General features: G+C 71.0%; 59 protein-coding genes and 6 pseudogenes (2 of these 65 only partly in view). 30 read left to right on the top strand and 35 right to left on the bottom strand.

Features of this window, described 5'->3' with window-relative positions:
* The 11 genes from QQK29_RS01910 to QQK29_RS01955 all read right to left on the bottom strand — a co-directional run.
* Positions 1 to 780, bottom strand: the 5' portion of a protein-coding gene (locus QQK29_RS01910) for an FAD-dependent oxidoreductase (RefSeq protein ID WP_284297324.1). 507 nt of this gene lie to the left of the window's left edge; 780 of the gene's 1,287 nt are visible here — the first part of the coding sequence; its start codon is at positions 778 to 780; the stop codon falls past the left edge of the window.
* A gap of 85 nt (positions 781 to 865) precedes the next feature.
* Positions 866 to 1,795: a DUF6772 family protein gene (locus QQK29_RS01915; RefSeq protein WP_284297326.1), complete on the bottom strand. Its 930-nt coding sequence runs from the start codon at positions 1,793 to 1,795 to the stop codon at positions 866 to 868.
* Between the two features lie 100 nt (positions 1,796 to 1,895).
* Positions 1,896 to 3,476: an ABC transporter substrate-binding protein gene (locus QQK29_RS01920; RefSeq protein ID WP_284297328.1), complete on the bottom strand. Its 1,581-nt coding sequence runs from the start codon at positions 3,474 to 3,476 to the stop codon at positions 1,896 to 1,898.
* Positions 3,477 to 3,523: 47 nt separating this feature from the next.
* Positions 3,524 to 4,303, bottom strand: a complete 780-nt coding sequence (locus QQK29_RS01925) for an endonuclease/exonuclease/phosphatase family protein (protein ID WP_284297330.1) — start codon at positions 4,301 to 4,303, stop codon at positions 3,524 to 3,526.
* Positions 4,303 to 4,965: a histidine phosphatase family protein gene (locus tag QQK29_RS01930; RefSeq protein ID WP_284297332.1), complete on the bottom strand. Its 663-nt coding sequence runs from the start codon at positions 4,963 to 4,965 to the stop codon at positions 4,303 to 4,305. Before QQK29_RS01930 ends, QQK29_RS01925 begins: the two co-directional genes overlap by 1 nt.
* Positions 4,962 to 5,783 (bottom strand): ABC transporter ATP-binding protein, encoded by an 822-nt coding sequence (locus tag QQK29_RS01935; protein WP_284297334.1) that lies wholly within the window; start codon positions 5,781 to 5,783, stop codon positions 4,962 to 4,964. The genes QQK29_RS01930 and QQK29_RS01935 overlap by 4 nt, the downstream gene beginning before the upstream one ends.
* The gene (locus tag QQK29_RS17655) at positions 5,776 to 6,267 is read right to left on the bottom strand and encodes an oligopeptide/dipeptide ABC transporter ATP-binding protein (RefSeq protein ID WP_348533776.1); all 492 of its coding nucleotides are present in this window, start codon (positions 6,265 to 6,267) and stop codon (positions 5,776 to 5,778) included. The genes QQK29_RS01935 and QQK29_RS17655 overlap by 8 nt, the downstream gene beginning before the upstream one ends.
* Positions 6,268 to 6,272: 5 nt before the next feature.
* The gene (locus QQK29_RS17660) at positions 6,273 to 6,800 is read right to left on the bottom strand and encodes an ATP-binding cassette domain-containing protein (RefSeq protein ID WP_348533777.1); all 528 of its coding nucleotides are present in this window, start codon (positions 6,798 to 6,800) and stop codon (positions 6,273 to 6,275) included.
* Positions 6,800 to 7,468 carry an ABC transporter permease gene (locus QQK29_RS01945; RefSeq protein ID WP_284297336.1) on the bottom strand — a complete coding sequence of 223 codons (669 nt, stop codon included), beginning with the start codon at positions 7,466 to 7,468 and terminating at the stop codon, positions 6,800 to 6,802. Before QQK29_RS01945 ends, QQK29_RS17660 begins: the two co-directional genes overlap by 1 nt.
* The gene (locus QQK29_RS01950; RefSeq protein ID WP_284297338.1) at positions 7,423 to 7,689 is read right to left on the bottom strand and encodes a hypothetical protein; all 267 of its coding nucleotides are present in this window, start codon (positions 7,687 to 7,689) and stop codon (positions 7,423 to 7,425) included. Before QQK29_RS01950 ends, QQK29_RS01945 begins: the two co-directional genes overlap by 46 nt.
* Positions 7,686 to 8,621, bottom strand: coding sequence for an ABC transporter permease (locus tag QQK29_RS01955; RefSeq protein ID WP_284297340.1), 936 nt, complete (start codon positions 8,619 to 8,621; stop codon positions 7,686 to 7,688). Before QQK29_RS01955 ends, QQK29_RS01950 begins: the two co-directional genes overlap by 4 nt.
* 259 nt (positions 8,622 to 8,880) lie before the next feature.
* Here QQK29_RS01955 and QQK29_RS01960 point away from each other — a divergent pair, with 259 nt between their 5' ends.
* From QQK29_RS01960 to QQK29_RS01975, 5 genes and pseudogenes are all read left to right on the top strand, one after another.
* Positions 8,881 to 9,846 carry a DUF6772 family protein gene (locus tag QQK29_RS01960; protein ID WP_284297342.1) on the top strand — a complete coding sequence of 322 codons (966 nt, stop codon included), beginning with the start codon at positions 8,881 to 8,883 and terminating at the stop codon, positions 9,844 to 9,846.
* 9 nt (positions 9,847 to 9,855) lie between these two features.
* Positions 9,856 to 10,191, top strand: a complete 336-nt coding sequence (locus QQK29_RS01965; protein WP_284297344.1) for a DUF6385 domain-containing protein — start codon at positions 9,856 to 9,858, stop codon at positions 10,189 to 10,191.
* A gap of 12 nt (positions 10,192 to 10,203) precedes the next feature.
* Complete coding sequence (locus QQK29_RS01970; protein WP_284297345.1) at positions 10,204 to 11,259, top strand: LacI family DNA-binding transcriptional regulator; 1,056 nt, start codon at positions 10,204 to 10,206, stop codon at positions 11,257 to 11,259.
* A gap of 96 nt (positions 11,260 to 11,355) precedes the next feature.
* A pseudogene (locus QQK29_RS18360) lies at positions 11,356 to 11,676 on the top strand (alcohol dehydrogenase catalytic domain-containing protein); the annotation flags it as partial.
* A complete protein-coding gene (locus QQK29_RS01975) occupies positions 11,650 to 12,285 on the top strand; it encodes a zinc-binding dehydrogenase (RefSeq protein ID WP_431308767.1) in 636 nt (211 codons plus the stop codon). The pseudogene QQK29_RS18360 and the gene QQK29_RS01975, both read left to right, overlap by 27 nt.
* An 11-nt stretch (positions 12,286 to 12,296) precedes the next feature.
* Here QQK29_RS01975 and QQK29_RS01980 read toward each other — a convergent pair whose 3' ends face one another.
* On the bottom strand, positions 12,297 to 13,244 hold the full coding sequence (locus QQK29_RS01980) for a sugar-binding transcriptional regulator (protein ID WP_284297349.1): 948 nt from the start codon (positions 13,242 to 13,244) through the stop codon (positions 12,297 to 12,299).
* A gap of 140 nt (positions 13,245 to 13,384) precedes the next feature.
* Between QQK29_RS01980 and QQK29_RS01985 the strand changes: the two genes are divergently transcribed.
* Genes QQK29_RS01985 through QQK29_RS01995 form a run of 3 tightly spaced genes read left to right on the top strand, consistent with a single transcriptional unit; the run spans position 13,385 to position 15,875 of the window.
* The gene (locus QQK29_RS01985) at positions 13,385 to 14,797 is read left to right on the top strand and encodes an FAD-dependent oxidoreductase (protein ID WP_284297352.1); all 1,413 of its coding nucleotides are present in this window, start codon (positions 13,385 to 13,387) and stop codon (positions 14,795 to 14,797) included.
* On the top strand, positions 14,794 to 15,063 hold the full coding sequence (locus tag QQK29_RS01990; RefSeq protein WP_284297354.1) for a glycerophosphodiester phosphodiesterase: 270 nt from the start codon (positions 14,794 to 14,796) through the stop codon (positions 15,061 to 15,063). Before QQK29_RS01985 ends, QQK29_RS01990 begins: the two co-directional genes overlap by 4 nt.
* Positions 15,027 to 15,875: a PI-PLC domain-containing protein gene (locus QQK29_RS01995; RefSeq protein WP_284297356.1), complete on the top strand. Its 849-nt coding sequence runs from the start codon at positions 15,027 to 15,029 to the stop codon at positions 15,873 to 15,875. The genes QQK29_RS01990 and QQK29_RS01995 overlap by 37 nt, the downstream gene beginning before the upstream one ends.
* Here the strand turns inward: QQK29_RS01995 and QQK29_RS02000 are convergent.
* A complete protein-coding gene (locus QQK29_RS02000; protein WP_284297358.1) occupies positions 15,853 to 17,169 on the bottom strand; it encodes an MFS transporter in 1,317 nt (438 codons plus the stop codon). The genes QQK29_RS01995 and QQK29_RS02000 overlap by 23 nt on opposite strands.
* A complete protein-coding gene (locus tag QQK29_RS02005; protein WP_284297360.1) occupies positions 17,166 to 17,585 on the bottom strand; it encodes a MarR family winged helix-turn-helix transcriptional regulator in 420 nt (139 codons plus the stop codon). Before QQK29_RS02005 ends, QQK29_RS02000 begins: the two co-directional genes overlap by 4 nt.
* A gap of 125 nt (positions 17,586 to 17,710) precedes the next feature.
* On the opposite strand from QQK29_RS02005, the gene QQK29_RS02010 reads away from it, so the two are divergent.
* From QQK29_RS02010 to QQK29_RS02050, 9 genes and pseudogenes are all read left to right on the top strand, one after another.
* Positions 17,711 to 18,172: a hypothetical protein gene (locus QQK29_RS02010; protein ID WP_284297362.1), complete on the top strand. Its 462-nt coding sequence runs from the start codon at positions 17,711 to 17,713 to the stop codon at positions 18,170 to 18,172.
* The gene (locus QQK29_RS02015; RefSeq protein ID WP_284297364.1) at positions 18,148 to 18,819 is read left to right on the top strand and encodes a hypothetical protein; all 672 of its coding nucleotides are present in this window, start codon (positions 18,148 to 18,150) and stop codon (positions 18,817 to 18,819) included. The genes QQK29_RS02010 and QQK29_RS02015 overlap by 25 nt, the downstream gene beginning before the upstream one ends.
* A complete protein-coding gene (locus tag QQK29_RS02020; protein ID WP_284297366.1) occupies positions 18,816 to 19,532 on the top strand; it encodes a DUF4129 domain-containing protein in 717 nt (238 codons plus the stop codon). Before QQK29_RS02015 ends, QQK29_RS02020 begins: the two co-directional genes overlap by 4 nt.
* Positions 19,529 to 20,743, top strand: a complete 1,215-nt coding sequence (locus QQK29_RS02025) for a DUF4350 domain-containing protein (RefSeq protein WP_284297368.1) — start codon at positions 19,529 to 19,531, stop codon at positions 20,741 to 20,743. Before QQK29_RS02020 ends, QQK29_RS02025 begins: the two co-directional genes overlap by 4 nt.
* 44 nt (positions 20,744 to 20,787) lie before the next feature.
* Positions 20,788 to 21,755 (top strand): annotated as a pseudogene (locus tag QQK29_RS02030) (AAA family ATPase).
* 7 nt (positions 21,756 to 21,762) lie between these two features.
* Positions 21,763 to 23,076, top strand: a complete 1,314-nt coding sequence (locus tag QQK29_RS02035) for a DUF58 domain-containing protein (RefSeq protein ID WP_284297370.1) — start codon at positions 21,763 to 21,765, stop codon at positions 23,074 to 23,076.
* Between the two features lie 37 nt (positions 23,077 to 23,113).
* The gene (locus QQK29_RS02040; RefSeq protein WP_284297372.1) at positions 23,114 to 23,608 is read left to right on the top strand and encodes a hypothetical protein; all 495 of its coding nucleotides are present in this window, start codon (positions 23,114 to 23,116) and stop codon (positions 23,606 to 23,608) included.
* Positions 23,512 to 24,357, top strand: coding sequence for a cytochrome P450 (locus tag QQK29_RS02045; protein WP_284297375.1), 846 nt, complete (start codon positions 23,512 to 23,514; stop codon positions 24,355 to 24,357). The genes QQK29_RS02040 and QQK29_RS02045 overlap by 97 nt, the downstream gene beginning before the upstream one ends.
* Positions 24,358 to 24,444: 87 nt before the next feature.
* Positions 24,445 to 24,906 (top strand): response regulator, encoded by a 462-nt coding sequence (locus tag QQK29_RS02050; protein ID WP_284297377.1) that lies wholly within the window; start codon positions 24,445 to 24,447, stop codon positions 24,904 to 24,906.
* A gap of 6 nt (positions 24,907 to 24,912) precedes the next feature.
* Here the strand turns inward: QQK29_RS02050 and QQK29_RS02055 are convergent, their stop codons facing one another.
* From QQK29_RS02055 to QQK29_RS02080, 6 genes are all read right to left on the bottom strand, one after another.
* Positions 24,913 to 25,821, bottom strand: coding sequence for an NAD-dependent epimerase/dehydratase family protein (locus QQK29_RS02055; protein WP_284297379.1), 909 nt, complete (start codon positions 25,819 to 25,821; stop codon positions 24,913 to 24,915).
* Positions 25,818 to 27,410, bottom strand: coding sequence for a class I adenylate-forming enzyme family protein (locus QQK29_RS02060; RefSeq protein ID WP_284297381.1), 1,593 nt, complete (start codon positions 27,408 to 27,410; stop codon positions 25,818 to 25,820). Before QQK29_RS02060 ends, QQK29_RS02055 begins: the two co-directional genes overlap by 4 nt.
* A gap of 199 nt (positions 27,411 to 27,609) precedes the next feature.
* A complete protein-coding gene (locus QQK29_RS02065) occupies positions 27,610 to 28,755 on the bottom strand; it encodes a cytochrome P450 (protein WP_284297383.1) in 1,146 nt (381 codons plus the stop codon).
* Positions 28,752 to 29,522, bottom strand: coding sequence for a glycosyltransferase family 2 protein (locus tag QQK29_RS02070; RefSeq protein WP_284297386.1), 771 nt, complete (start codon positions 29,520 to 29,522; stop codon positions 28,752 to 28,754). The genes QQK29_RS02065 and QQK29_RS02070 overlap by 4 nt, the downstream gene beginning before the upstream one ends.
* Positions 29,519 to 30,529 (bottom strand): 3-oxoacyl-ACP synthase III family protein, encoded by a 1,011-nt coding sequence (locus tag QQK29_RS02075; protein WP_284297388.1) that lies wholly within the window; start codon positions 30,527 to 30,529, stop codon positions 29,519 to 29,521. The genes QQK29_RS02070 and QQK29_RS02075 overlap by 4 nt, the downstream gene beginning before the upstream one ends.
* A gap of 40 nt (positions 30,530 to 30,569) precedes the next feature.
* On the bottom strand, positions 30,570 to 30,992 hold the full coding sequence (locus tag QQK29_RS02080) for a VOC family protein (protein ID WP_284297390.1): 423 nt from the start codon (positions 30,990 to 30,992) through the stop codon (positions 30,570 to 30,572).
* Between the two features lie 95 nt (positions 30,993 to 31,087).
* Between QQK29_RS02080 and QQK29_RS02085 the strand changes: the two genes are divergently transcribed.
* Genes QQK29_RS02085 through QQK29_RS02095 form a run of 3 tightly spaced genes read left to right on the top strand, consistent with a single transcriptional unit; the run spans position 31,088 to position 32,675 of the window.
* Positions 31,088 to 32,068, top strand: a complete 981-nt coding sequence (locus QQK29_RS02085) for a helix-turn-helix transcriptional regulator (protein WP_284297392.1) — start codon at positions 31,088 to 31,090, stop codon at positions 32,066 to 32,068.
* A complete protein-coding gene (locus tag QQK29_RS02090; protein ID WP_284297394.1) occupies positions 32,065 to 32,394 on the top strand; it encodes a DUF1349 domain-containing protein in 330 nt (109 codons plus the stop codon). Before QQK29_RS02085 ends, QQK29_RS02090 begins: the two co-directional genes overlap by 4 nt.
* A complete protein-coding gene (locus QQK29_RS02095) occupies positions 32,385 to 32,675 on the top strand; it encodes a DUF1349 domain-containing protein (RefSeq protein ID WP_284297396.1) in 291 nt (96 codons plus the stop codon). The genes QQK29_RS02090 and QQK29_RS02095 overlap by 10 nt, the downstream gene beginning before the upstream one ends.
* Here the strand turns inward: QQK29_RS02095 and QQK29_RS02100 are convergent, their stop codons facing one another.
* From QQK29_RS02100 to metG, 10 genes and pseudogenes are all read right to left on the bottom strand, one after another.
* Positions 32,676 to 33,461 (bottom strand): SDR family oxidoreductase, encoded by a 786-nt coding sequence (locus QQK29_RS02100; protein ID WP_284297398.1) that lies wholly within the window; start codon positions 33,459 to 33,461, stop codon positions 32,676 to 32,678.
* 160 nt (positions 33,462 to 33,621) lie between these two features.
* Positions 33,622 to 35,438: pseudogene (locus QQK29_RS02105) on the bottom strand (ABC-F family ATP-binding cassette domain-containing protein).
* A gap of 10 nt (positions 35,439 to 35,448) precedes the next feature.
* Complete coding sequence (locus QQK29_RS02110) at positions 35,449 to 35,826, bottom strand: hypothetical protein (protein ID WP_284297400.1); 378 nt, start codon at positions 35,824 to 35,826, stop codon at positions 35,449 to 35,451.
* A 17-nt stretch (positions 35,827 to 35,843) separates the two neighbouring features.
* Positions 35,844 to 36,413 carry a nucleotidyltransferase domain-containing protein gene (locus QQK29_RS02115; RefSeq protein WP_284297401.1) on the bottom strand — a complete coding sequence of 190 codons (570 nt, stop codon included), beginning with the start codon at positions 36,411 to 36,413 and terminating at the stop codon, positions 35,844 to 35,846.
* Positions 36,414 to 36,533: 120 nt separating this feature from the next.
* A complete protein-coding gene (locus QQK29_RS02120) occupies positions 36,534 to 38,183 on the bottom strand; it encodes a SulP family inorganic anion transporter (protein ID WP_284297403.1) in 1,650 nt (549 codons plus the stop codon).
* Entirely contained in the window at positions 38,180 to 38,419 is a 240-nt protein-coding gene (locus QQK29_RS02125) for a hypothetical protein (RefSeq protein WP_431308643.1), read from the bottom strand. The genes QQK29_RS02120 and QQK29_RS02125 overlap by 4 nt, the downstream gene beginning before the upstream one ends.
* Positions 38,420 to 38,589: 170 nt before the next feature.
* Positions 38,590 to 39,522 (bottom strand): 4-(cytidine 5'-diphospho)-2-C-methyl-D-erythritol kinase, encoded by a 933-nt coding sequence (locus QQK29_RS02130; RefSeq protein WP_284297405.1) that lies wholly within the window; start codon positions 39,520 to 39,522, stop codon positions 38,590 to 38,592.
* 70 nt (positions 39,523 to 39,592) lie between these two features.
* A complete protein-coding gene (rsmA, locus tag QQK29_RS02135; RefSeq protein ID WP_284297407.1) occupies positions 39,593 to 40,441 on the bottom strand; it encodes a 16S rRNA (adenine(1518)-N(6)/adenine(1519)-N(6))-dimethyltransferase RsmA in 849 nt (282 codons plus the stop codon).
* A 49-nt stretch (positions 40,442 to 40,490) separates the two neighbouring features.
* The gene (locus QQK29_RS02140) at positions 40,491 to 41,450 is read right to left on the bottom strand and encodes a TatD family hydrolase (RefSeq protein ID WP_284297409.1); all 960 of its coding nucleotides are present in this window, start codon (positions 41,448 to 41,450) and stop codon (positions 40,491 to 40,493) included.
* Positions 41,447 to 43,047, bottom strand: a pseudogene (gene metG / locus QQK29_RS02145) (methionine--tRNA ligase). Before metG ends, QQK29_RS02140 begins: the two are co-directional and overlap by 4 nt.
* 173 nt (positions 43,048 to 43,220) lie before the next feature.
* Here metG and QQK29_RS02150 point away from each other — a divergent pair.
* Positions 43,221 to 43,673 carry a hypothetical protein gene (locus tag QQK29_RS02150; RefSeq protein ID WP_284297410.1) on the top strand — a complete coding sequence of 151 codons (453 nt, stop codon included), beginning with the start codon at positions 43,221 to 43,223 and terminating at the stop codon, positions 43,671 to 43,673.
* Here the strand turns inward: QQK29_RS02150 and rsmI are convergent.
* Positions 43,663 to 44,469, bottom strand: a complete 807-nt coding sequence (rsmI, locus tag QQK29_RS02155; RefSeq protein ID WP_284297411.1) for a 16S rRNA (cytidine(1402)-2'-O)-methyltransferase — start codon at positions 44,467 to 44,469, stop codon at positions 43,663 to 43,665. The two genes, QQK29_RS02150 and rsmI, sit on opposite strands and share 11 nt — an antisense overlap.
* A gap of 193 nt (positions 44,470 to 44,662) precedes the next feature.
* On the opposite strand from rsmI, the gene QQK29_RS02160 reads away from it, so the two are divergent.
* The 5 genes and pseudogenes from QQK29_RS02160 (at position 44,663) to QQK29_RS02180 (ending at position 50,454) form a co-directional block, all read left to right on the top strand.
* Positions 44,663 to 46,282: a dolichyl-phosphate-mannose--protein mannosyltransferase gene (locus QQK29_RS02160; protein ID WP_284297413.1), complete on the top strand. Its 1,620-nt coding sequence runs from the start codon at positions 44,663 to 44,665 to the stop codon at positions 46,280 to 46,282.
* 88 nt (positions 46,283 to 46,370) lie between these two features.
* A complete protein-coding gene (gene alr, locus QQK29_RS02165; RefSeq protein WP_284297415.1) occupies positions 46,371 to 47,468 on the top strand; it encodes an alanine racemase in 1,098 nt (365 codons plus the stop codon).
* Positions 47,465 to 48,463: a D-alanine--D-alanine ligase family protein gene (locus tag QQK29_RS02170; RefSeq protein WP_284297417.1), complete on the top strand. Its 999-nt coding sequence runs from the start codon at positions 47,465 to 47,467 to the stop codon at positions 48,461 to 48,463. Before alr ends, QQK29_RS02170 begins: the two co-directional genes overlap by 4 nt.
* A 42-nt stretch (positions 48,464 to 48,505) precedes the next feature.
* Positions 48,506 to 49,869 (top strand): annotated as a pseudogene (locus tag QQK29_RS02175) (O-acetylhomoserine aminocarboxypropyltransferase/cysteine synthase family protein).
* Between the two features lie 54 nt (positions 49,870 to 49,923).
* Positions 49,924 to 50,454, top strand: a complete 531-nt coding sequence (locus tag QQK29_RS02180; RefSeq protein ID WP_284301881.1) for a CoA-binding protein — start codon at positions 49,924 to 49,926, stop codon at positions 50,452 to 50,454.
* Positions 50,455 to 50,517: 63 nt separating this feature from the next.
* Here the strand turns inward: QQK29_RS02180 and QQK29_RS02185 are convergent, their stop codons facing one another.
* From QQK29_RS02185 to QQK29_RS02195, 3 genes are read right to left on the bottom strand one after another with little or no spacing between them, the layout of a single operon-like run.
* On the bottom strand, positions 50,518 to 50,952 hold the full coding sequence (locus tag QQK29_RS02185; protein ID WP_284297419.1) for a GNAT family N-acetyltransferase: 435 nt from the start codon (positions 50,950 to 50,952) through the stop codon (positions 50,518 to 50,520).
* 35 nt (positions 50,953 to 50,987) lie between these two features.
* A complete protein-coding gene (locus QQK29_RS02190) occupies positions 50,988 to 51,203 on the bottom strand; it encodes a helix-turn-helix transcriptional regulator (protein ID WP_284297421.1) in 216 nt (71 codons plus the stop codon).
* Entirely contained in the window at positions 51,196 to 51,669 is a 474-nt protein-coding gene (locus QQK29_RS02195; RefSeq protein ID WP_284297423.1) for a hypothetical protein, read from the bottom strand. The genes QQK29_RS02190 and QQK29_RS02195 overlap by 8 nt, the downstream gene beginning before the upstream one ends.
* Positions 51,670 to 51,782: 113 nt before the next feature.
* Between QQK29_RS02195 and QQK29_RS02200 the strand changes: the two genes are divergently transcribed.
* The 4 genes and pseudogenes from QQK29_RS02200 (at position 51,783) to QQK29_RS18370 (ending at position 53,417) form a co-directional block, all read left to right on the top strand.
* Entirely contained in the window at positions 51,783 to 52,259 is a 477-nt protein-coding gene (locus tag QQK29_RS02200; protein WP_284297424.1) for a DUF4386 domain-containing protein, read from the top strand.
* Positions 52,172 to 52,465 carry a DUF4386 family protein gene (locus tag QQK29_RS02205; protein ID WP_284301882.1) on the top strand — a complete coding sequence of 98 codons (294 nt, stop codon included), beginning with the start codon at positions 52,172 to 52,174 and terminating at the stop codon, positions 52,463 to 52,465. Before QQK29_RS02200 ends, QQK29_RS02205 begins: the two co-directional genes overlap by 88 nt.
* A gap of 113 nt (positions 52,466 to 52,578) precedes the next feature.
* Positions 52,579 to 52,722, top strand: a pseudogene (locus QQK29_RS18365) (hypothetical protein); the annotation flags it as partial.
* Between the two features lie 233 nt (positions 52,723 to 52,955).
* Positions 52,956 to 53,417 carry a sulfurtransferase gene (locus QQK29_RS18370; RefSeq protein ID WP_431308644.1) on the top strand — a complete coding sequence of 154 codons (462 nt, stop codon included), beginning with the start codon at positions 52,956 to 52,958 and terminating at the stop codon, positions 53,415 to 53,417.
* Positions 53,418 to 53,615: 198 nt separating this feature from the next.
* Here QQK29_RS18370 and QQK29_RS02215 read toward each other — a convergent pair whose 3' ends face one another.
* Positions 53,616 to 54,378 carry the 3' portion of a thioredoxin domain-containing protein gene (locus QQK29_RS02215; RefSeq protein WP_284297429.1) on the bottom strand. 1,082 nt of this gene lie beyond the right edge of the window, so only the last 763 of its 1,845 coding nucleotides appear in the window; its start codon lies beyond the right edge, outside the window — the gene reads right to left on this strand; the stop codon is at positions 53,616 to 53,618.

Below are 54,378 nucleotides of genomic sequence, written 5' to 3' on the forward strand. Positions count from 1 at the left end.
CACCTCGATGAACGCGTGCAGGCTCTCGCGCAGCGCCACCTCCGTTCGGCTGAACCGCTCGGGGTCGCTCGCGTCGGTCGCCTCGCGCAGCAGGTTGATGCTGACCATGCCGTCGTGGAAGAAGGAGTTGATCCACGGGCCCCCGAACACCGGTAGCTCGCCCGCGGCGTGCAGTTCCGCGAGCCGCCCGCGGATGCGGTCCGAGACGGGCAGCACCCCGTCGACGGCGTCGTCGAACAGCCCCTGCCCGCCGAGCGCATCCGTGTCCACTCCCCCGAGCTGGAACCACAGGGTCGCCGGCTGCAGCACCTCGCCCTTCACGACCGGCAGACCGGCCGCCCGCACGACGTCGGCATCGCCGCTGCAATCGACCACGACATCCGCACGGTACGCGACCCGGCCCGCCTTGTTCTGCACGATGACATGCGTGAGCCGGCCGTCCTCGACGATGCAGTCGGAGAACCAGGAGTGGTACAGCAGGGTGACGCCCGCCTCGACGAGCAGCCGCTGGGCGGCGAGCTTCATGATCTCGTCGTTGACCGGGTAGTTGCCGCTGTCGCGCGTGACGTCGGCCCCGCCGAGCTCGGCTGCCAGCCGGAGCAGCTCGAGCGGGATGCCGCCCACGTGGTACTCCCCACCCAGGCGGAACTCGCTGATGGGCGTGACGAGCGCGCTCGTCGACATGCCGCCCACGAAGCCGTAGCGCTCGATGAGCAGCGTGCGGGCGCCGTTCCGCGCGGCGGCGATCGCGGCGATGAGCCCGGACGGACCACCCCGCACACGATGACGTCGTAGGAGCCCGCCACCGGTGTCTCGCGCGGCGCTTCCGAGACGAACATGCTGTGCTCCCGCTGCCCTGCTGGGGTCATTCGGTGGAATAGACGACGGAGTCGAGGAACAGGTGCACCGAGCGATCGGTGTCGGTCTCGACGAAGAACACCGGGTTGATGAGGTCCTTGATGGACTTGTATCCCGGGGTGAGCGTGGGTGAGATGCCGCGCAGATCGAACACCTGGTCCATCGACTGAAGCTCGATGTACTCGCGCTTCTTGATGTCGACCGTGAGGCGCAGGTAGATCCAGTTGAGCTTGTCGGGGCTCTCGTTGTAGAGCAGATCCTGCTCGCCGCCCGGCACCCATTGGAAGCCGTCGGCCGAGCCGTCTTCGTAGCGCCGTCCGTACCATTGGGCGTCGACGCCCGGAACGCACCAGCCGTCCTTGACGCCGAAGTTCCAGTCCTCGGGGGTGACGCCCTCGGCCACCTGGTAGTACTGCCAGCGCTTGACGGGTTCGCCGCCCAGGGCGTTCACGTAGCGCACCCCGGGCATATAGCGGTATTCGCTGTCCTGCACGTCGAAGAAGAACCCGAAGGCGCGGATGTCCTCCTCGCCGAGGCCGAACCGGTCCTGTTCCGGGGTGTAGGCGTACCAGGTCTCGATCTGGATCTTGCTGGGGTCGCCGAAACGCGACAGCCGCTTGATGGCGTGGCCCATGCTGCCGGGCCGCGGGGGCTCGGTGTGCGGGCCGCCCGTGGGCGCCGTCGTGAGCTTGAGCGAGTAGGTGCCCTCCATCGACCCGTGCGAGGAGGCGAAGCGCATCGCCGCCGAGCTCAGCATGGTCGGCGCCCAGCTCTCGAGGTCGACGTTCGACTCGAACGACTCGAAGTTGTCGTAGACGAAGTTGGGCGTGAGGTCGAGCCAGCCGTTGAAGCCGGTGTCGAAGTCGTCGTAGGTGATGACGCGCGCGAGCGGGTTGAATCGCTCGAGGCCGCGGTCGTAGCTCAGAACCTTGTCCATGTCGTGCCTTTCGTGGCCGCAGCTGCGGGCCCGGTGCCGGAGGAGTCGGGATGAGCGTGCGGGGGCGGCATCACACCGCCCCCGCACCCTCATGTCGGTCTCAGTCGGTCAGGTAGACCGTGCTGAAGTTGATGAACTCGTTCGGCGGGATCACGATGCCCTTCACGTTCGAGGCCGCCGCGACGTTCACGTTGATCTCGAGGAGCGGGATCGCGGGGGTGTCCGCGCGCATGATGTCCACGGCCTGCTGGTAGAGCTCGAGGCGCTCGTCCGGGTCAGCGATCTGCTGGGCCTTGGTCGTCAGGGCGTCGAACTCCTCGTTGCAGTACCCGAGGCGAGCTGCCGCACAGTTGTAGAGGCGGTAGATCGTGTAGTCCGCGTCTCCGGTGATCGTCTGGTTGGGCTGAACGTCCATGTCCCAACCGTGGGTGCCGTCGTCGTTCACCGTGCCGAACTCCTTGAGCCAGCTCGCGGGGTCCAGCGCACGGGGCTCGACGGTGACGCCGATCTCCTGCCACGCCGAGATGAAGGCCTGCATCATGTTCGCGAAGCCCGCGCCGTTCGCGGTGCTGTAGATCGCATCCACAGTGAAACCGTCGGGGTAGCCCGCGTCCGCGAGCAGTTCCTTGGCGTGCTCCGGGTCGTACTCGACCATGCCGTCAGTCGGCTCGAGGCAGCCGAAGGCCGAGACCGGGCAGAACGACTTCATGGTGGCTGCGGTGTCGCCGAACAGCGACTCCTGGATCGTCTTCAGATCGAGGGCGGCCCACATGGCCTCGCGGACCCGCTGGTCCTTGAGGAACTCGTTCTTGTTGTCGAACCACAGGAAGTAGTAGCTGAGGCTCGACTGCTGCGTGAAGGTGACGTTGTCCATCGCCTTCACCTGCTCGACCTGGTCGTAGGGCACGTCGCCCACCACCTGTGCCTCGCCGTTGGACAGGGCCGTGATCTTGCCGTTGACGTCGGTGACCTGCTTCATGGTCAGCGTCTTGAGCTTGGCCTTCTCGCCCCAGTAGTTCTCGTTGCGCTCGAACACGAAGCGGTCGTTCGCCACGTACTCCGTGATCACGAAGGGGCCGGTGCCGATCGGCTTCGCCCAGTAGTCGTTGTCGGCCTGGATGGTGACATCCGAGTGCGAGAACTCGCCCTTGCCGATGTAGACGAGCGAGAGCACGCCGACGAGCGTTCCGGTCGGCTTCGAGGTGCGGATCGTCAGGGTGTGGTCATCGGTGGCTTCGATCTCCTGGATCGGTGCGAGCACCGTCTTGAGAGCCGCCTCCCACCCGATGTACCGCTCGATCGACCCCTTGGCGTCGGCTGCGGTCAGCGGCGTGCCGTCGCTGAACTCGACACCCTCGCGGAGCTTGAAGACGAGGGTGGTCTCGTCGACCCACTCCCACGACTCGGCGAGCTTCGGCTGCGGCTTGCTGTTCTCATCCAGCACGACGAGCGCCTCGAGGGTCTGGGAGATCGCCATGTTGATGCCGATCTCGAGCGGAGCCGCCGAGATGTCGGATCCCGCCCAGCCGTAGGCCGGGATGAAGGTCAGGTTCTGCTGCTCGTCGGGGAGCGGCTCGCCGCCGCCGGCAGTCTCGCCGGCGGGGGAACAGCCCGAGAGCACGAGGGCCGCGATTGCCGCCGCAGCGGCCACCGAGCCCAACTTCGCACGAAGCGATGTCATTGCTATCTCCTTTGATTGGTGGAACTTTGGTGCGGTTCGTCTGCCGACTACGTCGTGGGCAGCGCGAACGTCGAGGCGACCGGGTAGTGATCGCTCGGCGCGATCCCCCGATCGAAGAACTCCACGACCTCGGCGCTACGGGCGCGCGCGGGGCCGCGGAAGAAGATGTAGTCGATCGTCTTGTGCGGGCTCGCGATCGGCGACTTGGGAGTGCCGACCGTCTCGCGGAACACGTTCGGCACGACCGGATGCGTGGGCGGGGCCTGGCGGTTGAGCGCCGAGAACGAGTCGAGGTATCCGGCGTTGCCGATCACCCAGATCGCAGTCGCGATCGCGTTCGTGTCGCTCGCGAAGAACACCGGCTCGTCTGGCTGGCCGAGCCGTTCGAGCTCGTCGACGACACGCCGCGCCTGCGGCGTGCGCTGGTTGACGCCCGTCTCGACCTCGACGGCGTTCCCCGAATACGAGAGGTGCGCCGTGGTCCACAGGATCGTGCGCGGGCCGCCCGCGACGCGCAGGCGCACCCAGAACAGGCGCGCGTGGGCGTCGTGGATGCCGACGTCCTCCGCACCGTGCTCGACCTCGCTGAACAGCTCGGTGTTCCACCAGAGGTTGCTCTGCGACTCCCAGCCCGGGAAGTCGTCGTGCACGCGCGCGTGACCGGGCATGGCGGCGTCGAGCAGATCGCGCGACCAGGTGCGGGTCTCCTGTGTCGCGAGGAGGTCGGGCGCGCGGCGCTTGTACATGGCCCGCATCGCGTTGACGCGCTCGGCCGCGTGGTGGTCGCCCCACAGGTTATGGGTCTGGGCGATGACGTTGAGGCTCATCAGGAGATCTCCCGCTGGTCGGCCGGCCGCGCCGGCGTGATGTCATGGTTGAAGCGCAGGACTTCACGGCGCGCCCCGCGCACCCGGAATGTCGTGAGCGAGCAGTTGTCGGGCGAGCCGAGGGGCATGTGCCCGGGGCTCGGGAGGCCCAGCATGTGGGCCGCGGCGAGACGGATCGGGTTGCCGCTCGTGAAGATCACCGCGACCTGGTCTCCGTCGCGTTCGGCGAGCTCGGCGACGACGCGTTCGATGGCCGCGGCGACCCGCTCCCGGGTCTCGGCGAAGGTCTCGCCGCCCACGCCGCGCGCGATGTCCTCGCCCGCGGCGACCGCCGCGACGATCTCGGGGTGCTCGGCCTCGATCTCCTCGAAGGTGCGACCGGCCCAGTCGCCCACGCTCATCTCGCGGAGAGCCGGGTCGATCCGTACCTCGGCGCCGGTGCGAGCGGCGTACTCGGCGGCGGTGTCGCGCACGCGCGGCAGGTCGCTCGAGGCGACGAGGTCCGGGGCGGGCACTTCGGCCACGAAGCCCGCCGCGAACAGCTGCGCCTGGCGCCGGCCCGTCTCGGTGAGCCCGGAGTCACTCTGCCCCTGGTAGCGGCCCTCGAGGTTCCAGACCGACTCTCCGTGTCGCACGAGGTGCACGGTGATCGTGGCGCTCACGGCGTCTGCTCCAACCAGGGACGCACGACCGGCACGGCCGCGAGCAGCGCACGCGTGTACGGGTCCTGCGGGTTCTCGAACAGCTCCCGCGCCGTGCCCTCCTCGACGACCACCCCGCGATCGAGCACGAGCACCCGATCGCAGATGTGCTCGATGACCGAGAGGTCGTGTGAGATGAAGAGGTAGGAGAGGCCGAGGTCGGCCTGCAGGTCTTCGAGCAGGTTGAGCACCTGCGCCTGCACCGACACGTCGAGCGCGCTCACCGCCTCGTCGCAGATGATGAGCTTCGGCCGCAGCGCGAGCGCCCGGGCGATGCCGATGCGCTGCCGCTGCCCGCCCGAGAACTGGTGCGGATAGCGGTCCGAGTAGTCGGGGTTGAGGCCGACGCGCTCCATGAGATCCTTCGCTTCGGCCGTCCAGCGGTCGCGCGGCACGATCCCGGTGTGCACCCGCCACGCCTCGGCGATGAGGTCGCGCACGGTGAGACGCGGGTTGAGCGAGGCGTACGGGTCCTGGAAGACCATCTGCATGTCGCGGCGCACCTCCTTCAACTCGCGCGGGGTGAGCTTCGTGATGTCCCGGCCCTCGAAGCGGATCACGCCGCCCGCGCTCGGGACGAGGCCGATGACGGTGCGCGCGATCGTCGACTTGCCCGAGCCGGACTCGCCGACGAGCCCCACGGTCTCGCCGGGACGGATCTCGAAGTTGACGTCCGAGACGGCGAGCTTCTCGCCGATCTTGCGCAGCAGGATCGACGAGCGGATCGGATACGAGACCTTGAGATGCTCGACGGTCAGCAGCGGAGTGGCCTCAGCCATGGCTCAGCACCTCCTCCGTGCGGTGGCACGCTGCGGCGTGCCCGGGCGGCCAGCCGACCGGTTCGCGGAGCGGCGGAACCGTCGTGCGGCACACCTCGGTCGCGAACGGGCAGCGGGGATGGAAGGAGCAACCGGTCGGCAGCGCCAGCAGGTTGGGCGGCGACCCCACGATCGGGGTCAGTCGCTTGCCGCTCGAGACGTTGCTCGGGATCGAGTTGAGCAGGCCCTGGGTATAGGGGTGCGCCGGGTAGTCGTAGACGTCGCGGATCTGGCCCGTCTCGACGATGCGCCCGGCGTACATGATCGCCGCGCGGTCGGCCACGTCGGCCACCACACCCAGGTCGTGGGTGATGAGCACCATCCCCATGCCCGTCTCGGCCTGCAGGTCGGCGAGCAGGTTCATGACCTGCTTCTGCACGGTCACGTCGAGAGCCGTCGTCGGCTCGTCGCCGATGAGCAGCTTCGGCTCGAGGGCGATCGCCATCGCGATCATGATGCGCTGGCGCTGACCCCGGAGAACTGGTGCGGGTAGTCGCGGATGCGGGTCTCGGCATCCGGGATCCCCACGCGCTTGAGCAGTTCCAGCGACTTCGCCCACGCCTGCTGCTTGGGTACACCGCGACGGCGACGGAAGACCTCGGCGAGCTGCCAGCCGACGCGGAACACCGGATTGAGCGAGCTCAGCGGGTCCTGGAAGATCATGGCGATCTCGGTCGCGCACAGTTCGCGCACCTTGCTCGTGGGCTGCGCGGCGAGATCGAGCCCGCGGTAGCGGATCTCGCCTCCGACGATCGATCCGGCTGGCTTCGGCAGCAGGGCCATGATCGCCTGCGCGGTCACCGACTTGCCCGAACCGGACTCGCCGAGGATCGCCACGGTCTCGCCCGCCCGCACGTCGAAGCTCACGCCGTCGAGGGCGCGCACGACGCCCGCCGAGGTGGAGAACTCGACCTTGAGGCCGTCGACGCTGAGCAGGAGCTCGTCGGGTCGGGCCACGGGGTGCAGGGTCTTCGTCATCAGGCGCTCCGGAGCTTCGGGTCGAATCGATCGCGCAGCGCGTCGCCGAGGATTCCCGTGGAGAGCACGAGGGTCGCGAGCGCGATACCGGGAAGGGTCGAGATCCACCACGCGGTACCGAGGTAGGCGGTGCCGTTGTGGATCGTGGCGCCGAGGCTCGGCGTGCCGAGCGGCACCCCGACTCCGAGGAAGGAGAGCGCAGCCTCGAGCAGCACGACGTGACCGAACTGCACAGTCGCCACGACGAGGATCGGCGCGATGCAGCCCGGCAGCAGCGTGCGGAAGATGATGTGGGCGTGGCTCGCACCGAGCGTGCGGGCCGCCTCCACGTACTCCCGGCTGCGCAAGGTCAGCACCTGACTGCGCGTCACGCGGGCGAACACCACCCAGTTGGTGATCGAGATCACGACGATCACGTTCCAGAGGCTCGGACCGAGCACGGATGCCAGCAGGATCGCCAGCAGGATCGCGGGGAACGCGAGCTGCACGTCGGCCACGCGCATGAGCACGTTGTCGACCCAGCCTCCGAAGTGACCGGCGAGCAGGCCGAGGAGAACCCCGAACACGCCCGCGAACAGCAGCGTCGAGACGCCGACCGTGAGCGAGACGCGCGCGCCCATCATCATCTGAGCGAAGAGGTCCTGGCCGACCTGGTCGGTGCCGAACACGGCGAACGAGCCGTCGGGCAGCGTCGTCCCGGGGGCTTCAGCCGCAGGATGACGTCGGTGCGCAGCGGGTCGTAGCCGTAGAGGATCGGCACGATCACCGCGCCGACGATGAACAGCGCGATGACGATGAGCGGCACGACGATGCGCGCGGTCACCGCGCGGCGTGCCCGCTGGGCGCGCTGCATGGTCTGCATCGCGATGGTGGGAGGGGCGGCGGTCATTTCGCGAGCCTCACTCTCGGGTCGAGGTAGCCGTACACGAGGTCGACCACCAGGTTCACGACGACGAACGCGGCGGCGATGAGCATGACGCAGGCCTGCACGAGCGCGTAGTCGCGGGTCAGGATCGAGCCGACGAGCAGCTTGCCGATGCCCGGGAAGCTGAAGACCGTCTCGGTGATGACCGCGCCGCCGAGCAGCGTGCCGAACTCGAGGCCGACGACAGTGATGACCGGGATGAGCGCGTTGCGCGTGGCGTGGATGAAGATCACGATGCGCTCGGAGAGACCCTTCGCGCGGGCGGTCGTGATGTACCCCTCTCCGACGACCTCGAGCAGTCCGCTGCGCGTCATACGGGTGAGGATCGCGATGAACGGAAGAGCGACCGTGACCACCGGCAGCACGAGGGCGGCGGGGCTGCTGAAGCCCGTGCTGGGCAGCAGCTTGAGCATCTGCGAGAACACCAGCATGAGCACGACACCGACCCAGAAGCCGGGGAGCGACTGCGTGAGCAGACTCGCCGTCGTGACGATGCGGTCGGTCGGGCGGTTCACGCGCAGCGCGGCGAGCAGCCCGAGCGGGAAGCTCACGACGACGGCGAGCATGCACGCGAGCACCGCGAGCAACGCCGTGTTCGGGAGCGCCTGCCCGACGAGCGTCATGACCGGAACGCCCTGCGTGTAGGAGTTCCCGAAGTCACCGGTCACGGCGCCTGCCAGATAGGCGAAGTACTGGACGATGAGCGGTTGGTCCAACCCCATCCGCTTGCGCAACTCGGCGAGCTGCTCCGGCGTCGCGTCCATCCCGGCGATGAGCAGCGCCGGGTCGGCCGGCACGAGTCGCACGATGATGAAGACGACCGTCACTACGCCCCAGAGCACGAAGACGGCGAGCAGCACCCGCCGGATCGTGTATCCGAGCATCTCTACCTCCATGGGATCAGCTTCGATCCCTGGTTCGGGTTTCGGGTTCGTCGATGAGACCCGCAACGTTATCGCTAATGAACCTTCCCTATCGTCGCCCGAATGTCAACCCAGGGAAGTTCCCTCGATTTGACCGGGGTTTTTGATCCCGACTCCTACCGATTGCTCTCGCAACTTTCGCCTTTGACACCCGGTAGAGATAACGCTAACGTTGCGCTCACCTACGCCCGCCACTGATCGGCGGGCCTCAACGACGGCTAAGGAGTCATAGGTGACGAGCCCCGATGTCGCGAGTACCGCAGCAGGTCTGCGCGACGCGATCCGCAGCAGCGATCTGCGCCTGTCGAAGTTCAATCCGCTCGCGCGGATCCTGACCTTCGACGATTTCAACCACGGAGCCCATGGCTGGGTCGAGCTGGGCGGCAACTACAACGGCCGCGGCGATCTCGACTCGATGGACGAGCACTTCCGCGACTTCCGCCCGCCGCAGCTCTCGAACCAGAACTTCTTCGACGTGGGCACCCACGGCGGCATGACCGGTACCTACTCGCTCAAGCTCGCGACGCGGAAGGCGGCCGGACACACCGCCACCGCCATCCGCCGGCTCACCATGAGCGGTCGCGGGCTCCTGCAGATCGAGGCCTATCTCGCCTGGAAGGTCGAGGCCAACCTCACCGGCGGCGACGAGGTCAACAGCTACGGCGACATCAGTTGGGATGCGAACTCGCACCCCACCGAAGCGCAGTTCGGCGCGTTCACGGTCGCGACCGACCTCGACCACGACGGCATCCGGTACCACAACGTCATGCGGTTCCAGAACGCCGACGAGGACGGCAAGATCATCCAGAAGTGGATGTACCCCACCGTGGCCGAACCGACCCCGCACGAGCGCTTCGAAGGAAAGCACGACTACGGTCGCTACACCGACTTCACAGCTCCCAACCCCGACGACTGGCGCTACCTCAACGACGAGCGTCAGGAGGCCTGCTACAACGAGGTGCCGACCAAGGTCAACTGGCACTACCTGCGGTTCCTGATCGACACCACGACACGCTCGAACGTCGAGTTGCAGTTCAACAACGACGTGTACGACCTGCGCGATGTGCCGGTGCCGCCGTATGCCGAGAAGTACGAGTCGCTCGAGAGCCTGCTCAACTTCTACTTCTCGGTGCGCACTCTCGGTCCGTACCGCAACTTCCTCTTCCTCGACTCCGTCGTCATCTCGGCAGATTGGTGAACTAAGAACATGCGTCAGTCGCAGAGCGCCGTGCTGGAGCGCGGCGTCGACCTCGAGAAGGTCCATGAGACCGAACCGTTCGAGACCGCGTGGGCGGGTGAGGCCCGGTGGTACGTGCAGTTCCTGCGTCCCGCCCCGGGCAGCCAGGTCGAGTTCCGCGTGCAGATCTCGCCCGACGGACTCAACTGGATCGACCACGAGAGCATTGCTCCGCTAGCATCCGAGGCGGTCGGGCTGTTGTCGATCCCCGTCGTCAACTTCGGCCACTGGCTCCGTCTCCGGAGCGAGCAGAAGTCAGGCGACGAGGCCCCGATGCTGCGCATCTACCTCGAGCTCAAGGAGTAGACGGAGCCTCTCATGGTGCGCAAGACGGATGGCCCGCGGCGTCGAACGCTGCAGGACGTGGCCGATGCTCTCGGCCTCACGGCCAATACCGTCTCGCGCGCCCTCAACGACAAGCCCGGCGTGAGCGCCGCGACGCGCGCGCTCATCAAGGCCGAAGCCGAGCGGATCGGGTATGTGCCGAACGTGCATGCCCGATCCCTCGTGCTCGGCTCCCGCAAGACCATCGGCGTGATCCTGACCGACCTCGCGAACCCGTTCTTCAACGACCTCGTGAGCGAGGTCGAGGAGCTCGCGATCAACTCCGGCTACACCCTGCTGTTGCTGTTGTCGGATGAGGATCCGGAACGCGAGCAGGTGGCCGTCGAGACGGCCCTGCGCTCGGGTGTCGACGGCATCCTCGGCGTTCCCGTGCAGGGCAGATCGAACCCGTGGGAGGCCGTCACCCGCGCCGGAGTGCCGCTCGTGCTCATGGCGCGCGAGCTGCCCGAGCTCGGCGTCGACCTCTACTCCAACGACAACGAGGCCGGTCGCCGACTGACCGTCGAGGCGGTCATCGACCGCGGCGCACGCGACATCGTGCTCGTCGAGGAGGACCTGCGCATCTCGACGGTGACGCATCGTGTCGACAGTTTCCACCGCGCGCTCGAGGCGCACGGCATCCCCTTCGACTCGAGCCGGATGGCGCTCGTGCCGTCACGACGCACCGCCCGCGGCGCGTCGCTGTGGCGCGGTGAAGACGCCTACCGCGTGATCAGCGACCTGCTGGACACGGGACGCGTTCCCGACGCGTTCCTCGTCGGGAACGACTACTTCGCGCTCGGACTGTACGCGGCGCTGCGGGAACGCGGACTGCGCGTGCCCGACGACGTGCTCGTGATCGGCTGGGGCGACTACCCCTTCTCACGCTTCCTCGACCCGCCCCTCTCGACCCTGCGGCTGCCCGCGCTCGATGTCGCCCGCCGTGCCACGAGCCGCCTGCTCGCTCTCATCGACGGCACCGCCGAACCCGGACCGGTGACCGAGTACTTCGCGCCGGAGCTCGTGCTCCGCGCATCCACCCATCGCTGAAAGGCACCTGATCATGTCCAACCACGCCGCCGTGATGCCGGAGCTCGGCCGCATCGAGATCCAGAGCGTCGACGAGCCCACCCCGGTCCGCGCGAGGCCGTCGTGCAGATCGAGGCGGTGGGGGTGTGCGGTTCTGACACCGCCTACTTCACCGTCGGGCGCATCGGCGACTGGATCGTCGACGGCCCGATCATCCTCGGGCACGAGTGCGCAGGTAAGGTCATCGCGGTCGGATCCGACGTGACCCAGGTGGCGGTCGGCGACCGTGTCGCGATCGAGCCCGGAACGCCGTGCCGCGACTGTCGCGACTGCATGGCGGGCCGCTACCACCTCTGCCCCGACCTGGTGTTCTTCGCGACGCCGCCCTACGACGGCTCCCTCGTGCAGCGCATGGCGATCGATGAGCGCCAGCTGTTCCGGATGCCCGACTCGATGTCGTACGAGGAGGGCGCGCTGTGCGAGCCGCTCTCGGTCGGCATCTGGGCGTGCCGGCGAGCGGGCTTGGAGCCCGGCGACCGCGTGCTCGTCACGGGCGCCGGCCCGGTGGGTCTGCTCGCGGCGCAAGCGGCGCGCGCCTTCGGAGCCAACTCGGTGACGGTCACCGACATCGCCGACTTCCGCCTCGACATGGCGCGTGAGCTCGGCTTCGACGTGGAGCGCGTCGGCGAGGGCACGAGCCGCGACTTCGACGTGCTGCTCGAGTGCTCGGGCGCCCCGACCGCCCTCGCCGACGGATTGTGGCGGCTGCGCACCAACGGGCGCGCCGCGATGGTGGGCATGCCCAAGCAGGATGTGGCCCTCGCCCTGTCGCGCCTCAACGTCAATGAGCTCACGATCGGCCTCGTCAACCGCTACGCGCACACCTGGCCGATCGCGATCGAGCTCATCTCGAGCGGCCGCGTCGACGTGTCCTCGCTCGTGACGCACCGTTTCCCGCTCGATGAGACGGCGGATGCGATCATGCTCGCGCGCAACGTGCCCGACTCGGTCAAGGCGATCATCGCTCCCCAGCAGCGCTCCGCCTGACACCTGCGCGGTCAGGCGGACGCGTCGGCGAGGATCTCGTCGGCGACCGCCGTGCTCGTGACGATGCTCGTGATGAGCTTCCCCGCTGCGAGCGCCCGGATGACCGGGGCCCGATTGCCCGTGTAGACCACCGCGACCACCTCCGGCACGCGGCGCAGCTCGTCATACGAGATGCCGAGCACCCGCTCCGTCGCCGGCGTCGTGACCGGGGCGCCGTCACCGTCCACGACGATGCCGCAGACCTCGCCGATCGCGCCCGCGTGTGCGAGTTGCTCGCACTCGCGCGCCGTGAGCGAGTCGTAGAGCCCGGATGCGCCCGCACTCCAGCGGCCCACCGTCACGACCGCGACGTCGAGCCGCGGGTACGCCGACATCGCCCACCTGATGGTCGGGTCCTGCCGCAGATCGCGCGCCGACGCCGCGGTCGGCGTCACGAACGGCGCGTAGAAGACGCGCGAACGACCCGAGCTCTTCGCCGCGACATCCCGCACGAGCTCCACGGGTCCGATTCCGGTGACCTCGGAGGACAGCACACCGGTGAGCTGCACCACCGTGCAGTCGCCGAGCGACTCTAGCTCCTCCCCCATCGCGATGAGGGCGAGGCTCGACGAGATGCCGACCACCGAGGCGCGTCCGGCGAGCTCGGTGACCACTCGCGCGCTCAAGCGCCCCACGGCGCGGCGCACGGCATCCGGTTCGCGGCCCACGGCATCCGCCACCACGACCGCGCGTCGCAGGCCGAGCGCTCGCCGGAGTCGCTCCGATCGCTCGGGGTCGGCGGCGCTCGGCGCGATCTCGATGTGCACGAGACCGCGGCGCTTGGCCTCCTCGAGCAGTCGCGCGACCTTGAAGCGCGAGATGCCGAACTCGCGCGCGATGTCGAGCTTCGTGACGTCGTCGAGGTAGTAGCGGCGCAGGATCGCCTCGATCATCGCGTCGGTGTCGGATGCGATCGTCACCGTTGCCTCCTTGCGCATGCGCTCAGATGAGCGTTCGAACCGTGTCCTCAGCCTTGAGGCTAGTAGCTAGCGAAGGGTTGGATGGAAACCGCCACTCCCGTTTCCGCTCATCTGAGCTTCCTGCCCCGAGGAACCACCCCATGCACGAACAGCGGACCCCGACCAGCTACTCCGAACCCGCGCGCGAGGTGCCCGTCGTCGCCGACGTCGACGTGCTCGTGGTGGGCGGTGGACCCGCCGGCGTCGGAGCCGCGATCGGGGCCGCGCGCACCGGCGCATCCGTCTTCCTCGTGGAGGAGATGGGCGCGCTGGGCGGCATGTGGACGCAGGGGCTCGTGATCACCCTCGCGGGATACAACTCCTGGCTGCAGCCCGACCGCGTGCGGGTCGTCGACGGCGTGGGCGGCGAGTGGTTGCGCCGCGCGGCCGCGATGGGCGGTGCCGTCGACCACGACGGCTGGGTGCTCTCGACCGACCCCGAGAAGATGAAGCTCGTGGCCGACGAGCTGCTGGAGGAGGCCGGTGTCGACTTCCTGCTGCACGTGCTCGCCACCTACCCGATCGTCGAGGACGGCGCCGTCACCGGCTGCCTCATCGAGACCCGCGAGGGCCGCCAGGCGATCCGGGCCAAGGTCACGGTCGACGCGACCGGCAACGGCGACGTCATCGCGCGCTCGGGGGACGACTGGCTCAAGGGCGACACCCTGCAGCCGATGACCCTGCCCATGTACCTCTCGAATGTGCGCACCCTGCCGGGCGTCGATGCGGGCGAGCCCGCCCGCATCCGCTCCGGACCCGAGCCGGGTGACCTCGACCAGTACGGCATGGACGACGCGGAGGCGGCGCGCCAGGACGTCGTGATCGACCGTCAGTCGATGCGGGATGCCAAGGAGCGCGGCGAGCTCCCCGTCTTCGGCGGCCCCTGGTTCGGCGGACTCGAGAAGGACGTCGTGTGGGTCAACTCGGTGCGCGTGATCGGCGACGCCACCGACAACCGGGATCTCACGCGCGCCGAGGTGCAGGGGCGGCGGGACGCCTTCGCGATCCACGCCTACCTGCGCGACAACGTCGCGGGCTTCGAGGAATCGCGGCTGCAGCAGACGGCCCCGACCATCGGCATCCGCGAGACCCGCCGCCTCGTGGGCGTCACGACCCTCACGGGCGACGAGGTGCGCGCCGCCGCGCAGCCCGCGGACTCGATCGCCCTCGGCGCCTGGCCCATCGACGTGCACCCCGTCGACGGCCACGCCGGCTCGCACGTCATGTACGTTCCCGAGCCGTTCGGCATCCCGTATCGCGCCCTCGTGCCGGCCACGACCGACGGCCTGCTCGCCGCGGGGCGCTGCATCTCGGTGGATCGCGAGGCGCTCGGCAGCGCGCGCGTCGGCGCGACCTGTACCGCGACGGGACACGCCGCGGGCGTCGCGGCCGCCTTGAGCGCGCGCACCGGCGTGCAGCCACGTGCCGTCGACGTCGCCGAACTGCAGGCACGGTTGCGCGAGCAGGGCGCGCTGCTGACGGCCGACGAGGTGCGGCCCCGCGACGCGCGATGACGGCTCGGCGGTTCATCGCGCACCGCGGCGTGCACCTGGGCTTCACGATCGCGGGTGAGAACTCGCTCGAGGCGGTCGCCCTCGCACGGCGGGCCGGTTTCGCGTGCATCGAGACGGATGTGCGCCTCAGCTCCGACGGCGAGCTGGTCGTCATGCACGACGAGACCCTCAACCGCACCGCTGCGCTCGCCGACGGCACCCGCTCCCGGCCACGGTGCGGGTCGACGAGGTGCCCCTCGGTCGGCTGCGCAGCGAGTACCGGCTGAAGGCGCGTGACCCGGAGGCGCGCACCGGCATCCCGACGCTCGAGGAGTACCTGCGAGCCTGCGTCGAGGCGCACCTGCTGCCCTTCATCGAGCTCAAGCTCGACGGGCCCACCGAGCTCGTGCAGCGCGTGCTCGAGCTGGCCGACGACATCGTCGGGCGCGGCGGCTACGTCATGACCTCGAACGGCCGGGTCAACCGCACGATCCGCCGACTCGGCATCCACGACGTGCCGCTCATGGACATCCTGTACCAGGCACCGTCGTTCGCGGATGTCGCGGCGCTCGGCGAGGTCACGGTCGCCATCAGCGCCACCCGCTACGCCCGCGCCGAGCACCTCGGCTTCGTCGACCGGGCCCGCGGAGCCGGGCTCGCGACCGAGCTGCACGCCGACGACGTCGAGAGCTTCACGATCGCCGAGGACCATGGCGTCGACCTCATCTCGACCGATGTGCTCGCGCCCGACCTCGCGCCCGGAGCGCCCGTGCTGCTGTCGGTCGACGCGGGTGACGACGCCATCGTTCGCTCCCCGACGGCGCGCGGCTCGCGCTGCGCACTCCCCGCGGCTCGCCTTCGGCGGCATGTTCCTCGAGATCGAGCTCGAGGGCGGATGCGAGGTGCGGCTCGGGCCGCAGCGGTTCCGGCTCGCGAGTGCCGAGCCGCGGCGGTTCCGGCACCAGGTTCTCGTGTTCGACGCGACGGCGGAGGCGACCGTGACGACCGAGCCCGGCAGCCGCATCCGCTCGCTGCGCCTCACGGTCGCCGAGTACTGAGCGGCCGCGTCGTCGGCGTCACTCGGTCGTCGGAAGCGTGATGGGGCGCGTCGCGTCGAGCGAGAGCCGGAAGCGACGTTCGGCCCGGCGGTGCACGCGCCCCGTCGAGAGGTACCAGGCGATGCCGACGAGAGCCATGACGAACGCCATGGCCGCGACGAGGAAGACCGCGCCGCGCGCGCCCCAGGCGTTGGCCGCGAGGCCGATGAGCGGGGCGCCCACCGGTGCGCCGCCGGTGAAGGCGGCCATGTACATCACGAGCACACGTCCGCGCACCATCGGGTCGGTGTGCGCCTGCATGTAGGCGTTCGCGGTGCCCATGAGGGTGACGATCGTGAAGCCGCACGCCGCACCCGTGACCGCGTACGACCAGAAGTCGGGCATCGAGGCCGACAGCGCCGTCGCGAGCGCGACCAGCAGCGCGAACAGCACGATGCGTCGCATGCGCACCACCCGCATCCGGGCGAGGAAGAGCGCCCCGGTGAGCGAACCGACGGCGTAACAGGAGGTGACGAGGCCGAACGCCCACGCCGGTTGCCCGAAGCTCACCGCCATCGCCGCGGCGTAGATGGCGAACTGGGTGACGAACGCGCTCGAGATGAGCACCATGCCGAGCAACAGGAGGATGTCGGAGCGATGCCGAACGTAGCGCACCGCGGCCCGCATGCTCGCGCTCGAGGCATCGCGCAGCCGCGGCGAGAACTCGGCCCGGCGCATGGCGACGAGCGAGACGACGAGCGCGAGATAGGTGACGGTGTTGAGGATGAAGATCCAGCCCGAGCCGATCACGCCGATGAGCACGCCCGCGAGAGCCGGTCCGGTCAGGCGCGCCACGTTGAACTGCACCGAGGAGAGGCTGATCGCGTTGACGATCTTGTCGGGGCGCACGATGTCACCGATGAACGACTGCCGCAGCGGTTGATCGAAGGCCATGATGATGCCCCAGATCGCGGTGAAGACGAACATGTGCGGCAGCAGGAGCACGTCGAGCACGAGCAGAGTGCCGAGTGCGAGGGCGAGCACGCTGAACAGGCTGCTCGTGATGACGAGCATCGTGCGCCGCTCGAAACGGTCGACGACTCTGCCGACCACCGGGATGAGCACCACCCCCGGAAGGGCCTGGAACATGATCGCGACGCCCATCGCCGCGGCATCCCCGTCGGTGAGCTCGGTGAGCACGACCCAACCCATGGCGGTGGCCTGCATCCAGGCGCCCATGCTCGAGGCGAGGGCGCCGAAGAACCAGATGCGGAAGTTGCGCACCCGCAAGGAGCGGAACATGCCACCGCCCCCGATGTCGATGAGGCCCGTATCGGTGGGCTCGGTCGCGCTCATCCGCGGAGCATCTCGGCCATGAGCTCCGAGACCCGCACGAAGGCGGCCCGGTCCTCGGGCGAGAGGAGCGCGAACTCGGCGCGCATGCGGGCGTTGCGTCGATTGCGCGTCTCGTCGATGAGGGCGTGGCCCTCGTCGGTGACCTCGACGATGATGCGGCGCCCGTCGTCGGGGTCGCCCACCCGCCGCACGAGGCCGGCAGCCTCGAGGGCGTTGACCGTGCGGTTGATCGCGGGCGGCGTGACGCTCTCCATGCGGGCGAGATCGCTCGGCGTCGCCGAGCCGCCGTCATGGAGGTGGGTCAAGACGTCGAACTGCGTCTCGCTCACGACCTCGGTGATGCGCACCTCGCCGATCCGGCGCGCGAGGCGCAGCACCTCCATGCGGAACCGCTTGGCGTCTTCCTCGATCGACACGGCCCTCACGCTAGTTCATTAACCTTGTTAATGAAAATCACCGCAGGGTCTCACGGTCTCCCCGAGCGTGCCGACATGTGGAAACATGGGCCCAGGCCACGCCCGCACCGGGGGAAGGGGAACGCGTGACGGAGTTCACCGGCGCATTCCCGGCGCCCACCTGGACGCCGCCCGCCCGGGAGCCGTTCGTGCCGCTCCGCCCGCTCACCCTGGGGCAGATCCTCGCCGGCGCCTTCCGAGCGCTGCGCCACAACCCGGCCGTCACGCTCGTGCCCGCGATCGTGCTCTCGCTCGTGGCGACCGCGCTCGCCACCGTCTTCGGGCTGTTCGTGATCGACCCGCTCCTGGTGGAGAGCGGATCGGGGCTCGGCGTGGAGCTGTACGGCTGGGTCAGCGGGTTCGCACTCGGGGCGATCGGTTGGGTCGTCGCCCGCGCCCTCGTGTTCGGGGCCGGCACCCTGCAGCAGGGCGTCTCGAGCGTCGATGTCGCCCACGCGGTGGTCGGCCGCCGCCTCACACCGGGGGACTCCGCCGTCGCACCCGCGGGATCCGAGCCCCGCTCGTGGCGTGGACGGCGATCGTCGTGATCGCGGTGATCGTGGGCGGCCTGCTCGGGATCGCGTTGTACGGCCTGATGGGCCTGTCGAACCCGCTGCTGGGCGTGCTCGCGACCTTCCTCATCTACCCCGCCTTCGCGATGCTGCTGATCTGGCTCGGCACCAAGCTCGCGTTCGTGCCCTCGGTGCTCGTCGTCGAACGACTGCGGCTCGGCGCGGGTGTGCGACGCGCGTGGCGCCTCACGCGCGGGCAGTTCTGGCGCACCTTCGGCATCCGGATCCTGTGCTGGGGGATGATCTGGATCGCCACGATGCTCGTGGCGGTGCCCGTGCAACTGCTCGTCAGCTGGCTCGCGAGCATCGTGGCGGGCAACGGCGACATGGGCGACTACCTCGCGGTGACGCGCGCGGGCGACGCCGTGGCCTCGCTCATCGCCTCGGTCATCGGGGCGATCGGGCTCGTCGTGACCACCTCGACCGACGCCCTGCTCTACCTCGACGTGCGGATGCGTCGCGAGGGTCTCGACCTGACGCTCGCGCGATTCATGGAGCAGCGTCGCCCCACCACGCGCTTCGACCCGGCCGAACCCGACCCGTATCACCCGCCCGCCGAGATCCCTGCGTCGCAGCTGCGCGCGATGCCGATCGACGACACGCGGGGGTCGGGATGGGGATGACCTGGGCGACGGCCCGTGGCCCGCTCGCGGTGCCGTTCGACACGCCCCTCGACCCCGACCGCGAGGAGGCGCGACGCCTGCTGCAGGAGGAGCTCGCGAAGGCGCGCTACCAGGAGCGCGAGGCCGCCGAGACGCCGCAGTGGCTCAAGGACTTCTACGAGTGGCTGCAGGACCTCCTCAACTCGCTCGGCGGTGAGGGCACCGTGCCCGGCTGGATCGTGCTGCTCGTGATCGTCGCACTCGCGGTCGTCGTCGTCGCCTTCCTGGTGTTCGGGGTGCCGCGCCTGCGGGCGCGCAGTCGCGTGGGCGCCACGGGCGATGAGCTCTTCGAGGCCGACGACCACCGGGATGCCGCAGCGATGCGCCGGGATGCGGATGCCGCAGCCCGCGCCGGGCGCTGGGATGAGGCGATCGCGGAGCGGTTCCGCGCCATCGCCCGATCGCTGCACGAGCGCACGCTCGTCTCGACCGTGCCGGGCAGCACCGCGCACGACGTGGCTCGGCGGGCCGCGGCACCGCTGCCCGAGCACGCCGTGGCACTCGAGGTGGCGGCGCACGACTTCGACGCGGTGCGCTACCTGGGCGACCCGGGCGACCGCGCGCGCTACGAGACGCTCGCGGCCCTCGACACAGCCGTGCAGCGCACCCGTCCCGTGCTCGAACCGGTGGCGACCGCGGCCGGGGACGAGCCCTTCGCGAGGGTCGAGCCGTGACCGCGACCGCGACGAGCAGCGAGGCGAGCCCGACGACGGGCGGCGGGGCCGCCTCCGGGAACCCGCCGCGCCCACGACATCGGGTGGGCATCGTGCTGCTCTGGCTCGCGATCGTGCTCGTCGTCGTGATCGGCGGGCTCGCGGTGTGGGCCGCCGGACAGACCTCACGGTCAGGGCAGCACGATCGCTCCCCCGTCGACCCGAGCGAGACGGGCGCGATGGCCCTCGCGCAGGTGCTCGGACAGCAGGGCGTCGACGTGACCATCACGCACTCCTTCTGGGAGACCGAGGTCGCGGTGGGTGACGGGCGCGATGTGACGCTGCTCGTCGACGACGACTGGTGGGTGCTGACCGAGGAGGCCTACGCGAGCGTGCTGAACCTCTCGCAGCACCTGATCGTCGTGCAGCCCACGGATGTGGGCCTCGAGCAGCTCACCCCCGGCGTCGAGTACGCGGGCTTCGGGGGCGGCGAGCTGCCGGCCGATTGCGACCTGCCCGCCGTGCAGCGCGCCGAGTCGGTGAACGCGGGCGGCGACGCCTACACCGCGCCCGCGAGCGCCGAGCGCTGTTTCGCATCCGGCGACGACGGATACGGTCTCGTGCGCATCGAACGCGGCTCGCGGATCGTGACCCTGCTCGGCCTCGGCGAGGTGCTCGAGAACCAGTACGTGACCGACTCGGGCAACGCCGCCCTCGCGCTCGGTCTGCTCGGCGAGCAGCCGAAGCTCGTGTGGTACCAGCCCGACATGGACGATCTCGCGTTCGACGATGCCAACAGCCTCGCCTCACTGCAGGGCGCCTGGTTCGCTCCGCTCGTCGTGCTGCTGCTGCTCGTGGGCGTCGCGGCCGCCGTCTGGCGGGGGCGGCGGATGGGCGCCGTCGTCGTCGAGCAGCTGCCGGTTGAGGTGCGCTCGAGCGAGACGATGGAGGGCCGTGCGCGGCTGTACGCCCGCAGCGGGGCGCGCGACCACGCCCTCGCGATGCTGCGGAGTGCGACCCTGGCACGGCTCGCGCGCACCCTGGGCCTCGGCCGCTCGGCGACCCCCGAGGAGATCATCGGCGCGACCGCCGCGCTCACCGGGCGCGATCCGGCGGCGCTCACCGCCCTGCTGCGTTCCGAGCCCGCCTTCGACGACCGGGGATTCGTGCGGATCTCCGACGAACTGCTGCGACTCGAGCGCGAGCTCGGTCGCGCGGTGCGGCCGAGCTGACCGCCGCCGAGACCCCGCCACCCGAGACCCCGCATCAGAAGAGAATGGACGCCATGACCACCACATCCGAACTGCGCGATGCTCTCTCGCGCGTGCGCCTCGAGGTCGGAAAGGCGGTGGTGGGCCAAGACGGTGCCGTCACCGGCCTGCTCATCGCCCTGCTCGCCAACGGCCACGTGCTGCTGGAGGGCGTGCCCGGCGTCGCCAAGACGCTGCTCGTACGCACGCTCTCGCGCTCGCTGTCGCTCGAGACCCGGCGCGTGCAGTTCACCCCCGACCTCATGCCCGGCGACATCACCGGCTCGGTCGTGTACGACCCGAAGACCGGCGAGTTCGAGTTCCGTGAGGGTCCGGTGTTCACCAACATCCTGCTCGCGGACGAGATCAACCGCACGCCTCCCAAGACCCAGTCGGCGCTGCTCGAGGCGATGGAGGAGCGGCAGGTGTCGGCCGACGGCGTGACACGCGCGCTGCCCGTGCCGTTCCTCGTGGCGGCGACGCAGAACCCGATCGAGTACGAGGGCACCTACACCCTCCCCGAGGCGCAGCTCGACCGGTTCCTGTTGAAGCTCGTGCTGGACCTGCCGGCGCGGGATGCCGAGGTCGAGGTGCTCGTGCGGCACGCGTCGGGCTTCAACCCGCGCGATCTCGAGGCCGCCGGCGTCACGCCGGTGCTGGACGCGGCCACGCTGCAGGCGGCGCAGGCCGACGTGGCGCGCATGCCGGTGAGCGCGGACGTGCTCGGCTACGCGGTCGACCTCGCGCGGGGCACGCGGCAGAGCCCCTCGGTGCGCCTCGGCGTGAGCCCGCGTGGCACCACCGCCCTGCTCGCGGCGTCGCGGGCCTGGGCGTGGCTCTCGGGCGCGGCCGGGGTGACCCCGACCACATCCAGGCGATGGCGCTTCCCGTGTTGCGGCACCGTATCCAGCTGCGGCCCGAGGCGGAGCTCGAGGGCGTCGGCGCGGATGCGGTGCTGCGCGCCGTGATCCAGCAGGTTCGCGTTCCGATCTGAGCACGTGATGGCGATCTCGGGGTGGTTCGTGGCGGTGCTCGCGCTGGGCGCCGTCCCCGTCGTGCTGCTCGGCGGCTGGCCCGGGTTCTGGGTGTGGCTGGGTCTCCTGGCCGCCGGGGGCGCGCTCGACGCCCTGCTGGCCGGGTCGCCCGCGGGCTTGCGCGTGGAGCGCACGGTTCCCGCTCGGGCGCGGCTGGGCGAGCCCGTCGAGACGACGCTCACGATTCTGAACACCGGGCGGCGCACCGTGCGGGCAGTGGTGCGGGATGCCTGGCAGCCCTCGGCCGGTGCGCGACCGACGCGAGTGGCGGTTGCCGTGCCGTCGGGCGAGCGGCGGGCCGTGCGCACGATGCTCACGCCCACCCGGCGCGGCGAGCTGCGAGCGGCGGGGGTCACGGTGCGCTCGGGCGGGCCGCTCCATCTCGTCTCCCGCCAGCGCACGCTGCGGGCCCCTGCCGCGTTGCGCGTGCTGCCGCCGTTCACCTCGCGGCGCCACCTGCCCTCGCGCATCGCCCGGCTGCGCGAGCTCGACGGGCGCACGTCGCTGCTCATCCGCGGCCAGGGCACCGAGTTCGACAGCCTGCGCGAGTACGTGCGCGGCGACGACGTGCGCTCGATCGACTGGCGCGCGACGGCGAGGCGCCGGGATCCCGCGGGCGGCGGCGCGAAGCTCGTGGTGCGCACCTGGCGGCCGGAACGCGATCGGCGCATCGTGCTCGTGATCGACTCCGGGCGCACGGCCGCGGCACGCATCGCCGACGAGGTGCGCCTCGACACGGCGTTCGAGGCGAGTCTGCTGCTCGCGGCGCTCGCCACCCGCGCCGGCGACCGGGTGGACCTCGCGGTGTACGACCGCCGCGTGCGCGGGCGCGTGCAAGGCGCGACGGGTGCCCAGCTGCTGGCCCGCATGGTCGATGTGCTCGCCCCGATCGAGCCCGAGCTCATCGAACCCGATTGGCGCGCCGTGCCCGGACTCGTGCGCTCCATCACGCCGCACCGCGCGCTCGTGGTGCTGCTCACGACGATCGACGCGCCGGGCGCTGCGAAACCACTGCTCGCGATGCTGCCCGAGCTCACGCGGCGCCACACCGTGGTCGTGGCCTCGGTGACCGACCCGGATGTGCTGGCCGCGACCGCGGTGCGGGGCGCGAGCGACGAGGTGTATCGGGCAGCGGCCGCCGAGCGGGCGCTGCTGGATGCGACGCGCGTCGCTGCGGCGATCCGTCGCCTCGGCGGGGATGTGGTGACCGGTGCGCCGCAGGAGCTGCCGCCGGCGCTCGCCGACCACTACCTGGCTCTCAAGGCGGCCGGCAAGCTGTAGGCGTTCGCCTCGCACGGGCCCTCACTAGGCTGACCGCATGCCCGTCGCCGCCGAGCTCGACGCCGCCCCGCGCGAGCGCCGCATCCGACTGATCCGTGACGGGATCGGATCCGGTGCCGCCGCGCACGAGCACCGCCTGCTTCGCGCCGCACGGCCGGCGCTGCCGCTGCTCAACTGGGTCGGACAGTTCGCGCGCCCGATCATGAAGGTGCCGCGGCTCGGGTGGATCACCTCCGACCCGGTCGTCGCGCGCACCTTGCTCAACGATCCCGCTCATCTGACACTGCTCTCGGAGGGCGGCGTGGGACACCTGTGGGCGCAGATCCTGGGCGACTGGGTCTACGAGCTCTTCGACGGGCCGGGCCACCACGAGCTGCGCACCCGCAGCAAGGAGCTCTTCACCGAGCGCAGTTCCGCCGCCTTCGTCGAGCACGCATGGGGGCGCGACTGGCCGAGGCGCGCGCGGCGTTCGAGGCGGGCGAGCCGCTCGACCTCGCCGAACTGTCGCGCATCCTGGTCGGGCGGATGGTGACCCAGCTGCTCGGTCTTCCGGTCGACGCGAGCCGCGGCGACGCCGCCGACCTCGAGATCTTCGCGACGGGCGAACGGCTCGCCTCGATCGCGCTCGGCACGACCGCCGACACCGAACTGCCTCCGCACAAGATCGCGCTCGCACGCGACATCGTCGAGCAGCTCACGGCCCACATCGATGCCGTGTTCCCGGACGCGCATCCCGACACCGTCATCGGACGCTGCCGCGAGCTCGGGCTCAGCCTGCGCGAGACGAAGGGTCTCTCGACGCTGCTCATGGTGGCCGGCACCGAGACGGCCGCATCGGCCATGGCGCGCATGGCGGCGGTGCTGTACGACTCGGGCGAAGTCGACCGGCTGCTCGCGCATCCGGAACACCGCGAGGATGCCGTGCGCGAGGCCCTGCGCGTGACGAGCCCCGCACCGCTCATCGGGCGCTCGGTGCTCGCGGATGTCGAGGTCGCGGGTCGCACACTGCGTGCGGGCGAGCGCGTGATGGTGCTCACGTGGACGGCCAACAACGTCGCGGGGGCGTTCCGTATCGACCGGCCCTACCTGCCGCACAACCGTCAGCTGTGGTTCGGTGCCGGGCGGCACCTGTGCCTGGGCGGGCCGCTCGCGCGCGCGGAGCTCGCCGCGATGCTGGAGATGCTCCTCGGCGACGGGCGGGGGTTCCGCGTGGTGTCACGGCGGTATGGGCGACGGGTGCTCATCCCGGCATACGCCTCGCTCGTGGTGCAGAAGGTCTGATCCGTCCCTCCCCAGGGAGCGCGGACTGACGCGTTCCACCACTTTGCCGTCGTCGATGGCATCGGGTCCGCGATCGGGCGAGAATCGATGACATTCGGCATCCGGCGGAGTCAGAATGGCGGTGTGTACGTGTCGGTCGAGACCCTCACCACGATCATCGGGATCGTGGGCGTGCTGGCGAGCTTCGCCTCGGCGTTCGCGTGGCTCATCCGACGCATGGACGCGCGATTCGACAGCTTCGACGCGAAGTTCGGGGCCCGCATCGACGGAGTCGAGACCAAGCTCGGGGCCCGCATCGACGGAGTCGAGACCAAGCTCGAGGCCCGCATCGACGCGGTCGAGGCCCGACTCACCGAGCGGATCGACGGAATCGAGACCCGACTCACCGAGCGGATCGACGGAGTCGAGACCCGACTCACCGAGCGGATCGACGGAGTCGAGACCCAGCTGACGGCGCGCATGACCGCAGTCGAACGCGAACTCGTCGAGGTGAAGATCGCGATCGCCCGACTCGAAGGCCCGCCCCCGCGCCTCGTGCCCGTTCGCTGACGGTGCTCACCAGTGCTCGGCGCCCTCGAGGTCGGTCGAGCCGGGTTCGAAGCCGAGCCGCTCACGGGCCGCCGTGACATCGAGCGTGCGCTCGAGCCCGAGCTGACTCACCGCGTAGCGCGTCACCCGCGGGCGTCGGCGCCGGACGTGCGCCGCGGCCTCCGCGACGGCGGCGGCGCGAAGGGCGGCGGCGTAGGGCATCCGCACCAGACGCGCACGCACCTTACGCCGTGCGAGGAACTCCTCGATGACCTCGGCGAGCACGACCGGCTCGGCGTCGGCGATGTTGTAGACGCCCTGGGGCCCGGTGAGGCCGAGCCGCACGGCGTCGACGAGGTGGTCGATGTGGGTGAGCGAGTGCGGCACCCGCGCACCCTCGGGCAGCACGAGGCGGCCGTGCCGCACAGCGGCGAGCACGCGCGGCAAGAGCGTCGTGTCGCCGGGGCCGTAGACGGCGTGCGGACGCAGGATGACGGCATCCGACCCCATCACCTCGAGCTCGGCGAAGGTCTTCGACTCGGCGTAGCTCGAGAGGAACCGCGTCGCGGGCGCCGCACCCTCGGTGGCCTGCACGGTCGGGATGAAGGCGTCGTACACCGACGACGTCGACAGGTGCACGATGCGGGCGCCGCGGAAGCTCGCCACGACGTTGCGTGTGCCGGTGCGGTTGGCGCGCATCGCCTCGGGCAGTGGGGCCCAATCGTCGGCGAGGGCCGCGCAGTGCACGACGGCGTCGAAGTCGCGGTCGCCGAGCAGCGGGCCCGAGGTGATGTCCCACACCCGATAGCGGGCCAGCGGATGCGACCAGCCGCGCCGCCGCCGGCCGAATCCCGTCACGTCGTGGTTGGCATCGGCGAGCGCGGTGGCGACGGCACCGCCGATGAAGCCCGACGCACCCGTGACGGCGATCCTCACGGCGTCGCCTCCCCGGACGAGGTCGCGTCGGCGAAGCGCGCGAGCGACGCGGCGAGCGCGGCGCGGTCGAGCTTGCGTCCGCGCCCGGCGCGCGGCAGCTCGGGCACCACGACGACCGCGCCGGGCAGCACACCGGCATCCACCAGGCCCGGCAGACGCCGGGCGACCTCGGCTGCGAGCGCGTGCTGGATGGTCGGCGCCTCAGGCACCGCGTCGGCCGGCACCACCGCGACGACGATGCGATCGTCGCCGATCGCATCCGGAATCCCCGCCATCGCGGCATCGGCCACGCCCGGCAGCCCCGCGATGAGCGGCTCGTAGAGCCCCGGGTAGACGTTCTGGGTGCCGCGGATGAACATGTCCTTGGCGCGTCCGCGCAGCACGAGCGCGTCGCCCTCGATCACGGCGAGGTCGCCCGTGCGCAGTTCGGAGAGCGGATGCGCGGGCAGCTCGGCGAGGTACCCGCGTGCGAGTCCGGGGCCTGCGAGCACGAGTTCGCCCTCGTCGATGCGGGCGTTGACGCTCGGCACGAGCCGGCCCACGGGGTCGCCGTCGACGCCCGACTCCGCGAGGCGGAGCTTCTCGGCCCCGTCGGCGATCGCCACCGGCAGGATCTCGGTCATGCCGTACACCGTACGGATGCGCACCTCGGGCAGGCGGGCGAACACGCGTCGCAGCAGCGGCGGCAGCACGGGGGCGCCGCCCAGCACGATCGTCTCGAGACGCCGGGCGAGCCGGGCGGTGAGCTCGGGGCGCGAATCCAGCACACGCAGGATCGCGTCGAGCGTCGCGGGGCTCGCGAACAGCAGCTCGGCCTCGCCGAGGTGCCCGAGGTACGCCCCGGGTCGGGCACCGGGGTCGAGGCCCGGTGCGGGCATCGTCCAGTGGGCGCCGCCGATGAGGGCGGGCACTCCCACCATGAGCTGATCCGTGAGCACCCGCAGCCCCGCCCGGATGCCGACGCCGTCGGCGAAATCGGTGAGCCCCGCGCCGAGCGAACCGCGCGTGTGCACGACGGCCTTCGGCGCATCGGTCGTGCCCGAGGTGAACACCACGAGTGCGGCATCGTCGGCATGGCCCGTCACGATGCCGTCGGCGTCTCCCGCGGCCAGGCGCGCGAGCGCGAGGGCACGGGCCGGCACGCCGGGAAGCCACCCGCCCGCGCGGATGTGCCGCGCATCCGGAACCAGACGGGCGTACGGCGCGAGCTCGAGCCCCCGCCGTCGGGCGAGGCCGCGCAGCGGCCCGCTCGAGGCGAGGTAGAGCAGCGACTCGGCCGCCACCCACCGCGGGGCGGCGAGCTGGGCGCGGGCGCGGAAGAGCGCCTCACCGGCACCCGGGTCGGCGAACACCACCGTGCCGCCTGCCCCGACGATGCCGAGCGCGAGCGCCACGGCATCCGGTCCCGGGCGCACCGAGAACAGCACCCGGTCACCGGGCGCGAGCCCCTCGGCGCGCAGGCCCGCGGCGATCGCCCGGATGCGGCGGGCCAGCTCGCGGTAGCTCCAGGTGCGCCCGCGCGCCGTGAGCGCCGCAGCATCGGGCGTGCGGTCGGCCGCGGCGAGCACGGCGTGCACGAGGTCGCTCATGCGGCGCGCCCCTCCGCGCTTCCCACATCAAGGAACCGAGCGGCCCGAATCAAGGAACCTCTGTGACGGGAGTCGACTGATGGGGCGGGTGAGGCATCCGGAAGCGTCGAGTTCCTTGATGTGGGATGCTGCGTTCCTTGATTCGGGATGAGAGCAGCAGCAGCAGTCGCGGCGAGCACGACGGCGTGCACGAGGTCGCTCATGCGGCCACCTCGAGCTCGGCGTAGGAGGGGATGAGCACCCCGCGCGCGGCTCGGCGGCGGGTGATCGAAAGCCCCGGATGCACGAGCAGCGCGTCGAGCGCCAGCCGGATCTGCGCCATCGCGAGCGGGGCACCGAGGCAGTAGTGCGCGCCCGCGCCGAACCACAGCTGCTTGAGGGATGCCGCCGGGTTCGCGTCCGGATCGAAGACGCCGAGCGCCGTGTCGGCCCAGTAGGTGCCGAGGATGATGCGGTCGCCCGGGCGCACCGCGACCGGCCCGATGCGGGTCGGCGCTGTCACCGCACGCAGCATGACGGGCGACGGCGTCGTGACCCGGAGCGCCTCCGCGATCGCCGCATCCGTACCCGACGGGTCGGCAGCCAGGCGCGCGTGCCAACCCGAGTCGACGAGCAGTGCGACGAGCCGCGGCAGGTACGACACGATCGTCTCGGTGCCTGTGAGCACGAACGCGCCGACCGCGCCGAGTGCCTCGGGCTCGGACAGGCCGAGGGCGCGCATGCGTCCGGGCACGGTCGAGTCGTCGCCCGCGTACGCGCGCGATGCGTGCGCGCCCAGTTCGCCGAGGATGCCCCGCGCGGCCACGAGCTGACGCGGGCCGAGCCGCGGGCGGGCGAGCGTGACGTAGCCGGTGACGCTCGAGACCCGTGCGAACATCCGATCGTCGAAGGCGCTCTCGTCGAGGCCGACCAGCCGCGAGATCACCCGGCCAGCCCCGCGCCGCGCGTGGGTGACGAGGTCGACCCGGTCTCCGGATGCGAGGGCCGCCGCGAGCGCGTCGGTCGCCGCCCCGAGGCTCTCGGCCACGAACCCGTCGACGAACGCGGGCGAGAACAGCGGTGCGAGCTGGCGACGCAGCGCGTGGTGCTCGACACCCTCCATGTTGAGCAGCACGCGCGGGCCGAGCACGGGCGTCCAGAGGTCGCTCGGGGCACCGGGGCCGTTCTTCGTGAAGTGCTCGGAATCCATGAGCACGGCGCGCAGCAAGCCGGCGTCTTTCACCACGACGCCGAGGCCGGGCACCCGCCGCACAGCGCCGGGGATCGCCGAGACGAGCGGGAACGCAACGGGATGCGCCGCCCGCACGACGGCGCGGTCGGCTCGCGTTGCGCGCTCGGCGGTCATCGGATATCGACCACGTCGGGCTTGTACGCGTGGTCCTTGTACCAGAGCAGGGTGCGGCGCAGCCCCCACGCGCGCACGCGCCGGCTCGACCCGTAGACCACGACATCCGATCGTCGTGCGTAGTCGCGTGTGATGCGGCGCACGGCGTTCACGAGCGCGCGGTCTTCGTGCAGCTCTTCGATCGCGGTGCGCGGGAAGCCGCCGGCGGCGAGGTAGAGCTCGGCCGTGATGCCGACGTTGCACCCAGCTGCCATCAGGTACGGGCCGAGGTACCCCTCGCCGCGGTTACCGGGACGGATGCGCCCGAACGCCGAGGCTACGTGCACGGCACCACGCAGGGTCGCCCGAGTCGCCCAGCCGACGCCCTCGTCGCGCCGTGCCATGAGCTCTCCGCCGACGAGGCGCAGTCCCAGGCCGCCCTCATCGCGCGGGGTGAGGGCGCGGCGCACGGACGCGGTCCAGTCCTCGCGCGGCAGGCAGTCGGCGTCGGTGCGGGCGAGCAGCGTCGCGCCGGCGGCGATCGCCGCGCGCATGCCGGTGTCGGCGGCAGCGCCCGTGCCCTTCTGCGGCTCGTCGACGATGTGCCAGTCGGTCAGCCCGCGCTCCTGCGCGAACCCGCGGATGGTGTCGGCCGAGCCGTCGGTCGAGCCGTTGTCGACGAACCACACCGCGAAGTCGGCGTCGCGTTGGGCGGCAAGCGCGCGCAGGGTCGGTGTGATGCCCGCCGCTTCCTGGTAGACGGGCACGACGACGGCGAGGCGCGTCACCAGACCACCTCGACGAGTCCGAGCGAGATGCCGCCGGCCAGACCGATGAGCAGCGCACGCGAGCCCGCGTGCAGCATCCCGCGCTCACGAGCGAGCTTCAGCTGCAGGGGCAAGGTGACCGAGGCGAGGTTGCCGTGCTCGGCCACCGTGATGACCGTGCGGTCGTCGGGCACCCCGAGCCGCTCGAAGATCGGCGGCAGGTAGGGCAGCGCCACCTGGTGGATGGCGACGAGGTCGAAGTCGCTCCAGCTGAGCCCGCGATCATGCAGCAGCCCGAGCACCGGCTCGGGACCGAGCTCCAGGAACGCCTGCTGCAGGCCGTGACCGTCCATGTCGAAGTACTCCGCGTCGAGGTCGCGGGTGCGCATCGTGCCGCCGCCGGGCAGGGTGCCGACGCCCCAGTGGCGCGAGACCGCGAGGAACCGCGTCGACCGGATGCCGACATCCGCGTCGTCGGACGCCTCCAGCACGAGGGCCGCGCCGCCGTCGCTCATCGTGTACCCGGGGAAGCTGCGCAGGAACTGCGCGTGCGAGTCCACGTCCCAGCGCACGGCGGCGGTCGGCGCCTCGCCACTCGCGATGAGCACGCGCCGGTACTGCCCGGTGCGGATGAAGACGTCGGCGACCTGCATCGCGTTGACGACCGAGTTGCAGGCGTTCTTGATGTCCATGACCGGCGCGTCGACGCCGAGCTTGGCCGCAACGATGTGGCTCGTGGCCGGCTCGATGAGGTCTTGGCTTGCCGAGGCGAAGAGCACGAGCTCGACGTCGCCCGGCGACTCGGCGAGCGCCTCGCGAGCCGCGGCCACGGCGAGGTCGGAGGCGTCCCATCCCTCGGGGCGCACGTGCACCGTCTCGACGCCTGTCATGCGCCGGATGAGCCCCGTCGGCAGCCGCACGTCGCGGTTGCGACGTCGCAGGTCCGCCTCGGTCTCAGCGGTCGTGCGCACCCGATCCGGTAGGTGGATGCCGAGCCCCGCGACACGGGCGGAGGCGGGTGAGGGCACGGATGCGAGCCTACCGAGCGCGCATGCCGCACCCGCACACTCAGCCCCGCCAGGGCACCTCGAGGTCGAGCACCCAGGTGACGCCGAAGCGGTCCTTCAGCATCCCGTAGAGCGGCGACCAGCCGGCCGGAGCGAGCGGCACGACGACCGCGGCCCCCTCGGCGAGCTTCTCCCAGTAGCCGGCGAGTTCGTCGGGGTCGGTGCCGCGCACCGACACGAAGAGCGGGATGACGCCGGGCTCCCACGCGGTGTGGCCGGGAACGTCGTAGGCCATGACGCGGAAGCCGGCCTCGGAGGCCACCTGCCCCCACATGATCTGCTCGGCCTCCGCCGGGTCGGTGACGGCTCCCGCGTCGACGTAGCGCACGAGCGCCAGTTGCCCGCCGAAGACGGACTGGTAGAACTCGAGACCGGCGCGCGCGTCTCCGCGGAAGTTGAGGTGGGGCGTGGTGGCGATGGTCATCGCGATCTCCTTCTGGTGTGATGCCGATCTGGCATGCCCCACTCTTCGCGCAATACAGGTCAGTTCCCGGCCTCTTCTCGACGTACCCTCGGAACATGGCCGACACGACCTCGCGCATGCTGCGCCTGCTCTCGCTGCTGCAGGCGCGTCGCGACTGGCCGGGCGAGCTGCTCGCCGAGCGGCTCGAGGTGAGCGTGCGCACGGTGCGTCGCGATGTCGACCGCTTGCGCGAACTCGGCTACCGCGTGCAGGCCATGAAGGGACCGGATGGCGGCTACCGCTTGGATGCGGGAGCGGAGCTGCCGCCCTTGCTGTTCGACGACGAGCAGGCCGTCGCCGTCGCGATCGCCCTGCAGACGGCCGCCGCATCCGGTGCCGACATCGGCGAGGCGGCCGAGCGCGCCCTCGCGACGGTGCGGCAGGTCATGCCGTCGCCCGTGCGCCATCGGGTGGACGGTGTGGTCGCCAGCTCACCCGCGGCGGTCGCGCCCGTGGATCCCGCGCGGCTGCTGGCCGTGAGCGGGGCCATCCGGGCGCGCGAGGTACTCCGCTTCGACTACGGCGAGACTGCCGACACGGCTCCGCGTCGCACGGAGGCACACCACCTCGTCGCGCGCAGCGGGCGCTGGTACCTCATCGGCTGGGACCTCGACCGCGACGACTGGCGCGTCTACCGCGTCGACCGGATGCTGCCCCGCTCGGCGCGCGGAGCTCGCTTCACGCCGCGCGAGCTGCCCGGCCACGATCCCCATACCTTCCTGACGGCACGCTTCCGCGGTGCGGTCGCGGGTGACGCGTGGCCGTGTCGGGGTTCGGTCGTGCTCGCCCTGCCGATCGAGGCCGTGTTGCCGTTCGCGGCGGACGCCGTCGTCGAAGCGGTGGATGCGCAACGCACCCGCGTCAGCGCCGGGTCGTGGTCGTGGACCGCGCTCGCGGCGTCGTTCCTGCGCTTCGACGCCGAGGTCACCGGTGCCGAACCGCCCGCCCTCGCGGCTGCCTTCACGACGCTCGCCGAGCGCGCAGGCCGCATCCGCGTCGGGCAGACTGACACGAGCGACCGAAGGAGGAGCCCGTGACCATCGCCCACGACGCCGTACCGTTTACGCTGAGCCCGACCCGTGAGCTCGAGTGGATCAGCGGCCCCACGTCGCTCGCGGCCACGGCACCCGCGCGCACCGACATCTTCATCGACCCGGCCGCACGCCACGAGGGCGAGGGTGTCGTGCTCAACGCGCCTGCCCTGCTCGGCACGCCGCCCGAGGGCGACTACCAGCTCGCGGCGCACGTGACGGTCGACTTCGCCGCAACCGCCGATGCGGGCGTGCTGCTGCTGTGGGCCGACGACACCAACTGGGCGAAGCTGTGCTTCGAGTACTCCCCGATGGCCGCCCGATGCTCGTGACGGTCGTCTGCCGCGGCGTCGCTGACGATGCCAACTCGTTCACCATCGAAGGCGACCGGGCATGGATGCGGGTGTCGCGCGTCGGACAGGCCTACGCGTTCCACGGCTCGACCGACGGGTCGCACTGGGAGCTGCTGCGCGTGTTCCGGCTCGATGTGCCGCTGGCGGATGTGCGCGTGGGCTTCGAGGTGCAGTCTCCGCACGGTGACGGATGCGCGGTGCGCTTCGACGACATCCGCTTCGCCTCGACGACCCTCGCCGAACTGCGCGACGGCTCCTGATCAGGCGGTCGTGCCGAACACGTGGGGGCCGCGGAGGGCGACGTCCGCACCGCCGTCGACGTAGACCGTCTGGCCGGCCATGTGGGTGTTCTCCTCGCTCGCGAGCCACGCGAGCGCCCGGGCGATCACGATCGGCTCCGCGGGCCCGCCGAGCGGCATCGGCACCACGTGAGCCATCTGGTCGCGAGACTCGGCGGTCTGCATGAGCGGCGCCGTCATGGGCGTCAGGATGATGCCGGGGCCAACGGCGTTGAGCGGGATCCCGGCGCCCGCCCACTGCTCGGCGATCGACTGGGTGCGCACCCATTCGGAGAGCGCCCGCTTGGTCGACGCGTAGATGAGACCGCCGGACTCCCCGCCGGCGAGCACGTCGGCGCGCGCGACGGCGGCATCCTCGTTCCCGGACGCGAGCAGCGCGACGAGTTCGTCGTCGACGGGCATGAACGACGCCATCGACGAGACCACGACCGCGCGCGGCGCCTCCGACCCGGCCAGCAGCGGGCGCAGGTTCTCGAGTGTCGCGAGAGTACCGAAGTAGTTGACCCGAACCGTGAGCGAGGTCGGCAGGGCGACGCCAGCCACCGCCACGATCGCGTCGAGGCCGTCCGGGGCTTTCGCACGCACGGCATCCGCGAGCCCGGCACGGCCCTCGGCGGTGGCGAGGTCGGCGTCGATGTCGGTGCCGTGCAGGTCGAGCCCGATGACGCGGTGGCCGCGCTCCTCGAGCAGCTCCTGGGTGGCCTTGCCGATTCCGGATGCCGCTCCGGTGACGAGGTACGTGCGCATGGTCCCGATCCCTTCCGGCGACGTGTGCTCGTCGCTTGGCCTCAGGCTAGGGCCGCACGAGCGCGGCGCGCGAGGGACTTCGGTCCCGTGTCCCTCTGCCGCGGTTTCGGCGCTCTGCCGTTGGCGCGGTGAGCGCGGAGCGCCGAAACCGCCGCGGGACTCAGCCCTCGAGGGCCTCGCCGAGCGCGAGCCAGCGGTTCTCGAGCGCGGCCGACTCGGCCTCGAGCTCGGCCAGCTCGGCCTGCAGGCGCTGCAGCAGCGCGTAGTCGCTCTGGTCGGCGGATGCGAACGCGTCATGCTGCGCCGTGATCGCGTCGGCGAGCTTCGCCATGCGCCGTTCCACGGATGCGAGCTCCTTCTCGGCGGTGCGGCGCTCGGCTCCCGTGAGGGCGGCGTCGACCACCGGCGCGGGCTGAGGCGTCGAATGGGGTCGCGCCGTGGGCTCGCCCCCGACACGACGTGACGCCGCAACCTCAGGTACTCGTCGACCCCGCCCGGGAGGTGCCGCATGCCGCCGCCCATCACGGCGTACTGCTGGTCGGTGACGCGCTCGATGAGGTAGCGATCGTGCGACACGACGAGCAGGGTGCCGGGCCAGGAGTCGAGCAGGTCCTCCATGGCGGCGAGCATGTCGGTGTCGAGGTCGTTGGTGGGCTCGTCGAGGATCAGCACGTTGGGCTCGTCGAGCAGGATGAGCAGCAGCTGCAGGCGCCGCTTCTGCCCGCCCGAGAGGTCGCGCACGGGCGTGGAGAGCTGTGCATTCGAGAAGCCGAGCCGCTCGAGCAGCTGGCCGGGCGTCAGTTCGGCACCGCTGCCCACGCGGTAGCTCGCGCGCTGGCGCCCCACGACATCCGCGACCCGGTCGTCGGCGATCTCGTCGAGTTCGGAGAGGCGCTGATCGAGCACGGCGATGCGCACCGTCTTGCCCGTCTTGACGCGCCCCGCCGTCGGCGCGACGGTTCCTGCCACGAGTCCCAGCAGCGTCGACTTGCCTGCGCCGTTGACGCCCAGGATGCCGGTGCGCTCGCCCGGGGCGATGCGCCACGTGATGTCGCGCAGCACCTCGCGCTCGCCGCCCGCACCATCCGGGAACGTGACCGCGACATCCAGCAGGTCCACGACATCCTTGCCGAGGCGTGAGGTCGCGAGCTGCTCGAGCGCGACGCGGTCACGCACGGGCGGCACATCGGAGATGAGCGCGTTGGCGGCGTCGATGCGGAACTTCGGTTTCGAGGTGCGCGCAGGTGCCCCGCGGCGCAGCCAGGCGAGTTCCTTGCGCATGAGGTTCTGGCGCTTCGCCTCGGATGCCGCCGCCATCCGGTCGCGCTCGACGCGTTGCAGCACATACGCCGCGTAGCCGCCCTCGAACGGCTCCACGATGCCGTCATGCACCTCCCAGGTGTCGGTCGAAACCTCGTCGAGGAACCAGCGGTCGTGGGTGACGACCACGAGTCCGCCCTGGTTCTTCGACCAGCGCGTCTTCAGGTGCTCGGCGAGCCACGCCACGCCCTCGACATCCAAGTGGTTGGTGGGCTCGTCGAGGAACACGACATCCCATTCGCGGCTGAGCAGCGCCGCGAGCGCCACGCGGCGCCGCTGACCGCCCGAGAGCTCGCCGATCCGCGCCTCGAACGGCAGGTCGCCGAGCAGCCCGTGCACGACATCCCGCACCTTCGCGTCACCCGCCCACTCGTGCTCGGCGCGGTCGCCGACCACGGCATGGTGGATGGTCTCATCTTCGGGCAGCCGGTCGGCCTGGTCGAGCATGCCGATGCGGGTGCCGCCGCGCACCGTGACGCGCCCCGAGTCGGGCTGCTGCCGGCCTGCGAGGATACGCAGCAGCGTCGACTTGCCGTCGCCGTTGCGTCCGACCACGCCGATGCGATCGCCCTCGTCGAGCCCGACCGTGAGGCGCACGAAGACGTCTTTCGTGGGGAAGGAGAGCGAGATGCCTTCGGCGCCGAGCAGGTGTGCCATCGCTTCGAGCCTAGGCGCGGGTGCTTCGTCGTGCGGCCTCCACGAGCCGGGTCGCCGCGGCCCTCGCACTCTCGATCCGCGACGCAGAGACGCCGGCACCGCCGTACGGCCACTCGGTCTTCCTGCTCAGCAGGCGTTGGAGCGACGCGACCAGCGCCGGGTCCGCGCGCTTCATTACTGCGAGCGCGTCGGCATGATTCTCGCCCTGGGCGTACTCCCCGAGCCGCGCGCCGCAGATCGCATCCGACGCCGCGACGCCCGCGAGCACGTAAAGCGAGACGATGCTGTTCCCGTCCCCATCGAGATCGCGCAAGTCCTCGGCGGATTGCCAGAACTCGATGGCGCGTGTGCGGCGTTCACGTGTGATCTCAGCCGTTGCGCGGAGCACGCGGCCCGGTCGGGGGCTCATGTGTGTTGGCCCGCCACCGCGCGGGAGATCACAGCCGGGTCACCGAAGAAGGTGAGTCCCTCACGCGCGACGGACTCGAGCAGCGGACGATGCGCGGTGGAACGCAGATCCTCCTCATCCAGATCTACGATCCGCGCGTCGTTGCCCGTCCAGAGACTGGCTCGCGTGGTGAGTTCAGCTGCGGCGGACTCCCATTCATCGTCGCCCGTTCCCGTGCGTCGAACGAGCAGTAGATCGAGGTCGCTGTCCAGGCGCATGTCGCCGCGCGCCGCCGAGCCGAACAACACGCCCAGTAGCGGCGGCTCGGTCCACGCCTCGACAGCGGAACCGAGTCGGACGAGGAGGAGCCGGCGCGCGTCGGCGATCTCGCGAAGCGCGTCCGCGAGCAGATGTTCGTCGTTGAGCGCGTAGCTGCGCGTGCGTCCGATCTCGCGCGTCACCACGATGCCCTGCTCGGCGAGCCGCTCGACGACCTTCCGGATACCGTTGTGCGACCGGCTCGGGATGAGCGCGTTCAACTGGCCGACGGTGTACTCGGAACGACTCGCCGCGAGCACGGCGAGCACATCGCCGTCGGTCGTGGGCGTGACCACCCCAAAGGGGAACTGAAATCGCACGACACTATTGTGCCTCAAATTGAACAATAGTGCTATCAATATCACTATTGTGCAGTTCCGCGACTCGCGTCAGCCGGCCGCCCGCTCACGCGCCACGTGGCTGCGCGCGTGCTCGATCGCATCCGGCAACTCGGCGAAGAGATGCTTGTGGTGCCGCAGCGCCCTCAGCACCCCCACGGTGCGGAACAGCTCGACGTGCCCCTCGCGCACGCCCTTGATGAGCACCGTGATGCCGCGCGACTCGAGGCGCTGCACGATCTCGGAGAGCACATGGGCCCCGGTGGCGTCGACGAGCTCGAGCTGCGACATGCGCAGGATCACGACCGAGACGCCGTCCAGCGCGTTCACCGTGTCGGCCACCCGGTCGGCGGCCGCGAAGAACAACGGCCCGTCGAGGCGCACGATCGCGATGCGCTCGTCGCCCGCGACCGGCTCGCCCTGCACGGCCTCGCGCGTCACACCCGTCGCGCGCGACAGGCTGCGGATCGCGAAGATGCCCGCCACCACGATGCCGATCACGACCGCGACGATGAGGTCGACGGAGATCGTCACGACGGCCGTCACGACGAAGGCGATCGCATCGGCGCGCGTGGAACGCAGGATGCTGCGCACGGTCGTGAGGTGCACCATCCGCACCGCGGTGACCATGAGCACACCCGAGAGGGCGGCCAGCGGGATGAGACCCACCGGCTGCGCCGCGACCAGCACGACGAGCAGCAGCACGAGCGCGTGCGCCACGGCTGCGACGCGGGTGCGGGCACCGGCACGCACGCTGACGGCCGTGCGCGCGATGGCACCCGTGGCCGGCATGCCGCCGAAGAGGCCGGCGGCGACCGAGGCGAGGCCCTGGCCGACGAGCTCGCGATCGGGGTCGTAGGGGCCGGTGTCGGCGAGCGACGCGGCCACCCGCGCCGCGAGCAGCGACTCGATGGCGGCCAGCGCCGCGACCGTGAGGGCCGGCAGCGCGAGTTCACCGAGCAGCGCCGCATTCATCGGCGGCAGCATCGGCGGCGGCAGCGAGCTCGGCAGCTCGCCGATGTCGGCGAGCGGCGTCGGCACCCAGAGCGCCGCGAGCGTCACGAGCGCGATGCCGACGAGCGAGGCCGGGATCGCACGGTGCCAGAGCGGCAGCAGCAGCATGCAGGCGGCCACCACGGCGACGGCCGCGAGTGCCCACAGCAGGTAGCCGCCGTCGGCGTTCGCGAGCGCCTCGACCGCGGTCACGACGACGTTCGTGTGGGAGGCACCCGCGACCTCCGCACGCGTGAGAGCGGGAACCTGCTGCAGGAAGATGATGACGGCGATGCCGAAGGTGAAGCCCTCGATCACCGGCCACGGGATGAACGACACCGCGCGCCCCAGTCGCAACGCCCCCGCGATGAGCACGATGACACCCGCCATGAGGCTCACGAGCGCGACGGCCCCGATGCCGTGGCTGGCCACGATCGGCGCGAGCACGACGACCATCGCGCCGGTCGGCCCCGACACCTGAACGTTCGAGCCGCCGAACACCGCGGCGACGATTCCCGCCACGATCGCCGTGATGATGCCCGCCTCGGCACCCGCGCCCGACGAGATGCCGAAGCCGAGCGCGAGCGGCAACGCGACGATGCCGACCGTGATGCCGGCGAGCAGGTCGCCGCGCCACGTACGCCGCAGCGGGGCGTAGTCGGATGCCGCGGGCAGCAGCGCGCGTATCCGCTTCCCGGCGGCGGTCATCGTGGCAGCTCCGGCAACGAGGCGATGTCAGCCGCCCGCGCGAGATCGCCCGCGACGATCGAGCCGAGCAGGCCGCGCGCGACGGCCAGCAGTTCGGCGACCTCCGGGAAGGCGAGCCGGTAATAGACGTTGCTCGCGCGCCGCTCCGAGACCACGAGACGCTGACGGCGCAGCACGGCGAGGTGCTGCGAGAGGTGCGAGGCCTCGAGGCCGGTCGCCTCCTGAAGCTCGCCCACCCCGTGCTCCGCACCGTCGGCGAGCAGTTCGAGCAGGCGGATGCGCAGCGGATGCGAGAGCCCTTGAACAGGCCCGCCTTCACCTCGTAGAGCGGGCGATCGAACTGGCTTTGCGACATGATAAATTCATCATATCGTCAACACCTGAGTACACGGTGACCGCGCGGGACTCAGTCCCCGACGATGCGCGCCCCGTGCACGGGACCCGTGGCCCGCACGACGTTGAGCCGCGACGCCGAGAGGGCGACCTGCAGTTCAAGGGCCGAGTCGACATCCGCCGCGAGGAACGCGACGGTCGGCCCCGAGCCCGACACGACCCCCGCCAGAGCGCCGTTCTGCTCGCCGAGCTCGAGCACGTCGGCGAGCGAGGGCTCGAGGTGCAGGGCCGGCGCCTGCAGGTCGTTGTGCAGGGCCTCGGCGAGCATGTGGGCGTCGCCCGCGCGCAGCGCGTGCAGCACGCCCGCGTCGACGCTGGGACGCAGGTCGGCCGGGAAGATGTCCTGTGCGTGGCGCGCGCGGTGCGCGTCGAGCTCCGCGTAGACCGCGGGAGTCGAGAGGCCGAAATCGGCGAGGGCGAGCACCCAGTGGAAGGTGCCCTGCGCGAGCGCCGGTGAGAGCTCGTCGCCACGGCCCGTTCCGATCGCGGTGCCGCCGGTGAGCGCGAACGGCACGTCGGCGCCCAGCTGACGGGCGAGGTCGAGCAACTCCTCGCGCGGCAATTCGGTGCCCCACAGCGCGTCGCACGCGACCAGGGTGGCCGCGGCATCCGCCGAACCGCCGCCCATGCCGCCCGTGACCGGAACGTGCTTCTCGATGCGGATGCGGGCGCCGCCCGGGTAGCCGGTGCGCGCCGCGAGCAGTCGCGCGGCCTTGATGGCGATGTTGCCGCCGTCGAGCGGAACCCGCGAGAGCTCGACGGAACCGGCGACCTCGACGGAGAAGTCGGATGCGTCGCTCACCCGCACGTCTTCGCACAGCGAGACGGCCTGATAGGCGATCGCGACGTCGTGATACCCGTCGTCGTCGAGTGCCCCCACCTTGAGGAAGACGTTGATCTTCCCCGGCGCCTTGACGTGCACCGAAGCGCGCCCGGAGGTGGTCATTGCTCCACCCTAAGGGAGGTGGAACGGTTGGTCTGACGCCACGGTCACGGCCGCTTGCGCGCGGTGATCTCTACTGCGCGCGCACGACCGCCAGGAAGTCGCCGACCGTGAGCTGCTCGCCGCGCATGGTCGGATCCACCCCGGCCGCCTCGAGAACCGCGGATGCCGCCGCCGAGCCGCCCATGGCATCCGCGAGCGCCTGCCGCAGCATCTTGCGCCGCTGGCCGAACGCGGCGTCGACGAGGGCGAAGGTGGCACGTCGTTCGGCATCCGTTCCGGGCAGCTCGCCGCGGCGGAAGCCGACGAGCACCGAGTCGACGTTCGGTACCGGCCAGAACACCTGCCGGCTGATGGTGCCGGCGATCGACCAGTCGCCGTACCAGGCGGCTTTGACGCTCGGTGAGCCGTAGACCCGCGAACCGGGAGCCGCCGCGAGGCGGTGCCCGACCTCGGCCTGCACCATGACGAGTGCGCTCGTGAGGCTCGGCACGACGTGCAGCAGGTGCAGCAGCACGGGCACCGAGACGTTGTAGGGCAGGTTGGCGACCAGGGCGGTCGGCTCCCCCGCGACGCCGTCGATACGCAGCGCATCCGCCGCGATCACCTCGAGCGGCGCCCCCGGCTGCATCGTGTCGACCGTGCGCGGCAACTGCTCCGCGAGCCGCCTGTCGATCTCGATCGCCGTGACGCGCGCGCCCGCCTCGAGCAGGCCGAGGGTGAGCGAGCCGAGCCCCGGGCCCACCTCGACGACGTGCTCGCCCTGCGCGATGCCCGAGGCACGCACGATCTTGCGCACCGTGTTGCCGTCGACCACGAAGTTCTGCCCGAGCTTCTTGGTGGGCTGCAGGTCGAGTGCGTCGGCGAGGTCGCGGATCTCGGCGGGCCCGAGCAGCGCGCTGGCGCTAGGAACGGAGGTCATTTCCGGCCTCCGCCGCGACGCCAGCGCCGCCGGCCGTCTCGGCCGGCGGTCACTGTCGTGCCTCGAAGGTTCCGGGCGGGTCGAACGGCCCGGGAGGCGCGTCGACGGGCTCGTCGTCCCAGTGCCCGTACACCGCTTCGGTGTTCGACGTGATGAGCGCGGCGAGCATCGACGCATCCGTTCCGAGGTGCGCGGCCATCGCCCGCAGCGTGTGCGGGATGAGGTAGGGCGCGTTCGCACGCCCGCGGAAGGGCACGGGCGTCAGATACGGCGCATCCGTCTCGATCAGGATGCGTGAACGCGGGATCACCTCGAGCGCCTCGCGCAGGGCGGGTGCGTTCTTGAAGGTGACGGTGCCGGCGAAGGAGAGGTACCAGCCGCGGTCGGCGACGAGCTCGGCGAAGTCGGCATCGCCCGAGAAGCAGTGGAACACGACGCGCTCGGGCGCCCCGACCCGGTCGAGCGTCTCGACGACCTCGCGGTGTGCATCGCGATCGTGGATCTGCAGCGCCAGATCATGCTGCTTCGCGAGCTCGATGTGCGCCTCGAAGGAGCGGTACTGGGCGTCGCGACCCGACTCGTCGGTGCGGAAGAAGTCGAGCCCCGTCTCGCCGATCGCCCGCACGCGGGGGCGCGCGGCGAGCTCGTCGATTCCCGCGAGGTGCTCGTCGAGCAGCCCCTTCTCGAGCAGTTCGGGCACGTCGTTCGGATGCAACGCCACCGCCGCGAGCACGCGCGGCTCGAGCGCGGCGATCTCGGCGCTCCAGCGCGAGGTGGCGAGGTCGGTGCCGACCTGCACGACGCCCTTCACGCCGACGCTCGACGCCCGGTCGAGGTGCTCCCGGTAGTCGAGCGGCTCGCCCCCACCAGCCACGCGCCCTGAGCCTGTCGAAGGGTCGAGGTGCGTGTGATTGTCGTACACCGGCACGACGAGCGCCTCCGGAAGGGGCGGGTAGTCCCGGGGCGGCCCCTCCGGAGCCTCCCTCGCGCGCAGGAACGGATCCGTCACGCCGCTCCGGTGGCCGACGCGTCGGCCTCGTCGATACGGGGGAAGAGCGCCTCGAGCGGGCGGATCGCGGTGCCCGGCGTGAGCGCACCCCAGGCTCCGGCTTCGCGGATACGCTGCGCCTCGAGCGCCCCCAGCAATTCGTCGACGCCGAGTGCGTGCCACAGCTTCGCCGTCGCCTTCGGCATGACGGGCGCGAGCAGCACCGCGAGCGCACGCAGCCCCTCGGATGCGGTGTACAGCACGGTGCCGAGGCGCGCGCGGTTCGCGTCGTCCTTGGCGAGCGCCCACGGCTCCTGCGCGGTGATGTAGCCGTTCAGCTCATCGACGATCGTCCAGATGTCCGCGATCGCCTCGTGGATCGCGAACCGCTCGATGGCGGCGTCGGCGGCGGATGCGGCATCCGCGACCGTGCGCTGGATCTGCAGGTCGGCATCCGTGTACTCCGCGGGCGCCGGCACGACCCCTCGTAGTACTTGCCGACCATGGCCAGCACGCGCGAGGCGAGGTTTCCGAAACCGTTGGCGAGCTCGGACTGGTAGCGGGCCGAGAGGTCCTCCCAGCTGAACGAGCCGTCCTGGCCGAAGGTGATCGCCCGCAGGAAGTAGTAGCGGAACGCGTCGGAGCCGAAGGTGTCGGTGATCTGCCGCGGGGCGATGCCCGTGAGCTTCGACTTCGACATCTTCTCGCCGCCCACGAGCAGCCAGCCGTGTCCGAACACCTTGTGCGGCACCGGCAGGCCCGCGGCCATGAGCATGGCCGGCCAGATCACGGCGTGGAAGCGCGCGATGTCTTTGCCGACGAGGTGGTAGGCGGGCCACCGCCGAGCGAACTGCTCGTCGTCGGTGCCGTAGCCGACGGCCGTCACGTAGTTCAGCAGGGCGTCGAACCACACGTATACGACGTGCGACGGATCCCATGGCACCTTGATGCCCCAGTCGAAGCTCGAGCGCGAGATCGAGAGGTCCGAGAGGCCCTGCCGCACGAACTGCACGATCTCGTTGCGCACGCTCTCGGGCTGCACGAAGTCGGGGCGCGTCTCGTAGAGGTCGAGCAGCGCGTCTTGGAACTGGCTCATCGAGAAGAAGTAGTTCTTCTCGCGCAGCACCTCGACGGGACGGGAGTGGATGCGGCACACGAGCTGGCCGGCGTAATCGCCCACCTCGGTGAGCTCCAGGTCGTCGAGCTGCTTGTACTCCTCGCAGCCCACGCAGTAGTAGCCCTCGTACTCGCCCGAGTAGATGAACCCGTCGTCGTAGAGCTTCTGCAGGAAGAGGGCGACCGCGTCCTCGTGGCGCGCCTCGGTGGTGCGGATGAAGTCGTCGTTGGCGATGTCGATCGTCTCGAGCAGCGGCAGCCAGGCGGATTCGACGAGACGGTCGGCCCACTGCTTCGGCTCGACCCCGTTCGCGACCGCGGTGCGCAGGATCTTCTGGCCGTGCTCATCCGTTCCGGTGAGCAGCCAGGTGTCGTCGCCCGCCTGACGGTGCCAGCGCGCGAGCACGTCGGCGGCCACCTCGGTGTAGGCGTGCCCGATGTGCGGCACGTCATTCACGTAGAAGATGGGCGTCGTGATGAAGAAGCTCTCGCCGGATGGCATGGCCTCGAGTCTAGTTGGGAGCGCCGTCGTGTGACCGGGGAGCGGGAACCGCCTCCGCCGCTCGCATTCTGCCGCGGTTTCGGTGCTCCGCCGACGTTTCGCGCGCGGCGGTGCGCCGAAAACGCAGCGGAACGGCCCCACCGCCTACTTCGCGATGCCGGTAGCCTGCCCCGATGGAGCGCTGGCAGACCCTCGACGAGATCATCGCGGCACGCACCGGCATCATCGCCTCGCTGAGCGGATGGCAGCATCCGGCCGCGAACGGCATCGGTTTCGTGCCGCTCGGCGAGGAGCCGCGGGCCGAGCACTTCCCGATCGTCAACACCGACGAACACCTGCTGCCGGGCGCGATCGCCTCGGCGGTGCTCGGCTACCGGCGCGGCACATGCGTGCTCGAGGTGTCGCGTGCGGCGCTCGACCTCATGATCCAACGACTCGAGCCGGCCGAGGCCTGCACTGAAGTGCAGCATCCGAACCTGTGGATGTGGCGCGACACCTTCCGCTCCCTGCTCGACGCGGGGGTGGCGGGGCGGGTCGTCGCGGTGTTCGTGGCGTCGCTCGATGACCCGGTGGCGGGGCCCGAGGATGCCGCACTCCGCGCGGCGGTGGGGCGCGTCAGCTCTTGAGCGCCGCCTCGTAGAGTTCGCGGCGCGAGAGACCGGTCGCCTCGGCGACCTCGGCGGTCGCCTCCTTGAGTCGAACCCCGGATGCCGTGAGGGCGCGCACCTGCGCGAGCGCGTCGTCGAAGGAGACGGTGGCGGGCCCGGCGCCGGCCACCACGATCACGATCTCCCCGCGGGTGCCGTCGGCGAAGCGCTCCGCGAGCTCGGCGAGGGTTCCGCGGGCGACCTCCTCGTGCAGTTTGGTGAGCTCGCGGCACACCGCGGCGCGGCGCTCGGCGCCGAACGCCGTCGCGAGATCCGCGAGCGCATCCGCGATGCGGTGCGGCGACTCGAAGAAGACGATCGTGCGGGTCTCGGCGGCGAGCGGGCGGAGGGCGGCGAGGCGGCCCTTGCGCGGCAGGAAGCCCTCGAAGCAGAAGCGGTCGGTCGGCAGGCCCGACACCGCGAGCGCCGTGAGCACGGCGCTGGGGCCGGGGATCGCGGTCACGGTGACCGCCGCATCCGCTGCCGCCGCGACGAGCGGGAAGCCGGGGTCGGACACCGTCGGCATGCCGGCGTCGGAGAGCACAAGAAGATCACGGTCGCGGGCCAGTTCGACGAGTTCGGCGGCCTTCGCGGCCTCGTTGTGCTCGTGCAGCGCGATGAGGCGCGGTCGGTTCTCGATGCCGAGCGCGCGCAGCAGCTGCACGGTCGTGCGGGTGTCCTCCGCGGCGATCACCTCGGCGTTCTCGAGCGCCTCCACGAGCCGGCGCGAGGCGTCGCCGAGATTGCCGATGGGCGTCGCCACGAGGATGATCACCCGCCCATCCTCCCCGCTCCCGCTCCCTGCTATGTCGAAAATGCAGGAGTTCCCGGGCGTGTCGAGCCGCGCGGGCCCGAGAACTCAGGCATTGGCATCGGCGACTCCTGCATTTTCGACAAAGGGGCGGGCGGATGGCGGGGATGCCTGCGGCACCCAGGAGCGGATGCGGCGCCCCGGCTACGATTCGGGCATGAGTGAGCGCGCGGCGGAGTTCGAGCGCGCGCTGCACGGCACCGGCCCGCAGCCGCCCGAGCGCACCGGCTCGCGACTCGACGACGCGTGGCAGCGCTGGATGGCCGACCCGCGCCTGCGCCGCCTGTGGGATTGGGGCGGACCTGCCGCGGTGCTCGTGATCGCGGCGGCGACGCGTCTCATCGGCCTCGAGCATCCGCAGCAGATCGTCTTCGACGAGACGTACTACGTGAAAGACGCCTACGCGCTCGCCCATCTCGGCTACGAGGCCCGCTGGCCCGACGACGCGAATGCCGCATTCGCCGCGGGCGCCCCCGACACCTATTACACGACGGGCTCGTTCATCGCCCATCCCCCGCTCGGCAAGTGGATCATCGCGGCCGGCATGGCCGCGTTCGGCACCGACAGCGCGTTCGGCTGGCGCGTCGGCGTCGCCGTGGTCGGCATCCTGCTCGTTGGGCTCACCATGCTCGTGGCGCGCCACCTGTTCACCTCGACGACGATGGTCGTCGTGGCGGGCGCCCTGCTCGCGATCGACGGCAACGCGATCGTCATGAGCCGGGTGTCGCTGCTCGACACCCCGGTCGCCTTCTTCGCCCTGCTCGGCGCGTACTTCGCACTCCTCGACCGCGCCTGGGCGAGCCGCCGCCTCGACGCGTGGCTCGGGCATCGCGCGGGCCAGGGCCGGCCGACCCACTGGGGGCCCGTGCTGTGGTGGCGCCCCTGGCTGCTCGCGGCATCCCTCGCCTTCGGGAGCGCTGCGAGCGTCAAGTGGAACGGCTTCTTCTTCCTCGCCGTGTTCGGCATCTACACGGTGGTGTCGGATGCCTTCCTGCGTCGCCGCGCGGGCATCGAGCTGTGGGGCACCGGCACCGTGTTGCGCCAGGGCCCGGTGAGCTTCGTGCTGCTCGTGCCGCTCGCCCTCGTCGTCTACGTCGCGAGCTGGTGGGGCTGGTTCGCGAGCGACGGCGGCTACTACCGCCACTGGATCGAGCAGCAGGGCGGTGAAGCCTGGACGGGCGCCCTCGCCTGGGTACCGCACGCGTTGCAGAACTGGTGGCACTACCAGGTGTCGATCTACAACTTCAACGCGGGCCTGCAGGCCCACCACGACTACATGTCGAACCCGCTCACCTGGCTCTTCCTCGTGCGCCCCACGAGCATGCACTACGAGAACCTCGGCGACGGGGTGGCCGAGGCGATCCTCGAGATCGCCAACCCGCTCATCTGGTGGGGCGCCACCGCGGCGCTCGGCTATCTGTGCGTGCGCATCGTGCTGCGGCTGCGCGCAGGGCGACCGGTGTGGCCCGAGGCCTTCATCCTCACGGGTGTCGCGGCGGGTTACCTGCCGTGGCTCGCCTACCTGAGCCGCACGGTCTTCCAGTTCTACACGATCGCCTTCGAGCCCTACCTCGTGCTGGGGCTCACGATGGCCCTCGCCGCCGTGGCGGGTCCCCGCACGGATGTCGAACGCCGCCGCCTCGCGGGCCTCACGACGGTCGGGGTCTACCTCGCGCTCGTGGCGCTGCTCTCGCTGTTCTTCCTTCCGCTGTGGACGGGCATGCCGATGCCCGTTTGGTTCCTGCAGCTGCACTACTGGTTCCGCAGCTGGATCTGAGGATCATCCCCTGAGCAGCGCCGCTCATCCTCCCGGCTGACGCCCGGCTCGACCCCCTGCCTAGCGTGAAGCGTGGAGGTCTTCCGACATGCAACCCCACGCCACCCTGCGCATCCACGGCGACGCGATCGCCGAGAACACGCGCCGACTCGCCGCCGCGACCGATGCGACGCTCATGGCGGTCGTCAAGGCCGACGGGTTCGGGCACGGGCACGCCGCGCTGCGGGCTCTCGACGCGGGCGCCACACGCCTCGGCGTCGCCGGCATCGAGGAGGCGCTGCCACTGCGCTGGACGGGGGTGTCGGCGCCGATCCTCAGCTGGCTCAACCCCGTCGACGCCGACGCCGCGTCGGCGATCCGCAACGACATCGAGCTCGCCGTGCCGAGCATCGCGCACCTCGGCGCCTTCGCGACCGCCGCCGCCCGGGTCGGTCGTCGGGCGCTCGTGCACCTGCACGTCGACACCGGGATGGCGCGCGACGGTGCCGAGGCAGCGGAGTGGCGACCGCTCTGCGAACTCGCGCGGGCCTACGAGCTGCGGGGACTCATCCGCGTCGTCGGCATCATGAGCCACCTCGCGCGCGCCGACGAGCCCGGCGACCCGCTCACCGTGCGTCAGCGTCTCGTGTTCGACGCGGCCGTGCGCACCGCACGCCGCCGCGGGCTCGCGCCGCGATTCAGCCACCTCGCGGCGACCGCGGCGACCCTCACCGACCCCTCCACGCATTTCGATCTCGTGCGCGTCGGCGCGGGGCTCTACGGCATCGACCCCTCGCACACGACCGAGCTGCGGCCGGCGATGACCCTCACCGCGCGCGTCACCAAGGTGCGGGATGTTCCCGCCGCGACCGCGGTCGGCTACGGATCGCGCTACATCACCGATCGCGCCACGCGCCTCGCCCTGCTGCCGCTCGGCTACGCCGACGGCATCCCGCGCAGCCTCTCTCCGGATGCGAGCGCGTTCGTGCGCGGTCGTCGCGTGCCGCTCGCGGGCACCGTGTCGATGGACCAGCTCGTGATCGACGTGGGTGACGCCGGGGTGGAACCCGGCGAGCGGGTCGTGCTGTTCGGACAGGGCGACGCGGGCGAGCCGACGATCCACGACTGGGCGCGCTGGGCCGGGACGATCGAGCACGACATCGTGACGCGCATCGGTCCCCGCGTGCACGTCGAGGACGCGGCGTGAACGCGCGCGTGCGCGTGGTCGTGGTGGGCGGCGGCACTTCGAGCGAGCACGAGGTCTCGCTCGCCTCCGCGGGCGCGATCGCCGCCGCGCTCGATAGCGATCGGTTCGAGGTGGTGCCGCTCATTATCCGCCGTGACGGCGTCTGGGCGGGTCCAGGAGGTCGTCTCGCGGGCGACCTCGCCGAGGCGGTCGAGATCCTCGAGCGCGCCGACGTCGCGATCCCCGCCCTGCACGGCGTGCGCGGGGAGGACGGCACGCTCGCCGCGCTGCTCGACCTGGTCGGCATCCCCTACGTCGGCTCGGGGCTCGCGGCAGGGGCCGCCGCGATGAGCAAGCATGCGACCAAGCTGCTCGCCGCGAGCGCGGGCATCGCCACGGCGCCGGGTGTTCTCGTGCGGCATCCGGATGACCCGCGCCTCGCCGACCTCGGCCTGCCGCTTGTGGTCAAGCCCGATCGCGGCGGCTCGAGCCATGGTGTGCACGTCGTGCGCACCGCGCACGAGCTCGCGCCCGCAGTCACCGCGGCGCTCGCCTTCGACGGGGAGGCGATGGTCGAGGCGTTCGTCGTGGGGCGCGAGATCGACGTCGCGGTGATCGAGCATCCCGATGGGCGCCTCGAGTGCCTGCCGGCGCTCGAGATCGGGGTGCCGGCGGGCGAGGTGTTCGACACCGATGCGAAGTACGCACGCGAGCCCGACTTCCGCGTGCCCGCCCCGCTCGACGCCCGAGCCCGCGACGCGCTCGAGCACGCCGCGCTCGCGAGCTTCCGCGCCCTCGGTGCTCGCGGGCTCGCACGGGTCGACTTCTTCCTGACCGACGACGGACCGGTGCTCAACGAGCTCAACACCTTCCCCGGCTTCACGGCGCGCTCGCAAGTGCCGCGGATGGCCGCGGCGGTGGGCATCGACTATCCCGAGCTCGTCGAGCTGCTCGTGCGCACCGCCCTCGCACGCAGCGACGCCCACCGGGTGCGGCGGCGCGTCGTCGCCCGGTGAAACACACCGCAACACTCGCGCGAGCGCCGATAGCCTGAACGGATGCCAGACAGTGACGCCGCGACCCCCGGGTCCGCCCCCGCGCCGAACCCTGCCCACGGCTCCGACCACGCCTGGGGCTTCCGCACCCGCGCGATCCACGCGGGCAACATCCCCGACGCCGTGCACGGCGCCCGTGCCCTGCCGATCTACCTCACGAGCGCCTTCGTCTTCGACGACACCGCGGATGCCGCGGCCCGTTTCGCGCTGCAGAAGTACGGCAACATCTACTCCCGCCTGGCGAACCCGACCGTGGCGAGCTTCGAGGAGCGCATCGCCTCGCTCGAGGGCGGCCTCGGCGCCGTCGCCACCGCGTCCGGACTCTCGGCCGAGTTCGTGACCTTCGCCTCGCTCGCGGGCGCGGGCGACCACATCGTCGCCGGCTCGAGCCTCTACGGCGGCTCGGTCACCCAGCTCGACGTGACGTTGCGTCGCTTCGGCGTCGAGACGAGCTTCGTGGTCGGCACCGACCCCGCCGACTATGCGGCGGCGATCACCGAGAAGACCAAGCTCATCTTCGTCGAGTCGATCACGAATCCCTCCGGTGAGATCGCCGACCTCGAGGGCCTCGCCGATGTGGCGCACGCGCACAACCTGCCGCTCATCGTCGACTCGACGGTCGCGACGCCGTACCTCAACCGCCCGATCGAGTGGGGGCGGATGTCGTGATCCACTCCGCCACGAAGTTCCTCGGCGGACACGGAACCACCTTGGGCGGTGTCGTAGTCGAGTCGGGCCGGTTCGACTGGGCGAACGAGCGCTTCCCGCACTTTGACGAGCCGGTGCCGAGCTACGGCGGGCTCAACTGGCACGGCAACTTCGGCGAGTACGCCTTCCTCACCCGCCTGCGCGCCGAGCAGCTGCGCGACATCGGGCCGACCCTGTCGCCGCACTCGGCGTTCCTGCTCGCGCAGGGCGTCGAGACGCTGCCGTTCCGCATGAAGGCGCACGTCGAGAACGCCCGCGCCGTCGCCGAGTTCCTCGAGGCCGACCCGCGCATCGAGTTCGTGAACTGGGCGGGGCTCGCCTCGCATCCGCACCACGAGCGCGCGCAGCACTACTTCCCCGCCGGCCCCGGTTCGGTCTTCAGCTTCGGCGTGAAGGCGGGCGCCACGCACGACTCGCGCGCCATCGGCCAGACGTTCATCGAGTCGGTCGACCTGGCCAGCCACCTCGCCAACATCGGCGACACGAAGACGCTCGTGATCCATCCGGCATCCACAACCCACGCGCAGCTCAGCGAACAGCAGCTGCACGACGCGGGCGTGCTGCCGGGACTCGTGCGCATCTCGGTGGGCATCGAAGACGTCGACGACATCCTCTACGACCTCGACCGAGCGCTCTCGATCGCTGTGAGAGGAGAATGACCGCATGAGCGCCACCTCGACCCCGACCTCGAGACCGTCACCCTGCAGAACGGTCTGTCGTGCTCGATTCCCGCGAGCTCGCCGCTCGCGAAGCTGCTGCGCTCGCAGCGCACCTGGATCGGCCCGAGTGCGAAGGAGCGGCTCGGCATCCTGCGACGCGCGAAGTCGGTCGCGATCGTCGGCGCCTCGCCGAACCCCGCGCGCTCCTCGTACTTCGTGGCGACCTACCTGTCGCAGTCCAGCGACTATGACCTCTACTTCGTGAACCCCAACGCGACGGAGATCCTCGGGCGGCCGGTCTACAAGTCGCTCGCCGACCTGCCGGTGGTGCCCGACATCGTCGACGTGTTCCGTCGTGCCTCCGACATCCCCCAGGTGATGGATGAGGCGCTCGCGATCGGCGCGAAGACCGTCTGGGTGCAGCTCGGCATCTGGAACGAGGAGGCCGCCTACTACGGCGAGTCGAAGGGGCTCACGGTCGTCATGGACCGCTGCATCAAGGTCGAGCACGCGCGCTTCAACGGCGGGCTGTACCTGCTCGGTTTCGACACCGGCCAGATCTCGGCGCGCAAGACCATCCGCTAGCTCGGGGAGCAGGCGGTTGAGGAGCGACCGCGCAGCGGGCGCGTCTCGAAGCCGGCATCCGCGTCAGCGGGTGCCGCCGCCCGGCAGTTCGCGCGCCATCCAGGTCTCGGGCTGTTCGGGCTCGGTGAAACCGAACCGCTCGTAGAGGCCGTGCGCGTCGCCCGTGCGCAGCACCCAGCGCCGCAGGTCGAGCGCCTCGAGCTCGCGCACGACGAACTCCATGAGCGCCGTGCCGACGCCCGCGCCCCGATGCTCCCGGTCGACGTAGACGTCGCACAGCCAGGCGAAGGTCGCGCCGTCGGTGACCACGCGCGCGAACGCGACCTGCTCACCGGTCTCCGCCTCGAGTGCGACGAAGCAGCGCGATCCGTCGATCGCCGCGTCCTGGCGTTCGCGCGAGCGCCCGGTGGCCCAGTAGCTGTCGTCGCTGAGCCAGCGATGCACCCGCGCACGGTCGATGTCGGCGGGGTCGGACGAGAGCCGATAGCGGGCATCCATCGCCCCAGCCTACGAAAGCGCGGCGTGCGCGGCGTTCAGTCCGCAGGGTACGCGAAGACCTCGTCGAGGCGGGTGCCGAGCGCGCGTGCGATGAGGAAGGCCATCTCGAGCGAGGGCGAGTACCGGCCCTGCTCGATCGCGATGATGGTCTGACGCGTGACGCCCACCGCGGAGGCGAGCTCGGCCTGCGTGATGCCGCGCGCGGCACGCAGTTCGCGGATGTCGTTGGTGACGCGCGTGGCCTTAACCACGGAAGACCCCGCGGTAGGCGCGCAGCTGCGCGATGGCGCCCGCGGTCGCGCCGATGGCTCCGATGAGGAACGCGACGCTGCCGATCCAGAAGGGATCGAGCTCGAGCATGGCGAGCACGAGGGCCGCGAGCAGGCCGCCCGCCGCGATCGTCAGGGCGACCCGGGAGCCGTAGCGGTCGATGTCGCGATCGCGCACGTCGCTGCTCGTGTCGAGATGCTCCCGGCGGAGGCCGGCGCCGATGCCCGCGACGATGGTCACGAGGATCGTCACGACGATCGTGCCCACGAAGTTGAGGCCCATCGACCACAGCATGGGCGCCTGCCACGCGAGGTCGGCCACGCGGGTATCGGCGAGCTGCGGCAGCACGACCGCGAAGTACCCGGCGGTCGCGAGCGGGGTGAGTACGGCAGCGACCCAGGCGGTGCGTTCGCTTGTCGTGGTGGGGATGCGCTGGTCGTCGTCCATGCCTCGACGGTAGGAGGGTTCACTCTGAATGTCAAGAATGTTTGACATTGCATCCGTCCCGACGCTAGCGTCCAGTGTCAAGAAAGTTTGACACATCCGATGGGAGACCACCAATGACCCACCTCGTGACGATCGCGCGATGCACCGGCGCCGCCTACCTTGGCCTCGCCGCCGCAGGCATGGTCGGACACCTCGTGCTCACCACGCAGCTCACCGCCCCCGGCGATCCCGCGGAGACACTCACCCGATTGCACGAGTCGCCCGCGCTCGCGCACTTGATGATCGTGATGGAACTGCTCGTCGTGCTCACCCAGGCGCTCGCAGCGTGGGGGTTCTTCGCCCTGTTCCGGCGGGACCACCTCGTCGCCGCGTTCGGCGTGGCGGCGTTCGGCATGGCCAACGCGCTCGCGATCCTGGTGAGCGCGGTGTTCCTCGCCACGGCCGTCGCCGTCTCGGCGGATGCCTCCTCGCCCCCGGCGCGGATGCCGCGGCCACCGTCGGCCTGCTCGCCGCGCTCAGCGCAGCCGCATGGCAGGCCGGAGCCCTCTTCTTCGGGCTCTGGCTCATCCCGATGGGTCTCTTCGCGGTGAGCACGGCACGCATGCCCCGCGTGCTCGGCTGGGCGCTCATCGTGGGCGGGGTCGGGTACGTGCTGAGCGCGCTGCTCGCCGCTGTGCCGATGCTCGCGCCGCTCGGCGAGGCGCTCGCCTACCTCGCATCCGTCGGCGAGCTCTGGATCATCGGCTACCTGCTGAGCATCGGCATCCGCCCCGCTCGTGGCGCCCTGACGAGCTGATTCACCCGGTGCCGCGCATCGTTACGACGTGTTGCGCACACCCCGGCCCGCGGCCGACGCGCCGACTACCGTGCTGGCATGACCGCCGAACCACCCGCCCTGCCGAGCCCCTCGTGTCGACGCAATGGCTCGCCGATCACCTCGGCGCCGACGGCCTGATCGCCGTCGACGCGAGCGTCGCGAGCTACCTGCGCCCCGACGGTCGTGTCGGATACCTGAGCGGCCACGAGCAGTATCTGCTCGAGGGGCACGTGCCCGGCGCGGTGTTCGCCGACCTCGTGGAGGAGTTCTCGGACCCCGATGGCGCGTACCCGTTCACGCGCCCCGGTACCGAGCGATTCAGCGCCGCCGCGGGTGCGCTCGGCGTGGGCCCCGACACGACCGTGGTGATCTACGACACGGCGGTGGGTCAGTGGGCATCACGCCTGTGGTGGCTGTTCCGCGCGTTCGGGTTCGACCGGGTCGCCCTGCTCGACGGAGGACTCACCAAGTGGCGCGCCGAGCAGCGCGAACTCGTGCTCGGCCACGTCGAGCCGACCCCGGCCGCATTCGCCGCCGCACCGCGGCCCGAGCTCTGGGTCGACAAGGCGGATGTCGAGGCCGTCGTGCGCGGAGAGCGCGACGCCGCGCTCATCTGCTCGACGCCCCCAAGGAGTTCACGGGAGAGTTCGCGCCGCGCGCCCGAGCGGGGCACATCCCCGGCTCGTCATCGGTGCCCGCCGCGTTCCTCGTCGACCGGGAGCACAACACCGTGCTCGACCCCGAGGGCCTGCGCGCCCGCTTCGAGCCGGCCCTCGGGGCGCCGCGCATCATCACCTACTGCGCGGGCGGCATCGCGGCAGCCGCGAGCGCCTTCGCGCTCACCCTCCTCGGCGAGCGCTCGGTGGCCATCTACGACGGCTCGCTCAACGAGTGGGCGGCCGACCCCGAGGCGCCGCTCGTCACAGCCTGAGCGCGTTCGTGGGGAGCCGCTCTGGCCGACTCGCAGAGCACCCTCCCGCGGCGAGGGGCCGCATCCGCCGCCCTGCTCCGTGCCATCTCCATGGCGGATTGGCGGTTGCGTGCGCTCAGTCGCGCTCCCGAGTCGGTTGAGCATGCAGGTGGGACGCGTTCGACGCCGGCCGCACGACCCCACGGCCGCACGGCCGCGTCAACCGGCCAGCTGCGCGGCTAGCGTCGCCGCATCGCCTGTCGGCAGACGGCAGGTGAAGCCCTCGCACAGGTAGGCGGCAGCGCCTCCTCGCGCGACACGATCGGCGAAGAGCTCGAAACCCGCGGCGGCGAGCGCGGCGGCCTGCGCCTCGGTGACGATCGCGAGCGTGCGGGTGGGACGCGCCCAGGCACGCGCCTCCGCGAGGAGCTCCTCGGCGGCGGCATCGTCATCCGTGTGCACCACGACGAGCTCGGCGGCGGGCGCCGCGAGGCGCGCGGCAACCGCGAGCGTGGCGCCGTAGGCGATGGGCCGCTCGAGCGCGGGGGCGAGGCTCGGCGCCAGCGCGCGCTCCGCGACCGCACGGTAGTCGCGCGCGGCCGTGAGCGCGGCGAGGCGTGCGGCGGCGTCCGCGAGCAGGGCGGCACCGGATGGCGTGGCACCCTCGGTGCGATCGGCGTCGACCGCGATCCCCCGGGCGGCGAGCACCGGATCTCCGCCTCCCGGAGCGAGCACGGCGTCACCCTCGACGCACGCGTCGACGAGTTCGCGCGCGAGTGAGGCCGGTTCCGCATCTCCGGTCGCGAGCGCGAGACGCACGAGCCCAGCCGCGAGGCCGCCATAGTCCTCGAGAGACGCTGCAGCGTCTGACACGCGACCCTCCAGGCTCGCGCGCCGCAATCGCACCCCGCGGGAGCCGCGCTCGACGTGCAGGGCCACGACGGCATCCGCCGCCTGTTCCGCGACCTCGACCCATTCCGGA

Origin of the sequence: Homoserinibacter gongjuensis (assembly GCF_030161875.1) — a bacterium.
GTDB lineage: Bacteria > Actinomycetota > Actinomycetes > Actinomycetales > Microbacteriaceae > Homoserinibacter > Homoserinibacter gongjuensis.

Excerpts from the sequence above, each read along its gene's own strand:
- QQK29_RS01915 (WP_284297326.1), bottom strand. The coding sequence starts at position 1,795 with ATGGACAAGGTTCTGAGCTACGACCGCGGCCTCGAGCGATTCAACCCG.
- QQK29_RS01920 (WP_284297328.1), bottom strand. The coding sequence starts at position 3,476 with ATGACATCGCTTCGTGCGAAGTTGGGCTCGGTGGCCGCTGCGGCGGCA.
- QQK29_RS01925 (WP_284297330.1), bottom strand. The coding sequence starts at position 4,303 with ATGAGCCTCAACGTCATCGCCCAGACCCATAACCTGTGGGGCGACCAC.
- QQK29_RS01935 (WP_284297334.1), bottom strand. The coding sequence starts at position 5,783 with ATGGCTGAGGCCACTCCGCTGCTGACCGTCGAGCATCTCAAGGTCTCG.
- QQK29_RS17655 (WP_348533776.1), bottom strand. The coding sequence starts at position 6,267 with ATGGCGATCGCCCTCGAGCCGAAGCTGCTCATCGGCGACGAGCCGACG.
- QQK29_RS17660 (WP_348533777.1), bottom strand. The coding sequence starts at position 6,800 with ATGACGAAGACCCTGCACCCCGTGGCCCGACCCGACGAGCTCCTGCTC.
- QQK29_RS01950 (WP_284297338.1), bottom strand. The coding sequence starts at position 7,689 with ATGACCGCCGCCCCTCCCACCATCGCGATGCAGACCATGCAGCGCGCC.
- QQK29_RS01955 (WP_284297340.1), bottom strand. The coding sequence starts at position 8,621 with ATGGAGGTAGAGATGCTCGGATACACGATCCGGCGGGTGCTGCTCGCC.
- QQK29_RS01965 (WP_284297344.1), top strand. The coding sequence starts at position 9,856 with ATGCGTCAGTCGCAGAGCGCCGTGCTGGAGCGCGGCGTCGACCTCGAG.
- QQK29_RS01970 (WP_284297345.1), top strand. The coding sequence starts at position 10,204 with ATGGTGCGCAAGACGGATGGCCCGCGGCGTCGAACGCTGCAGGACGTG.
- QQK29_RS01975 (WP_431308767.1), top strand. The coding sequence starts at position 11,650 with ATGGCGATCGATGAGCGCCAGCTGTTCCGGATGCCCGACTCGATGTCG.
- QQK29_RS01985 (WP_284297352.1), top strand. The coding sequence starts at position 13,385 with ATGCACGAACAGCGGACCCCGACCAGCTACTCCGAACCCGCGCGCGAG.
- QQK29_RS01990 (WP_284297354.1), top strand. The coding sequence starts at position 14,794 with ATGACGGCTCGGCGGTTCATCGCGCACCGCGGCGTGCACCTGGGCTTC.
- QQK29_RS02000 (WP_284297358.1), bottom strand. The coding sequence starts at position 17,169 with ATGAGCGCGACCGAGCCCACCGATACGGGCCTCATCGACATCGGGGGC.
- QQK29_RS02020 (WP_284297366.1), top strand. The coding sequence starts at position 18,816 with ATGACCTGGGCGACGGCCCGTGGCCCGCTCGCGGTGCCGTTCGACACG.
- QQK29_RS02035 (WP_284297370.1), top strand. The coding sequence starts at position 21,763 with ATGGCGATCTCGGGGTGGTTCGTGGCGGTGCTCGCGCTGGGCGCCGTC.
- QQK29_RS02040 (WP_284297372.1), top strand. The coding sequence starts at position 23,114 with ATGCCCGTCGCCGCCGAGCTCGACGCCGCCCCGCGCGAGCGCCGCATC.
- QQK29_RS02045 (WP_284297375.1), top strand. The coding sequence starts at position 23,512 with ATGGGGGCGCGACTGGCCGAGGCGCGCGCGGCGTTCGAGGCGGGCGAG.
- QQK29_RS02050 (WP_284297377.1), top strand. The coding sequence starts at position 24,445 with ATGACATTCGGCATCCGGCGGAGTCAGAATGGCGGTGTGTACGTGTCG.
- QQK29_RS02060 (WP_284297381.1), bottom strand. The coding sequence starts at position 27,410 with ATGAGCGACCTCGTGCACGCCGTGCTCGCCGCGGCCGACCGCACGCCC.
- QQK29_RS02065 (WP_284297383.1), bottom strand. The coding sequence starts at position 28,755 with ATGACCGCCGAGCGCGCAACGCGAGCCGACCGCGCCGTCGTGCGGGCG.
- QQK29_RS02080 (WP_284297390.1), bottom strand. The coding sequence starts at position 30,992 with ATGACCATCGCCACCACGCCCCACCTCAACTTCCGCGGAGACGCGCGC.
- QQK29_RS02085 (WP_284297392.1), top strand. The coding sequence starts at position 31,088 with ATGGCCGACACGACCTCGCGCATGCTGCGCCTGCTCTCGCTGCTGCAG.
- QQK29_RS02095 (WP_284297396.1), top strand. The coding sequence starts at position 32,385 with ATGCTCGTGACGGTCGTCTGCCGCGGCGTCGCTGACGATGCCAACTCG.
- QQK29_RS02100 (WP_284297398.1), bottom strand. The coding sequence starts at position 33,461 with ATGCGCACGTACCTCGTCACCGGAGCGGCATCCGGAATCGGCAAGGCC.
- QQK29_RS02120 (WP_284297403.1), bottom strand. The coding sequence starts at position 38,183 with ATGACCGCCGCCGGGAAGCGGATACGCGCGCTGCTGCCCGCGGCATCC.
- QQK29_RS02130 (WP_284297405.1), bottom strand. The coding sequence starts at position 39,522 with ATGACCACCTCCGGGCGCGCTTCGGTGCACGTCAAGGCGCCGGGGAAG.
- rsmA (WP_284297407.1), bottom strand. The coding sequence starts at position 40,441 with ATGACCTCCGTTCCTAGCGCCAGCGCGCTGCTCGGGCCCGCCGAGATC.
- QQK29_RS02150 (WP_284297410.1), top strand. The coding sequence starts at position 43,221 with ATGGAGCGCTGGCAGACCCTCGACGAGATCATCGCGGCACGCACCGGC.
- QQK29_RS02160 (WP_284297413.1), top strand. The coding sequence starts at position 44,663 with ATGAGTGAGCGCGCGGCGGAGTTCGAGCGCGCGCTGCACGGCACCGGC.
- alr (WP_284297415.1), top strand. The coding sequence starts at position 46,371 with ATGCAACCCCACGCCACCCTGCGCATCCACGGCGACGCGATCGCCGAG.
- QQK29_RS02185 (WP_284297419.1), bottom strand. The coding sequence starts at position 50,952 with ATGGATGCCCGCTATCGGCTCTCGTCCGACCCCGCCGACATCGACCGT.
- QQK29_RS02195 (WP_284297423.1), bottom strand. The coding sequence starts at position 51,669 with ATGGACGACGACCAGCGCATCCCCACCACGACAAGCGAACGCACCGCC.
- QQK29_RS02200 (WP_284297424.1), top strand. The coding sequence starts at position 51,783 with ATGACCCACCTCGTGACGATCGCGCGATGCACCGGCGCCGCCTACCTT.